A 41,752-nucleotide genomic window follows, 5' to 3' on the forward strand; every position below is an offset into this window, starting at 1 on the left:
TCCATTCATTGTTTTGGCCGAACTTGGGGTTCCTTGCTACTGCCTCACCCCACTAATAAAAACATAGACAAAATAAAATCTACCTTTGTATGGTAGATTTTTAACGGCGTGATCTTGGATTCAATGCATCTTTTAATCCTTCACCTACGAAGTTGATTGACAAGATCGTGAGTGTGATGGCGAGTGCTGGTGGAATCCAGATCCACGGCTTTCCTTGTAATACATCTGGTTCATTTGCGAATGCTAGCATATTACCCCAAGATGGGATTTCTGAAGGCACACCGAATCCTAAGAAGCTTAGTCCTGTTTCTGCGACAATCATGGAAGCGAACAGGATTGTTGCCTGTACGATGATTGTTGAAAGGACGTTCGGGAGTAAATGCTTTGTGATTACCTTGAATGGTGAGCATCCGATTGAGATGGAAGCAAGAATGTATTCATTCTCCTTCTCTGCTAAAATCTTGCTTCGGACAATCCTCGCTACCCCACCCCAGCTCAGCAAGCTGATAACTATGATCAGGATAACAAGACCATTGATTTTACCATGGAAGATTGTAGCCAATACGATAACAAATACCAGGAACGGGAAGTTCAACACAAAGTCAGTGAAACGCATTAGCATGCTGTCAACGATTCCGCCAAAGTATCCTGCAATCGATCCTACAATTGTTCCAAAAAAGATTACGAATAGTGTACAGCTAATTCCGACTAAGAGTGATACCCTTCCGCCGTATAACAATCTGGTAAAAACGTCACGCCCGTTTTTGTCCGTTCCAAGCCAGTGCTCTGCAGACGGCTTTAAGGACATTGAGCCAATGTTGATTTTTGTGATATCTGTAGTTGTGATGTATGGAGCCAGAAAAGAGACAATCATTACGAATAACAAGAAGATCAAGCTTGTCATCGCCAACTTGTTCTTCACAAATTTTCTTCTAGCGATGGCCCAAGGAGACATGCCTTTTTCTGGCTTCAGGTTTATCTGTGTATTATTTGCTGTAGAAACTTCCATAGCCATCCTCCTTAATCAAGCCTGATCCTTGGATCAACAATTCCGTATAGTATATCTGCAACCAGGTTCCCAAAAAGTGTCAAGAATGAGAACATCATTGTCAAAGTCATTAAGACTGGATAGTCCCTTTGGCTGACAGAGTTCAAGAATAATTGACCGATTCCCGGATAAGTGAAAATCGTTTCTGTAATGATCGCTCCACCGACCAACGCTACGATATCAAATCCAAGGAATGTAATCAGCGGGATGATTGAATTGCGCAAAATATGCTGATTGTAAATTTTCTTTTCAGGTGTTCCTTTTGCTCGTGCCGTTCTTACAAAATCCTTACGGCTGTTTTCTATAATGTCATTACGCAGGAATTGCGTATAGCTTGCAGTACTCAATAAACCTAAAACAAGTGCAGGTAAGAAAACATGATGAATTCTGCTTAACCAATATGCAGCTGTACCTTCTGTTGTGGAAATATCCACGGAACCGTTTGAAGGGAACCAGCCTAATGTGAATGAGAAGAAATAGATTGCGAACACCCCTGCAACAAATGAAGCAGTGCCAATCCAATATAGTTTGCGGTACCTATGACATTATCGCCAAGTGTATATGGCTTCCTTCCGGCATAAATACCCATGATAAATGCTAGAATGTAAGTGATTAAAATACTTGAAAAACCTAGGAATATCGTATTAGGTAAACGTTCTGAGATAATTTCACTTGCCGGGATCTTATAACGGGTTGACTTTCCGAAATCTCCCTGAATAAAGTTTGTAATCCAAGTAAAATATTGAATATGAACAGGGTCATTGTATCCAAGCTTCTCGCGCATCTCTTCTATGTATGCCGGATCCGTGTTGTTCGGATCGATTTCCCCACTAAGTGAGTCCCCTGGCATAAGTTTCGCCAGGGAAAACACTACAATGGAGATAAGGAAAAGCATAGGAATCATGCCGAGTATGCGACGTAAACTGTATTTAAGCATATGCATTCTCCTTAACTGAGTAGGTGGGATTTAATGATTATTGCTTGATCCACCATTCATGAGATGAGTTAGAACCAGAAACGTCGAACTTCACGCCTTGAACGCGCTTAGAAACAGCCATAACTTCTTCTAGCTCAAGGATTGGAAGTGATGGTACTTCTTCGTTGAAAATCTTCTGCCAGTCAGCATAAAGCTGTGCACGCTTTTCAGTGTCAGTTCCAACTACTTCTAGGTCAACAGCATCTTCAAGAAGCTTTTGAGCATCTTCATTTACCCAACGAGGGTAGTTCCAAACAGATTCAATACCCCAAAGTGGTAGTGGATCTGGATCTGCTCCAGTTCCCCATCCGCCGTAGAATACTTCTAGAGCTGGATCGTCTTTTTCAAGTTGATCATAGTAAAGGTTAACGTCAGTCATTTGAAGCTCAGATTTCAAACCAACTTCTTCCCAGTACTGAGTCATAGCTTTTGCACGTGCTTCGAAAGTTGGGTTACCAGTAGCATAGTGAGAGAACTTAACAACGAACTTCTCGCCTTTAGGATCTTCACGGAATCCGTCTCCATCTTTATCTACGTAACCAGCTTTATCAAGGATTTCTTTCGCTTTTTCTGGGTTGTATTCGTATTGTACAGGCATATCTTTGTTATCTGCAGCAATCCAGTGTGCAGATGGGATTGGACGGTTAAGCGGCTGTCCTAGTCCGCTGAAGAAAGCTTTAACCCACTCTTCGCGGTTGATCGCGAAAAGCATAGCCTGACGCAATTCCTTGCTTGCGTACTTGTCTTTATCCATAACGTTTTTCTTGCCATCGTATTTACCAAGTTTGAAACCGATATAGTAGTATGATAAGCCAGGATATTTTACTACTTCAACATTATCAAGTGCTTCTACTTCTGGAAGAACTGTTGGGTGGAATGGAGTCATGTCAAGAGTACCATTCTTAAGTTCTCCAGTTGTTAGAGAAGAATCGATAACTTTAACAACGATTTTTTCTAGGTGTGGCGCACCTTTCCAGTAGTCTTCGTTACGAGTAAGCTCTACTGATTCACCAGGGATAACTTTTGTTACTTTGAATGGACCAGTTCCTACAGGCTTAGAACGAACCTGCTCAGAAGCAGCCATGTCTTTAGGAGCGATTCCTTCGAATTCCTTCTTTGAAAGCGGGTAAGCCCAAACGTTTTCAAGGTTGTTTACACGAGCCTTGTCAAAAGTGATTTTCAAAGTATAGTCATCAACTACTTCAAGACCAGCAATCTTGTCAGCCTTTCCTTCGTTGAAGTCCTTAGCACCTTCGATTGTGTTAACGTTAGACCAGCGCTGGTGTTCTCCACCAAGAGTAGCGATTGTTTCGATTGCGAATACCCAGTCATTAACTGTTAGTTCATCGCCATTGTGCCATTTTACGCCTTTTTCAAATGTGAATGTGAAAACCTTGTTGTCATCAGTAGTCCAGCTAGCAATATTTGGGACTGCTTTAAGGTTTTCATCATAGTCGATCAATGCATCATCGAAGAATGCGATGATATCATCGTCTCCGTCAGCATCGTAGAAGTTCCAGTTCAAAAGGCCTTTGAATTCAGAACTTAAAGCGTAAGTCAATGTACCGCCATCCTGCGGTCCTGTTTCTTCTGCAGCTTTGTCTTTGTCGTCATCTTTTGGATCAGTTGTTGTTGTCTTTTCTTTTTCTCCCCCGCTGCACGCAGCAAGGAATGTTGATAAAACCAATACTAGCATAGCTAGCCAAAGCAATGGTTTCTTCATGGTTTTCCCCCCGATTTTTTTTTATTTTTTGAAAAATTATTGCCCTAGTAAAGGTGGCAAGCAACCCGGTGTCCTGGCTTCACCTCCTTTAAAGCTGGCTTCACTTGAGAACACTCTGCCATCGCAGCTGGACACCGCGGATGGAATGGACATCCTGTCGGAGGATTCAATGGACTTGGAACATCTCCTTCAAGTACAATCCTTTCCTTCTTCCTGCGTGGATCCGGCATTGGAATGGCTGAGATTAAAGCCTGTGTATATGGGTGGAGCGGCTCAGCATACATGCTGGTGCGATCAGCAATTTCTACCATATTGCCGAGATACATTACGCCGATCCGGTCACTCATATGCTTAACGACACTAAGGTCATGAGCGATAAATAAGAAAGTCAGGTCAAATTCCTTCTGGAGATCCTTCAAAAGATTGAGAACCTGGGACTGCACGGATACGTCCAGTGCTGATACCGGCTCATCTGCTATGATAAGCTTCGGTCTGAGCGCCAGCGCCCTGGCAATGCCAATCCTTTGTCTCTGGCCGCCTGAAAACTCATGGGCATATTTATAGTAAGCATCTTCCGGAAGACCAACTTTTGTTAATAAATCCATTACTTCACCTTTAAGGTCCTTCAGGCTTGCATTCTTAAAGTTCCTGATAGGTTCTGAAACAATGTCCCCGACCATTTGCATCGGGTTCAGTGAAGCATAAGGATCTTGGAAGACCATCTGGATATCCTGTCGAATCGCCTGGAGTGTCTTGCCTCTTAGTTTAGTAATATCCTTGCCTTCAAAGATAATTTCCCCGTCTGTTGCATTCAGCAGGCGGATGATTGTCCTGCCTGCTGTAGATTTACCGCAGCCTGATTCTCCTACCAGCCCCAATGTCTCACCCTTTTTAATTTCGAATGATACATCATCGACTGCCTTAACATTGCCGATTGTACGGCGGAAAAAGCCACCTTTTACAGGATAGTAGGTTTTCAGATTCCTAATTTCCAGCAGATTCTCTTTTTCTACTAAAGTTGTATTGCTCATTATGCCTTAACCCCTTCTTTTGGCATACTTGCTTCATATAGAATGCACGCCACTTCATGTCCTTGCTCGACTTCTCCAAGCTGTGGAGTGATACTTGTACACTCTGGCATTGCTTTCGGACAGCGGTTTGCGAATCGGCAACCAGTTGCCGGCATATTTTTAAGTGATGGGACGATCCCTTTGATCGAGCTTAATTCTTCTTTCTCCTCGTCCATTTTCGGAATGGCACCCATCATCAGTTCTGTATAAGGATGCTTAGGATTATAGAAAAGTGTATCGACATCAGCTCGTTCAACAATGCGGCCTGCGTACATTACGATGACTTCATCACACATCTCAGCCACAACGCCAAGGTCGTGCGTTATCATGATAACTGACATATCATTTACTTCCTGGATACTCTTTAGCAAGTCGAGTATTTGGGCTTGTACTGTCACATCCAGCGCTGTAGTAGGCTCATCAGCAATCAACAATTTAGGCTGGTTAGCGATTGCCATCGCAATCATAACCCTTTGTCTCATGCCGCCTGAAAGTTGGTGTGGATATTCATCCACGATTTTTTCAGGTCGTGATATACCAACGCTCTTCAGCAGCGCAACGCTTTTTTGCCTAGCTTCAGCTTTGGAGATTTTCGTATGGTTGAACAATACTTCCTGAAGCTGGAATCCGATTGTGAACACCGGGTTCATCGATGTCATTGGTTCCTGGAAGATCATCGAGATATCGCGCCCGCGGATTTTATTCATTTCCTTTTCGGACATCTTTTCCAGGTGGACTCCCTCGAAAATGATTTCCCCGCCGCGGATTTTGCCAACCCCTTTTGGCAGGAGCTGCATGACTGAAAGGCTCATAACCGATTTTCCGCACCCTGATTCGCCAACAACCCCGACAATCTGTCTTGGTTTGACAGCGAAACTGACCTTGTCTACAGCATTATAAAATTCACCATCGATATCAAAAGCTGTTTCAAGGTTTTTGACTTCTAGCAAAGGTGCATCTTTATGTATTGAATAGTTGCTCATTGGGACACCTTCTCACATTTAAATAATAAAATATTCTGCAAATTCAATATATTTTAATAAAATGTTATTACAGATTTATTACATTTGCAATACTTTTTTTTCAATTGGGAAATTTATTATTTTTTAAAAATACAAAAAACCCGGTATGACTGGGTTTTTTAGTTTTTAAATTTATTGAAATTTTAGTAACTTTGTAAATTCAGTGGAAGGGATCTTAAATGATGCTTTTTCAGTAAAATATCCATGTTGTTTATATTGTTTTACAATTTCATAGCCAATTGCGTAGCCCAGAAGCCTGGGGTTGTCCCCCAGTCCAAACAAAAGTTCATCATGCTGCCGCTTATTTCTCTTGATTGAAAGCCTTTCTGCAATCTCTTTTTCCCAAAACCCAGCCAAAAACTTTGTCGAATATCGCCTGCTCCATTCTCCTGTATATTTTTCACCGCAATTTTCGGCAACAGCATGCTCTGCAAGACCTTCTAAAATTATTGAATCTAGAAGAGTATATTCCTCAGGATTTTTCTTTTGTGCCTGCATTCTGCATACATGATGGTATTCGTGGACAAACAAAGCCTCCAGCTCTTTCTCGTCATCTATCGGGGACAGGAAGATGAACATTTTATCAATGAAAGATAAGCCAGATTTCCCTTTTCCTTCCCTCATTAACCTGGAATTCGATTGATCCATAGGAAAGATGAAGATTGGGATATCAGGACCTTTCCACTTCCTTTTATACTTGACAAAAATCCTCTCTATCTTGGACCAGTACTTCCCTTCCTTAAGTTCTTCAAAGTTCTTTCTTGCCCTTCCGCCTGCCTTGTACATGCCAAAATTCTCTAAATAGCTGTATATTTCCTTCGCCTGAACTTCACCCTCAAAATAATCAACCAGCTTTTCACATATTCGTTGTGGACTGTTGAAATCAGTTTCTAACCATCTAGCAGTCCTGACTACCCCATCGCTCTCACTCCGAAAAAAATCAACTTTTACAGCTATTCTATGAAGCACCGGCCAATCGTTCGGGAAAGTCCTGACCATTTTTAAATTTTCCCAACATAGAAAAAAAACAGGGGTTCACCTGGCTCTTTTCTAACAGAAGATTACTCTTTAATTTATTCAGATTCGTTAAACGCTACTCGTTTATCTTAGGGTCGAGCGCATCCCTGAGTCCATCGCCGACAAAGTTAAAGCAAATGACGGTCAACAGGATCATTGATCCTGGTGCCAGCGGGTACCACCATGATTTTAATAGAATCGTGAAATTCTGTGCGTCCTGGAGCATGTTTCCCCAGCTTGCGTCCGGAGGCTGAATGCCTAGTCCCAAATAGCTTAATCCTGATTCTGCAAGAATAACATAGCCTACTGCTAATGTGGCTGAAACGATGATTGGGCCCATCGCATTCGGAAGGATATGCGAAAATATAATCGTATGTGTCCTTGTTCCGATCGTTTTTGATGCAAGGACAAATTCCCTCGACCTTAATGACAGGAATTCGCCTCTGACAAGACGTGCAGTAGTTGTCCAGCCTAGCAGCGCGAAGATTAAAATCAGTTTATCCACTCCTGGCTTGAAGATTGTGACCAGTGTAATCAATAAGAAAATGGATGGGATTGATAGAATGACATCTACAAAACGCATGATAATAGCGTCAACAATCCCGCCAACATAGCCAGCTACCGCCCCAAGAAAGGTTCCGATTGTAATCGATCCTAACACTGAGGCGAAACCGACCAATAGCGATATTCTTGCACCATATAAAAGCCTTGAAAAGACATCCCTGCCGAATCTGTCTGTCCCGAGCCAGTGATCACTGTTTGGCGGCTGCAATTTTAACAGCAAATTTTGTTTAGAAGGCGAGTATGGTGCGATTACCGGTGCTAAGAGCGCTGCCGAGATAATGATGATCAAGAATACTCCGCCAAAAATGGCAAGCTTGTTTTTGAAAAACTTTCTGACAATGATCCCGAGCATTGTGTCCCGCGAGGTTTTGATGCCATGCAAGTCAAGGCTGCCAGAAGTATTTCCAGCTAGATTTGTTTTTGCCATGTTTACCTCCCCTTAATACTCGATCCTTGGATCAAAAATTGCATAAAGTATATCGGCAATCAGATTCCCGATGACGACAAACACCGATGAAATTACGGTCAAACCCATAAGCACCGGATAGTCCCGCTGGAATGCGGAATCTACGAACAATAAGCCAATCCCTGGCCAGGTGAAGATTTTTTCAACAATGACAGCCCCTCCAATGAAGGAAGGAATCATCAATCCGAAAATCGTGATGACCGGAATCAGGCCATTACGAAGGCCGTGCTTATAAATGACTTTGTTTTCTCTAAACCCTTTTGCTCTGGCAGTCCTCATATAATCCTGCTTTATGACTTCGAGCATGCTAGATCTTGTATACCTGGTCAGGCCAGCCATATCGGCGGAAGCCAAAACAAATGCCGGCATGATTAAATGGTGTATCCTGTCCCATAAACTGAAAGGAGCATTCAATGTTGCTACTCCTCCAGTCGGGAACCAGTTGTTCTGTACCGCAAAGACCATGATTAAAACCAGGCCAAGGAAGAAGTTTGGAGTTGCTACTCCAAGAAAAGATGTGACTGTTACTGAGTAATCCAGCTTGGAATACGGCCGTGTGGCCGAAATGACTCCAAATGGAATCGAAATCAAGATGGCCAGGATTGTTGATACGACCATCAGTAAAATCGTATTAGGCATCCTGTTCATGATCATTTCAATTACCGGAACACCTTTGCGAATAAGCGATGTACCAAAGTCACCCTGAAGCATGGCTCCCAGCCACTTTAAATACTGAATATGGACTGGATCATTAAGCCCGTACCTTTCCATGAACCTTTCCTTATCAGCCGGACTGATCGTTGGATCCATCATCAGGCTGGCAGGGTCACCGGGAGCAAGCTTCATGATTGCAAAGGAGACAATCGTAATCCCCAGGAGCAAAGGAATGGCCATCAGTATTCGGCGAATGATATAAGATAGCATGGCAATTCTCCTTTTAAAGTGAAGACGTTTATATTTATGACTGGCAAGTCTTGTTTTCAGAGTTAAAAAGAAAGGGAAGGGAATCCCCCTTCCCTTTCAACCTTTTTGCGATAAGAAAGAATTACTTTTTCAGCCACCACTTGGAGATTTCATAAAAATCATCCTTCGCGTGGAAAACATAGCCTTCAAGATTCACCGGCATTACCCTGTGCACGTTAGGATAATAGAGGAATGTGTATGGCTGGTCTTCAGCCAGCATCTTATAGATGTCTGCATATGCTGCCTTATATTCATCCTGATCCAAAATCTGTTTCGCTTCTTCCATCAGCTTATCTGCTTCAGGATTTGAATACCAGACGAAGTTCAACCCTTTTTCCATCTGGCTTGTGTGGAAAATATCATATTGATCTGGGAATGTAGACAAGCTCCATCCAAGAACAAGGGCGTCATAGTTCCAGTTCGGTGCGGAAATCTGCTCTATGAAGCACTCCATTCCACGATTTCCGGCTTCGCTTCGATTCCTACTTCCTTCAACTGTTCCTGAAGGACTACGACGATATCTTCACGGACTTTATTGCCCTGGTTTGTTTTAACAGTGAAGGAGAATTTCTTGCCATCCTTATCCAGGATTCCGTCTCCATCAGTGTCTTCCCATCCAGCTTCGGCAAGCAGTTCCTTTGCCTTATCAACATCGTAACCAAAAACCGGAACGTCATCATTATACGCAAAAGAAAGCGGACTTTCCGGTACGTGCGCAACTTTGCCGTCACCATTCATGACAGAAGAGACAATTGCTTCCCTGTCTATCGCATGAGTGATAGCCTGACGTACTTTCTTATCTTTAAACAAATCATTCTTCTGGTTATAGCCAAGGTAGGTGTAAGAAAGTCCTAAGCCTGATTCCACTTTCACACCTGGGAATGATTTAACGGTTTCAATGTCCGTGCCAGGAACACCAGCTGCAAAGTGGATATCACCAGCCTGGATCTGGGCGATCATTGCATCCATATCAGGAACAATTTTATAAGTGAGAGTATCTAGATATGGTCTGCCCTGGAAATAATCATCAAATGCCTCAACCTTTACATATTCCCCGTCTTTCCATTCAACAAATTTGAATGGACCAGTACCAACCGGTTTCTTCGTGTTGAACTCATGCTCACCAAGCTCGGCAACAGGGACATCCTTAAGGATATGCTCAGGCAAGATAAAGTAGCTTAGCGAAACTGGATAGAAAGAAGCATCCTTCTTGCTCAGCTTGAACTCAACAGTATAATCATCAACTTTTGTGACAGATTCCATTGCTTCAAAGGCAGACCCGCGCTCACCATTGTAATCAGGATCCTTTGGAATACTGAAAGTGAATACCACGTCATCAGCAGTGAACTCTTCACCGTCATGCCATTTGATTCCCTTTTTCAATTTCGCTGTAAATGTCAGCCCATCTTCAGAAATATCAATAGACTCTGCCATGCTCATCGTCGGATTGAATTCCGTATCAGATGATACAAGACCGTCAAAAATAAAACCTTCAATATTCGAGCTTGCTGTGTCAGTCGAATAAAGTGGATTGAACACTGTAGGTGAACCGGTAGAACCAATGATCAAATCCCCGCCTTGCTGTGGACCAGTTGCCTCCTCTTCTTTCTTGCCATCATCTCCAGCAGTTTCTTTCGGGTCCTCAGAAGTATTTCCTCCAGTACAGGCTGTCAGGAAGATCGATAAAATCAGGGTAAGACTAATCAACCACCACGAAGCTTTTCTTAATTTCACATCATTTCCCCCTTAGGTTTTTCACTAGATTTTTTTGCCATTTACGAATCCTTTGTTGTTCGTAGTAGTTATTGCATTCTCACATGCTTCGAGACTCATTTCAAAGAGGACTCAAAATTAGTAATACATTTTTGCTAAAAAGGGCAACAAAACTTGCGCAAATAGCTTAAACAATAGAAAGGTGCCGGTATCTCCTCCTTTCAAGTCCTGCTCCTTCCCTATGTATATAGATGGCAGGCTACAAAATGGTTGCTCTTGACTTCTTTGAAGTCAGGGTTCACTTGTCTGCAAAGGTCAAATGCGGCTGGGCACCTTGTATGGAAGACACACCCTTTTGGAGGGTTTGCCGGGCTTGGCAGTTCTCCTTTTAAAATAATCCGTTCCCTTTTCATGGAACCTTTCTTTCTAGGCACCGGCACTGCTGACAGCAAGGCCTGTGTGTATGGATGCAGCGGTTCGGTATATATCTCTTTTTTTGAAGCAAGCTCCATCATTTTCCCGAGATACATGACACCGACCCTGTCGCTTATATGCCTGACAACGCTTAGGTCATGGGATATAAAGATATAAGTAAGACCGAATTCTTCCTGAAGGTCTTCCATCAGATTGATAATTTGCGCCTGGATTGAAACGTCCAATGCCGACACAGCTTCGTCGGCAATGATTAGTTCAGGGTTCAATGCCAGAGCTCTTGATATCCCGATCCTTTGACGCTGTCCGCCTGAAAATTCATGTGGATACCGATTGATGAATGAAGCATTGAGCCCTACCTTCTCCAACAGAATTTCGACCTTCTCATCCCTTTCCTTGCTTTTATGCAGATGATGGGTATCAAGCGGTTCCCTAATGATTGATCTCAGTGTTTTCCTAGGGTTAAGAGACGCGAACGGATCCTAAAAATCATCTGGATGTTTTTTCGTACATCCTTGCGAAGTTCACTTTCAGATAGATGGGAGATATCCCTCCCACTAAAAATGATCTTCCCATCCGTAGGTTCATAGAGTCGGATAATGGTCCTGCCGACTGTTGATTTGCCACAGCCTGATTCTCCGACGATTCCTAAAGTCTCACCCTTATTCACCTTCAGATTTATTCCATCGACTGCTTGATATGACCTACTGTCTTTTGCAGCAAGCCGGATTTTACAGGAAAGTGCTTTTTTACATCCTGTAATTCAAGCAAGGTTTCAGAACTATATTCCTGTGTGTTCTTTTCCAGGATTTCATTTGGTGAGGTCATTTCTTCATCTCCTTGCTATCATGCAAAAAGCACCTTACAGAACGATTGGCGTATTTTCTTACAAGCTCTGGCATTTCACTGGAACAGCGCTCAAACGCATGCGGGCAGCGGGGCGCAAAACGGCAGCCTTTTGGGAGATTCTCAGGTGACGGAACATTACCTTCTATGGAGGCAAGCCGTGAATGGTCTTCGTCGATCGATGGGATGGAACCCATAAGGCCAATGGTGTAAGGATGCAGCGGATTTTCAAAAAGATCTTCTACTATTGCTTCCTCTACTACCTGCCCTGCATACAGGACGACGACTCGGTCAGCAACTTCAGAAACTACTCCCAGGTCATGGGTAATGATTAGGATTGATGTTTCAAACTTTGTGCTCAACTCCTTCATCAAGTCCAATATTTGCGCCTGGATAGTTACATCCAATGCAGTTGTCGGTTCATCAGCAATCAATAACTTGGGGTTGCAGCTCATCGCCATCGCAATCATCACCCTCTGGCGCATTCCTCCCGAAAGCCTGTGAGGATAATCATTGATTATTTCCTTTGCACGGGAAAAACCCACCAACTCCAGCATCTCAATCGCCTTTTTCTTTGCCATAGCATTATTCAAGCCCTGATGGTATGTCAGGACCTCCATGATTTGTTCACCGATGGTAAGTACAGGATTGAGCGATGTCATTGGTTCCTGGAAAATCATCGATATATCATTACCGCGGATTTTGCACATTTCTTCCTCGCTTGCCTTGGCAAGATCCCGTCCATCAAAATGGATCTGCCCGTCCACAATTTCTCCGGGAGGACTAGGTATAAGTCGCATAATTGATAGAGAGGTAATGCTTTTTCCGGATCCTGATTCTCCTACCAATGCGACAGTTTCCCCTCTATTGATGACTAGATCAACCCCGTCAACTGCTGGAATCATTGTCTTTTTCCTTTTAAAATAGGTTTTAAGATTCTTTAGTTCCAATAAGGCTGTCACGTTTTTTGCACACCGCCTATCCCAATGAAATTGATATTAAGAGAAATGACTTTCTGACCAAGTAAAAGATTCATATAATTATTAATTATTAGAAACAGTGTTCTTTTATTACACTTTCATTACTTTTTTCACTGCATTATTTTTTTCTTAGGATTTAGATAATGACCCTTTGTAGGTAAATTGTTTTAGCAGGAAAATAGAATGAGGTCTCTATTAATCATTCTGGAAATGATGGGATTGTTGGTGATTTGGATGTTAGCTTTCTTCGAAGGAGAGTTTTTTGGTGTGTATTGGCCTTTAAGGTGCTTTCCTTTTACCCAAATGCGGGAGTTGGTTCATTATGGGGCAATGCAGACGTGTTGCTTTTACCCAAATGCGGGAGTTGACTCTTTTTCGGGCAATGCAGACGTGTTGCTTTTACCCAAATGTTGAAGCTGACTCTTTTTCGGGCAATGCAGACGTGTTGCTTTTACCCAAATGCGGAGGTTGACTCTTTTTCGGGTAATGCAACCTCCCTGACCTTGTAACCAAATGTAGGAACTAGATGAAATACAAATTAAAAAAGCAGAAACCCTAAATCAAAAAGGGTTTCTGCTTTTTATAGCTGAAGGAGTTCTCTTCCTCATTAAGCGTCGTATTTTCTGAATGCGATTGTCGCATTATGGCCGCCGAAGCCCAAGGAGTTGCTGATTGCCGCATTTACTTGCTGCTTGCGAGCTGCGTTTGGCACATAATCAAGGTCACAGTCTGGGTCCGGTGTTTCCAGGTTGATGGTCGGCGGCAGGATTCCTTCCTTCAAAGCCAGAATCGTGAAAATCGCTTCGATTCCGCCTGCTGCACCAAGCAAGTGGCCTGTCATCGATTTTGTTGAACTGACGGCAAGCTTGTATGCATGCTCCCCAAACACTGTCTTGATCGCCATTGTTTCGTATTTATCATTATATTCAGTACTTGTTCCGTGAGCGTTGATATATCCTACCTCTTCTGGTGCCATGCCTGCATCGTCAAGTGCCATTTTCATCGCTCTTGCTCCGCCTTCCCCTTCAGGAGCTGGCGCGGTAATATGATAGGCATCTCCAGTAGCACCGTAACCAACGATTTCTGCATAAATTTTAGCTCCACGGGCCAATGCATGATCCAAATCTTCAAGGACAACGATTCCTGCACCCTCACCCATAACAAATCCATCACGTTCTTTATCGAATGGTCTGCTCGCTTTTTGCGGATCCTGGTTAGTAGATAGTGCTGTATTTGCACAGAATCCTGCAAACGACATTTTTGTGATTGGAGCTTCTGCGCCGCCAGTAACCATCACGTCAGCGTCGCCGCGCTGGATCACCTTGAAGGCATCTCCGATAGAGTTGGTTCCAGTCGCACACGCTGTGACTGTACAAGAATTAAAGCCTCTTGCTCCAAGTGTAATCGAAACCTGTCCTGTTGCCATATCAGGAATCATCATCGGTACGAAGAATGGGCTGACCCTGCGATATCCCCTGTTCATGAATGTTTCATGCTGCTGCTCAAACGTCTCCATTCCGCCGATTCCTGAGCCGATCCACACACCGACTCTAGGTGCGTTTTCATCGGTAATTTCAAGACCGGAGTCCTTTACAGCCATCAAAGATGCCGCGACTGCATAATGAGTAAAACGGTCCATCTTCCTTGCGTCTTTCCGGTCCATAAAGTTCTCAACATTGAATTCTTTTACTTCTGCTGCCACCTTTGCAGGAAAGTCATCTGCATTTAATCTCGTCACCGGGCCGATTCCCGATACACCTTCAATGATATTGTTCCAGGTAGTTCCCGCATCATTTCCAAGAGGCGTAACAGCCCCAATTCCAGTAACAACGACTCTGCGTTTCTCCATCATTATTGCATCTCCTTTATCTATACTCTTAATTTATATAGAGTTCATCTTATTATTGGTTTATTTACCCCAGCGCATTGCGATTGCGCCCCATGTCAAACCGCCGCCAAAGCCAACCATTACTAGTATATCGCCATCCTTGATTTTACCTGCCTCCAGCTCTTCAAAAAGCGAGATCGGTATCGACGCGGCTGATGTATTTCCGTATTTATGAATGGTTTTTGACATTTTTTCCACCGGCAGCTCAAGTCGCTGACGGGCAGATTCCATAATCCTGATATTAGCCTGGTGGGGAATCAGGAAATCAACATCCTCTTTTGTTAGCCCGGCTTTTTCAAGGACATTTATGCTGCTCTCCCCCATTTGCCTGACAGCAAATTTAAATACTTCACGGCCATTCATCACAATATAATCATCCTGATACAGATGCTTTCCGCCTGATCCGTCAGATCCGAGTTCGAAGGAAAGAACTCCTCTGCCATCAGATACAGGTCCCATGACAACCGCACCCGCACCATCACCAAACAGCACAGCTGTGTTACGATCGTTCCAATTGGTTATCTTGGATAGCTTTTCTACACCTACTATTAAAACATACTTATAAGTCCCTGCTTCAATAAATTGTTTTCCTGTTACCATTCCATACATGAATCCGGCACATGCAGCACTCAAATCCATTGCGGCTGCTTTTTTCGCACCAAGTTTATTCTGGAGCATACACGATACGGTTGGGAAAGGCTGGTCAGGTGTAACTGTCGCCACTAGAATCAAATCGAGGTCCTCGGCTGAGATCCCAGCATTAGCTATTGCCTCAACAGCAGCACGATAAGCTAAATCTGATGTGTTCATATCATCGCCTGCTATTCTTCTTTCTTCAATCCCTGTCCTTGTCCTGATCCACTCATCCGAGGTATCCATTTTCTTTTCCAAATCAAGGTTTGTTACAACTTCCTCCGGCAAATACCGCCCAACCCCAGTTATCCCTGCATTCATGGGATCCATCTCCTTTTATATTGGATTCTGTCTATTTCACTTTTTTATTATCAATTATTATGACTTGGTACTAATTTTAGCAGAAACTGCTCTTTCACTGCAACTGAAAATTAACAATTCCGCTCCTGCCCTAGTCCACGTTGCCAGATGAATCATAAACTGACAGTGAAGACTAATGCTTTTGGGCCGGTTGTGGACGGCATAAGGCAGTCTGAAATAAGCCAGTATAACCAGTTGCTTACGATTTTTTAAATTAAAAAGAAACATAGAAAGGTTGGAGTGAAAATGGAGGATGGAAGAGACAAGGACTTATTTGGCTTTAAGCTAAAAAGAGATAATGAAGAAAGTTCCGATCCACGTGAACAAGAGTATACTCATTTCGATCAATTTATGTTTGGACGGTCAAGATATAACGAAGAATCTAGTGAGCGAAGTGTAAAACATGATTCTCCCTCAACAAGTATCTGGGGCAAATTGATTTAGATGAAGTCATGTACCATGTAGATACACTGATCACATCAGCCAGAGAGCTCAAGCCGTTAGTGGGCAAGGTAAAACCACTTTTTGACCATTTTATGGATAAAAACAAAAGCTGAGGCGAGCCTCAGCTTTTCTATGTATCTTATTCTTTTGCAGCATCTGCTTTTCCCAGCTCGTAAGCTTCGTTCATTACATTAGTGAAAAGCGTGAAAAATGGCTGCAGGTTGTCCATCGTCAATTCAATACCTGCCTCCTGTAGTTTTTGCTGAGCTTCCGGAAGGTATTTCATCGCGATTTGCATAAACTCCATAGTTTTATCATTACTTTCCATGAATATTGTCTCCTTCTATTGTATTTACTGGTTGGGCAAGTTGCCGGTTTCTTTATAAGAATTGATAAAAGTGCCTACTCTTTCCCTAAACTTGGAATCGACTTTAGGACTGAACTTGCCTAGGGAAATAACTCCATCCTGAAAGTCGTATGAAAGGTTTCCTGACTTTAATTCCCCATTATTGAACTTCTCAGCTGTCAATTCATACAAGTCGTCAACATGCTGGACAGTACTCGTCAATACCGTCGACTCACCAAAATCTGACTGGTCCGAAACATAGCCAATTATATATAAGCCTCTGTCCTTTACCCTTTCGATCACGGGTACATTATACCCATCTCCAGCAGGATAAATAACATCCGCTCCCTCATCCAAAATCTCGTTAAGAACATCCAGCGCTTTCTTTTGTTCATCCCAATGTCCAACAAAGCGTATGTCAACCTTCATATCTTTATTTTCAAACATCGCACCATCATAAAAACCTTCGACTTCAGGCTGCCATTCATATGCGGCGATGATCCCAACCTTGCCGGTTTCTGACATGTGGCTCGCGACCATTCCGCCAAAAAACCCATGGCATATCCCTTAAAATTTAGGCTTGTCGTGTTTTTAGTTCTGGCATCTCCATTAAAGCTAATGAAATGTATGTCAGGATAGTTCCCTGATATCTTATTAAAATAAGCTGCGTACTCATTTCCATGCCCATATATGAGGTTAACTCCCTTGCGGTCGAACTCCTTCACTGCAGCCTCTACATCTTCCTGTGAATTCATACCTTCTTTGAAAAAGACATCAACTCCCAGGCTCGATTGGATTTGCAAAAGTCCGCGATATCCTTTCGTTCCCCACACCTGATCATTAATAGTTTCAGGCACCAACAGGCCGACTTTCTCCACCTTGCCTGTTGCTAGAGGTTGTCCGCATCCCCCAAGCAAAAGAAGGCTTACCAATATTAGCCCGAAACGTTTCAGCATCCGATGCATCTCCTTTATGCGCCACTGTGCAAATCTTTTAAATCATTCAGTGTTCGCTATTTAAAATGGAACCGATTAAAAGAATCTTTTACCATTTTACTCTCTGGAGTATCACTTTGAAAAGTGATTTATTGAAATTCGCTTAGACTCTGCTGTCCTCTATTCGAGTAAATTGCTCCTTTTGCCTCCTTAACGCCTTGCTGATTTGCTCGTTTTGACTGACTGTCCTGACTTGGATGGAATCTCTGATGACAGGTGCTTCAACCTCATTTCTAAGTAAAGCAGTATTCTCGCCCAGCAGCTCCCGTGCACACTGCAGCCATTTGTCCTGTTCTCCACTTGCTAGTATATACTGGCCCTGTTGGCCTGATTCAGCCATTTCCATTATCATTTTTACTGCATCATCTATATACAAGCAATCATGCGTCCACTCCCATTTCCTAATGTCAGGAACCTTCCTGCCATTATTTGAAGAATGAGCTATCGCTTGCTGAAAAAAACACTCCTCCGGCTGCCAGGGGCCATAAATAGTCGGCAAATAGATTGTTAGAAGTGTGGATTCCCGGTTGTTGATATATCGGTTAAACTTTGTTTCTGACTCCCTAAAATTCATGTTTTCCTCTGCAAAAAATGCAGGTAGAATGATAGCTGTCGGCAGCTCTTTCAAATGACGATTTTCTAATCTTCTGAGAAGTGCATCCAATAAACTCATTACCATTTCGAGTCTGCAGTGACTCAAACAAAGTCACAAACAGAAACCCTTCTGCTCGCTCAGCTTCCCAACCTTGCAGACTGATCTCTGAAAAGTTGGCATTCCTGCCGATCTCGAGACGTTTTTCCTCTGTAAAATAATCATCTATGTTTCCTGACTGATGGATTCCATCTATCTCAAAGCCTAGATCAAGCATATGACGACATAGACTATATCCTATAAAGTCATATATTCCGAGAATCGTTGCCCTTTCCATATTGAACTCCTCCTTGCAAATACTCTCTTGTATCCTATGAATCTAAAACTGAAAATATTTACAGGGAGTTATAGAACTTGCTCATGTTTTGTAAAAAATTGTACGATTTGGCTCCCTACTTGAAGCACTTTTTCAGGAAGTACATAGCTTACGGTAACCGGAAGGTCAGCTTTTTCCCATTCAACTGAAAGTTCCTTAATTATACTTGACTGCTTATATGCCCTGTTTCCTGATAGTACATGTATGATTTTCACTGGTGTTTCTTTATTGAAAGCAGGACTGGAAGAGCAACCATCAAACCTCTCAAGGAGCTTGCTGATTTCGGTTTCATATGCAGCCTCTAGTTCTGCGACAAGCTTTTTATAAAAGAACTTATTCTCCTTTTCCTGCTCTAGATGCGTACTCAGAGATAGGATTGGATTGATCAAGACCAGACTCCTGATTTTAGTATCACCATCCGCTATAAGTTTTAAGGCAACAAGCGCCCCCATCCCCTCAGCCACTACATGGAATGAAGTATTCAGTATTTCATTACGGACGATATGGCTGCACAGTCTCTTTGTTAACTCGACAGCCTTCTCACTTCCCCAATGCCTTCCATATAAATTTGAATAAAAGACAGTATACCCTTCATTTTTCCATATGTTCAACAGTGAACGTTTACCTTCATTCTGGGTCCAGAAGCTGCTTTCGCTGTTCACAAAATGCCTTTCATCTCCTATCGTCAGGATACCGAAACCCTTTGGCCTTCCAGGATAATGGATGACATTCCATTCGGTATCCAGTTTAAAGTTCCGGCTCTCCATCTTACCAACCCCTTCCCTACAGATTATTCATATTACTGTATGTAATTTAACAGGAAATGAAAGGGGATTTGCCCATTTTCACGTATTAATCCCTTCTCACTGTGTTCAAATCTCCATAAGTCCGATATAATAATTTTACCAGGTTTTAGAAAAATAGTAGTGTGCTATGAAAACGCTTTTCATTTTATTTAAAATTCATTTATAATTTATATGGCTTGTGGTAAGATGAGAAAAGATTTAATAATGTAAGAGGTGAAAATCGTGAAATATTTCTGGACTTTACTCTGGACATTCCTTCTGGTTCTAATGCTTAATTACGTAGCTGGCGCGATGATCGGCGTTGGATTGGACTTGGCTCAAAGCACGATCCTTGCAGTTGTGGCAACAATCATTATTCTTGTGATTCCGGCAGTTCTTCCAAATGGAACTGAAGAAAATCATCAACATTAAAGTACATAAAAAAAGTCATCCAACCGGATGACTTTTTTATTTTATTACTAAGCTGTCTACTTTACACTCAAGGATACCTCTCCATTTTCTACGCCAATTTCCACCTGGCTCTTCTCTTTGATTCTGCCTGCAATGATTTCCCTGGCGAGCTTTGTTTCTACGCTCCTCTGGATAAATCTCTTAAGCGGCCTAGCACCGTATACGGGATCGAATCCTTGCTCAGCTAAGAACCCTTTTGCTTCATCGGTGATTGACAGCTGGATTTGTTGTTCTGCTAGCCTTGCCTGCAAAGTCTTTACTAATTTTTCAACAATCATTTTGATCTCTTTTAATGCCAGAGGCTTGAAAAGGATGATTTCGTCCACACGATTCAGGAATTCCGGACGGAAATGCCCTCGCAGCTGGGCCATTACTAAATCCCTCGATTCAGAAGAGATTTCATCGTCTCCACCCTGTCGGTCAAGCAAGTAATGTGAGCCAATATTGGATGTCATAATAATGACAGTATTCTTAAAGTCGACCATTCTACCTTGTGAGTCCGTTACCCGTCCATCATCCAGCATTTGCAAAAGGATATTGAAAACCTCCGGATGAGCTTTCTCTACTTCATCGAGGAGGATGACCGAATAAGGATTCCTTCTGACAGCTTCAGTCAGCTGGCCACCTTCTTCATAACCTACATATCCTGGAGGTGCTCCAATCAACCTTGATACAGCATGCTTTTCCATATACTCAGACATGTCGATTCGAATGATATGTTCTTCACTGTCAAACAAAGACTGAGCAAGCGTTTTGGCCATTTCTGTCTTACCTACTCCGGTAGGACCCAGGAAAATGAAAGACCCAATCGGCCTATGCGGATCCTTGATGCCAGCTCTGGCTCTGAGGACCGCGTCGGCTACGAGTGATACTGCTTCATCTTGTCCAACAACCCGATCATGTAGAATGCTTTCTAGCTTGAGAAGCTTTTCCCGCTCTCCTTCAACAAGCTTCATCACTGGAATGCCTGTCCATCTTGAGACAATTGACGCAATTTCCTCTTCAGTCACTTCTTCGCGAAGGAGCCTCTCACCTTCATTGTTGCTAACTTCCTGCTCAAGTGCCTTGAGTTCTTTCTCAAGAGAAGGAATACGGCCATGCCTTAGTTCTGCGGCCTTATTTAAATCATAGTCATTTTCCGCCTTTTCAAGTTCTCTCCGGAGTCTTTCCAGCAGCTCACGCTGTTCCTGAATCTTTTGGATGCCTTCTTTTTCTTTCTGCCACCTTGACTTCATTGCATTCGCTTTCTCCTTCAAGTTGGCGAGCTCCTTACGAAGAGTTTCAAGGCGCACCCGGCTTGCATCATCTTTTTCTTTTGTTAACGCCGCTTCTTCAATTTCTAGCTGCATGACCCTTCTTGTCACTTCATCAAGCTCTGTAGGCATCGAATCAATTTCTGTACGAATCATCGCGCAAGCTTCATCAACCAGGTCAATCGCCTTGTCAGGCAAGAATCTGTCGGTAATATATCGATCTGATAAAGTAGCTGCAGCAACCAGCGCACGGTCATGGATATTCACTCCATGATGGATTTCAAACCTTTCCTTCAATCCTCTTAAAATTGATACCGTATCCTCGACATCTGGCTCCTGCACTAATATCTGCTGGAAGCGGCGTTCCAGCGCTGGGTCTTTTTCAATGTATTTCCGATGTTCATCGAGAGTTGTTGCACCAATACAATGAAGTTCCCCGCGTGCAAGCATTGGTTTCAGCATATTACCGGCATCCATTGCCCCTTCGGTTTTACCCGCGCCAACAATCGTATGGAGTTCATCAATGAACAACAGGATTTTGCCTTCACTCTTTTTCACTTCATTCAAGACAGCTTTTAGTCTCTCTTCAAATTCACCACGAAATTTCGCTCCTGCTATCAGCGCGCTCATGTCCAGCGCAAAAACAGTCTTATCCTTTAAGCCTTCAGGAACATCCCTTCGTACGATTCGCTGTGCAAGCCCTTCTACAATAGCTGTCTTACCTACCCCTGGCTCGCCGATCAAAACAGGATTGTTCTTTGTCTTCCTTGAAAGGATGCGGATGACATTGCGAATTTCACTGTCCCTGCCGATCACCGGGTCTACCTTTCCCGCCCGGACTTCCTCCACAAGGTCGCGTCCATATTTTTTTAGCACTTCATAAGTTGCTTCTGGGTTTTGTGAAGTCACTCTCTGGTTCCCCCTAACCTCTTTGATTCTTGCTAATAGTTTCTCCCTGGCAACTCCTAATTTCCTCATGCTCCGCCTGATTCAGAACCAGGAATCTCAATCGCGGCCAACAAAACATGTTCTACCGATAAATAGTCATCTTCAAACTGTTTCATTTCCTTTTCAGCTAGTGCTAAAACCTTTTGCAGCGTTGTCGAAATATATAACTTCCCCTGTTCTACACCGCTTCCGGAAACTTGAGGTTTCTTTGACAGAGTAAGATTTAATGCTTCTTTAACATTATCAAGATTCAGTCCGAGACCAGTAAGCAAGGTTGCCGCCAGATTGCCTCATGTTCGAGTAAGGCAAGCAACAGGTGCGCATCATATACTTCCTGGTGATTATGTTGAACAGCCAGGGTCTGGGCTGATATAAATGCATTCTGTAAGCTTTCTGTCATTTTATTCAAATCCATGCCCAATCACTCCTTTGACCTTTTTTGACCTTTAATTATATTATAATAAAAATTCCCAATTAGTAAAGCCATCCGCATTGGATGGCTTTAAGAAAGACAGTATAAATTTCATTCCGGAAAATGCTTTTATCCTGGTTGCTCCAGGTAATTTATTTAAACTTTGGCATGTAAGTCCAGTGGCGGTTGTGGTTGGAGTTTCCGGAAAACGATCCCCAGATTTTAGCTTAATTTTTTGCGGATTGTTGACATTGCTGCCTGTTTCGCCAATTTCAATGTAAATACCATTATTAGGTGCCTTTTGTCCGGCACGGAACTGATGACTTTGACCCATTTGCCTTCCTCCTTCATTAAAGTATTCCGGCAATTTTATTATTTACTGATTTAAATAAAGTATTTATGCATAATTTATCCTTCCAAAAAAAGGGTTATACGGTACATTAGTGTGTATGAGAAAAGAAAAGCGTAAGCGCCTTGTCCAGCCCCGACAAGCGGTGGAGGGCCTGACAGTGAAGTCGTTCTTTGACTTCATTGGCAGGACCGAACTCGAAAAGCGAAGGCGACTGTCCAACTCCGACAAGCGTTGTAGGGCCTGACAGTGAAGTCGCTCTTTGACTTCATTGGCAGGATTGAAACGTCTCGAGGAGTTAGGAGCCGCAGCTAGACAAGCGTCTCGAGGGGCTAGGCGCTGGAGCTGACAATTCTCAAACTAAACATAATTTATACTCAATCTTTTTAAAAAACGGAGGATTCAAAAACGATATGGAAAATTTCTATGACTTGATTAAATACATATTTCTTGGCCTATTCCAGGGAATTACCGAACCTATTCCCGTTTCATCCAGTGGACACCTTGAGATTGCAGAGCATTTTTTTAAATTAAAAATTGAGGGAATGAGTTTTGCCCTTTTGATGAATTCAGCTTCACTATTTGCTGTTTTGTTAATTTATAGAGCCGATATTATCAGATTAATTGTTAATGGGATTGCATATCTTAAAAGTAAAGATCCCGAAGCAAAATCTGACTTTATGTTCATCATTTATTTGATTGTCGGAACGATTCCTGCCGGGGTTATCGGCGTACTATTCGGGGATTTTATCGAGGAGCAATTGGCTGACATTAAAACTGTCGGCATAACACTTATCGTAACTGGCCTGGCGTTATGGCTGATCCGTAATATGCGCGGCCGCAAAAATGATGGAGATTTAAGTTTCAAAGATGCCATTATTGTGGGACTTGCCCAAGCAGTAGCGCTTATTCCTGGGATTAGTCGTTCTGGTGCTACCATTGTCGCAGCGATGAGCCTGGGAATGAAACAGGAAACTGCGCTAAGATACTCTTTCCTGCTTTATATTCCAGTTAGTTTCGGCGGTATGGTTCTTGGATTCTCTGACCTCTTAAATGATGAGCGTATTGGGGAATTAGCATTGCCATATATCTTTGCATTCATTGCATCACTGATCGCCTCTTACTTCTCATTAAAATGGTTCATGAATATCATGGCGCGTGGAAACTTGAAATACTTTGCGATTTACTGCTTCATTGTAGGACCACTCGTCCTCATCTTCTCTTAATACATAAAACCGGCTAACTTGATAGCCGGTTTTTCGTTTTTTAGTTCAGTGTCACATCAATACTTTGCAGAGACCAGTTGACCTTTTCGTATCTTTAGCTATTCGTTCGGCACATTGAACTTTTCTATAGGACCTTTTCGCTCCTACAACACTCATTCGGCTTATAGAATCTTTCTATTAGGGCCTTTCCGTACCTTCAACCACTCATTCGGCTTATAGAACTTTTCTATAGGACCTTTTCGTCCCTCCAACTTCATTTTGGCTTATAAAAGCTTTCTATAGGACCTTTTTATCGCTTCAACTACTTTTTGGGCTTATAGAATTTCTATATAGAACTTTTCCACATCTTAAACCATTTAATCCTTCAATATCTCCACAAGCAAAGCCTTCTGGGCATGGAGTCGGTTTCCTGCCTGTTCGAATACGGCGGAGTGATGGCCGTCGATTATTTCTGCTGTTACCTCTTCGCCGCGGTGGGCGGGAAGGCAGTGCATGAACAGGTAGTCTTCATTTGCTGCTTTGAGCAATGCTTCGTTCACCTGGTATTTCTGAAAATCCTTTAACCTCTGTTCATTTTCGAGCTCCTGGCCCATGCTGGTCCATACATCAGTATAGATAATATCCGCGCTGTCAACAGCTTCTAGAGGATATTCCGTAATGACCATGTTTGCGCCGCTTTGCCTTGCAAAGTCTTCACAGCGAGCAGTTATCGTCTCATCCGGGAAGTATCCCTTTGGAGATGCAATACGTACATCCATCCCGACTTTTGTGCAGGCGATCATCAGTGAATGGGCGACATTGTTTCCATCACCGATGTAAGCAAGCTTGAGGCCTTTTAGTGTTCCCTTTTTTTCGTAAATCGTCAGAAGGTCAGCAAGTGCCTGGCATGGATGGTACCAATCGGTCAGACCGTTGATGACCGGAATGTCGGCATGATCGGCCAATTCCTCCACTGACTTGTGCGAGAAGGTTCTGATCATGATGCCGTCAAGATATTGCGAAAGAACCTGGGCTGTGTCTGCCACCGATTCACCCCGACCGAGCTGAAGTTCGTTGCCATTTAAATAAAGTGCACTTCCCCCAAGCTGGATCATGCCTACCTCAAAAGATACTCTTGTACGTGTTGACGACTTGTCAAAGATCATTCCGAGTATTTTGCCTTTGAGGGGCTGGTCAAATTGTTTTTTTAATGTTTTTTCCTTTAAGACTACCGCCTTTTCTAACAAAGTTAAGATTTCCTGCGGCTCCAAATCGGCCAAGGTTAACATGTCCTTGCCCTTTATATCAATATTAATCTGCTGTAGCGCCGTCACTCTGCCATCACTTCCTCACTAGTTTTTGTCAGCCATTGCTCCAGGGAGTTGACATTCCAGCTTTCTGCTGTTGCACTTTTTAACAATGCATATAGAGTTTCTTTTTGGGTCAATACGATTTTTCGATTCTTGACAGCCCACTCTCTCAGAGAAATATCCCTCTCTGATGTGCCGGGACAATACAAGGCTGTCACCTTTTGATGGTCTGTTACTTTTTCGATATCGATTAACTTTAGGTTTGTTGGCAGCTTTCCAGCTTCCAATAGCTCATCTGCAAAGGCAATGTCTCCCTGGACAGCTTTTCCGCTGATTGAATGGAAACTCTTATTCAATGCCTCTTCAAGTGTCGAAGCAATGCTAATCCCTTCCCCTGTGGATATCATTTGCGGACCTGTCTTCGCATCCAGTCCTTTTAAGGCGAAATTCGAGAACACAGGATGCTTTACGCATGTGTACCGTGCATCAGAGTCGAGTAATACTTCATCTTTCGACAAAATATATTTCCCGAGCAATATTTTTGTCGCTTTTTTTACTAATTCAACACCAGCTACCTTGCTGACGATCGGCATTGTCCTGCTCGAGCGGGGATTTACTTCAAGCAAAAACACTTCATTTCCCTTCACAATGAATTGGATGTTCATTAAACCCTTATAATTCAATTCATTCACGATTCTATTTGCATATTCAGCCATCTGCTTTTTCGTTTCTTTTGAGAAGTTCTGTGCTGGGATAATGCAAAAGCTGTCCCCTGAATGGACTCCTGTTTTTTCGATATGCTCGATGATGGCTGGAATCAGGATATGCTCTCCATCGGAGGCAAGATCGAGTTCCGCCTCAGTTGCTTCAATATATTGATCCACCAAAATAGGAAATGAAACACTACCTGCATCAAGAGCATTTTTGAGTTCCTGCGCGTTTCGAAGCACCACCATATTGAGTCCCCCAATGACATAGGAAGGCCGAATCAATACTGGATACCCTAGGCGTTCCACAGCGCTCAGCAGTTCCCCTTCATCCTCAGCTGTTTCACCCTTTACACGCGGAATTTGAAGCTTGTCGAGAAGCTGGTAAAATTGATCACGGTCCTCAAATAAATCAATGGTTGCTGAACTCGTTCCCAGCAGCTTCACTCCCGCTTCCTCAAGACCTTTCGCCAGATTCAGCGCGGTCTGCCCGCCGAGCTGGACAATCACTTCCTCTATCCCTTCGATTTCAATCACATTCATGATGTCTTCCATGGTTAAGGGTTCAAAATACAAACGATCAGATATTGTAAAATCAGTGCTGACGGTTTCCGGATTATTATTGATCATGATTGTTTCTACATTTTCTTCTTTGAGGGCAAAAACTCCATGTACACTGCAATAATCAAACTCAATTCCCTGACCGATACTGATTGGGCCGCTGCCAATCACTAGTACCTTTCGTTTACTGCTTTTAACTGTCGCTTCATTTTCCCCAAGATAGCTGGAGTAAAAATAATTGGAAGCAGATTCAAATTCTGCCGCACATGTATCGACTATTTTATAAACAGGTGTGATTCCCTGCTTTTTTCGCAGCTCCCTGACCGCTTTCTCACTAACCTTCCACTCTTTTGCCAGGTAGGAATCACTGAATCCCTTTTCTTTCAGGTATCTTAATTCTGAAGCTGAAATATCTTCGATTTCACGCCCTTCGATATCCTTCTCAATGTCGGTCAAAGACTTGAATTTATGGAGGAAAAACAAATCTATTTTTGTTTTTTCATGGAGAGACTGAATTTGCTCACCCCGGCGCAGCAGTTCAAGTAATACAAAAACCCGCTGGTCTGTTTGTTTTTCTGCCAGAGCGTATAGCTGTTCGACGGTATATTCTTCAAATGCTGGCAGTCGTAAATCCAGGGTTTTTATGTTCAGTGAACGGACGGCTTTGTTAAAGGCTCGTTCAAAGCTCCGGTCAATTGCCATCGCTTCCCCTGTTGCCTTCATTTGCGTACCCAGCGTCCTATCGATTTGCGGGAATTGCTCAAACGGCCATTTCGGTATTTTCACCACTACATAGTCGAGCGAAGGCTCATAGCTGGCAAAGGTAGTGCCTGTCACAGGGTTTATTATCTCAGCAAGATTGTATCCGACTGCCAGCTTTGCCGCCATCCGTGCGATAGGATAACCTGTAGCTTTTGATGCCAGGGCTGAAGATCTGCTGACCCGCGGGTTCACCTCAATTAAATAGTAATTTTTGCTCATAGGATCTAGGGCAAACTGGATGTTACAGCCTCCAACGATTCCAAGAGCTGAAATAATTTTAACAGCGGATGTCCTTAGCATCTGGTATTCTCGATCTGTCAGCGTCTGTGATGGAGCTACTACAATCGAGTCTCCTGTATGGATGCCGACCGGGTCAATATTCTCCATATTGCAGATGGCGATACAAGTACCCGCAGCATCACGCATCATTTCATATTCGATTTCTTTATAGCCTGCGATGCTTCTTTCGACCAGGCATTGCTTTATTGGACTCTCACTTAATCCTCCCGAAACTAGAGAGAACAACTCTTCCATCGTTTCAGCTATCCCGCCGCCTGTGCCTCCCAGTGTATAAGCTGGCCTTACAATCAACGGAAAGCCAATCTTTTCAGCAAAAGCGACTGCTTCTTCAACAATTTGAACAATTTCACTTTCTGGCACTGGTTCATTCAACTCATGCATCAAGCTGCGGAAGGCTTCCCTGTCTTCCCCTTGCTTAATACTTGCAACCGAGGTGCCCAGCACTTTTACATTGTACTTTTCGAGAATTCCCTCTTCGCTTAGCTTAAATACAAGATTCAATCCTGCCTGGCCGCCAAGGGTCCCTAAAATACCATCAGGCTTTTCCCGCCGGATCACTTTCTCTAAGCCTTCTGATGTCATCGGTTCAAAATAGACAGCATCAGCGAAAACATGGTCTGTCATGACGGTTGCCGGGTTATTGTTTACAAGGATGACCCGATAGCCTTCTTCCTTCAAGGCGATGCATGCCTGTGTCCCTGCATAATCAAATTCAGCGGCCTGGCCGATGATAATCGGGCCAGAGCCAATTACTAATATTGATTTAATCTTTATATTTTTAGGCATAGCTGACTTCTCTCCGCTTTTTGTATTTGACTGTTTTGATGAAATCTTCAAATATGAATACACTGTCTTCAGGGCCTGGGCTTGCTTCCGGGTGGAACTGGACAGTCATCAGCGGCCACTTCTCATGGTAAAGGCCTTCGATGGACTGATCATTTTTGTTGAAGAAACGGACCTTCAAACCAGTACTGCTGATACTGTTTTGATCAACAGCATAGCTGTGGTTTTGGGAAGACATGAATACCCGATTGCTTGTCACATCGTATACAGGCTGGTTTGCGCCTCGATGGCCAAAGAGCATTTTGTTTGTATCCCCTCCAAGCGCCAGCGCTGCCAGCTGGTGCCCAAGGCAAATTCCGAGTACAGGGTAATGCTGAATTACTTTCCTGATCTCAGGCAGCTGCCCAAATAATTCCTTTGGATCACCTGGCCCATTTGATAAAAGCACACCATCAGGCTTCAAGGCAGCGATTTGTTCAAAACTATAATTGTAAGGAACAATTGTCACCAGGCAATTTTGTTTTACCAGATAGTCGGCGATCGATTTCTTAAAACCGTAATCAATCAACACAATATGGGTGTCACCATAGCCAATTGATTCCGGTGCCTTTGAAGATACCTGCTGCACCTTGAGACCATCAATACTGTCACAGCTTGATTCACAAACCGGGTCGCTTGATAAAATGGCAGGCATCGTCCCGTTCTGGCGAATGCACTTTACGAGCTCACGTGTATCAACATGCTCGAGTACAGGTATTTCCCATTTCTCCAGATACTCTGTGAATGAGTGCTTGGCTTCATAGTGATAAGCTGTTTTGGCAGCTTCTAAAACGATTACGGCTGCAACGTGCGGCTTTTTGCTTTCAAAATCCTTATCATTGATTCCATAGTTGCCAATCAGCGGGTACGTGAAAACAATGATTTGATTCTTGTATGAGGGATCGGTCAGTACTTCTTGATAACCCGTCATTCCTGTAAAAAATACAATCTCTCCGGCAATGCCCTCTTCAGCTAGCGATCCATGCAAGTGCCCCTGAAATGTCTTGCCGTCAGCCAGATGCAGATATCCTTTCATCAGACACCACTCCAAACGTATATTTATTTAAATAACTCATTTTATTACATTTAAATCTTAAAAATTTCTGTTATTGTGCGGCTACCTTATTCTTACTTATTGTTTCTTTCATTATAGAGACGGCCTTTTCAATCTCTACTACTTTAACATTCAGCGGCGGAAGAAGCCGGACCACCTTTTCTCCTGCAGGCAACGCAATCATTCCCGAGTTCCTCAATTCAGCTAAAATTGGCTGCGCAGCAACAGTCAGTTCGATTCCAGCCATCAATCCCAGTCCCCTGATTTCTTTAACTACTTCCAAACAGCCGAGCTCCTTGTGCAGCAACTCAAACATTAGTCTACCTTTATCGGATGCCTCTCTTAAGAATTCTTCATTAAAAATGATGTCCATAACGGATTTCGCTGCTGCTGTACTAATCGGATTTCCGCCGAATGTCGATCCATGCTGCCCGGACCAAAAAATTCTGCCAGTTCCGCTTTGCCGATAGCAGCTCCTATTGGAAGTCCATTACCAAGACCTTTCGCAACGGTGATGATATCGGGTTCAATCCCAAAATGCTGAAATGCAAATGGTTTCCCCGTCCGCCCGATCCCAGTCTGGATTTCATCGATAATAAGCAGGACGCCATTTTCAGCACATAACTTAGCTGTTTCTTTTATAAAGTGATTTGTTACGACGTGGATTCCGCCTTCACCCTGAACAATTTCAATCATTACCGCAGCTGTATCGGCATCAATTTCATTTTTTAGAGCTTCCAAATCATTGAATGGCAGATGGATAAATGTTTCAAGCATGCTTCCAAACCCCTGCTTGATTTTATCCTGTCCAGTCGCAGCCATCCCGGCGAAAGTCCTGCCGTGAAAGGATTGCAGAAACGTGATGATTTTTGTGCGGCCAGTAGCTTTCCTTGCCAATTTAATAGCTGCTTCGTTTGCTTCAGCACCACTATTGGCAAAAAATACACACCCCAGTCCCGATCCCTCTGCCAGCTTTTCCGCTGCTTCTTCCTGGATGCTTTGCGGAAAAAGATTCGAAACATGCCAGAACAATTCCAGCTGTTCCTTGACTGCATGTTCCACTGCTTCAGGCGATGGCCCAAATTGCAGACACCGATACCTGAAGTAAAATCAAGGTATTGTTTTCCGTCCTTTCCATAGATGATCGTCCCTGCTGCTTTTTCAGGTTCAATTTCCCATCGTTGATAGGTTGGGAATAAATGGCTCATTAAAACACCTCTTCTTTTGCGGCAATTGCTGTTCCGTGCCAGCAGTTATTTTTATAAAATTGCTTTTTGCCAGATATGATCATGACAGTGTCTACGCCCGCTGCTGTAGCTGACAATGCGGATTTCACCTTTGGAACCATTCCTCCATAGATGCTTCCTTCAGAAATATAGCTTTCTATTTGGCTATCACTAATTTCGCTTACCAACTCACCATTGATCAGGATTCCGTCAACATTGGTTACGAAAGCACAGCGTTCAGCCTTCAAGGCTTTCGCAATCGATGCAGCAGCATAATCGCCATTAATATTAAGCTTGCTGCCATCCTCGGCAATGCCGATTGGCGTAATCACGGGTATATAGCCGTTATGAACTGCCAACATAATCAGGTCCGTGTTTACCTTGGTAATAGTCCCCACATATCCTAATTCCTGTTTATCAATATATTCAGCCTGAAGGCAAAGTCCATCGCTCCCATTGATGCCGAGAGCATTGAAGTCCTGTTTCATCAGCATGCTGCATAGCTGACGATTGGTTTGGCCGGACAGTACCATCTCAACTATTCCGATCGTCTTTTCGCATGTCACCCTAAGCCCATCTTTGAAATTAGCGGGGATATCATATAAATCAAGCATCGAGTTGATAGCTGGCCCTCCGCCATGAACGATGACGGGATAGTACCCATCCTTCATCAATTCTTTTAAACTTTGAAAAAAATTGTCATTAAGCTCATCTAGGACACTTCCGCCGCATTTAATGACCACCGTTTCCAATTAATCCGCCCCTTTATGTCCGATAGCTTGCATTTATTTTCACATAATCATAGGAAAGATCGCAGCCCCAGGCCATTCCTTTCCCCTTCCCCACATGGAGGTCAACGAAAATTTCAACCTTGTCATTCATCAGGTACTCCCTCGCCTGATTTTCATCGAAAGTAACGGGTGTACTTCCTTTGAGCATTGTAATTTCTCCAAGGGAGATATCGACCGTTTTTGGATTTACTTTTGCCTGACTTTGACCGATTGCGCCAATGATCCGTCCCCAGTTCGCATCGGCCCCATAGACTGCAGTTTTGACAAGGTTCGAACCGGCAATCTGTTTACCTATCATTCGGGCCTCTTCATCTGACATTGCTCCTGCTACGGATATCTCAATTAGTTTAGTAGCTCCTTCTCCATCTCTGGCGATTTGTTTCGCAAGACTTGCACAGCTTTCTTTTAACAGTTCTACAAAAACTGCCCAGTCTGGATGGTCCGGGTTCAATGGCTGATTTTCGGCACTTCCATTTGCCAGCACCAGCACCATATCGTTCGTAGATGTATCTCCATCTACTGTGATTTGATTGAAGGTTGTGTTTGTTACATCTTTAAGTGCTGCCGTCAGGTGTTCACTCGAGATATTTGCATCTGTTGTTAAAAATGCCAGCATCGTAGCCATATTTGGATGAATCATTCCTGAACCTTTGGCTAATCCGCCCATACTCACTGTTATCCCGTCAATCTCGGCAGAATAACAGCAGCTCTTCATTACCGTATCCGTTGTCAGAATTGCCGTTTGGAAATCCTTTGCATCCTCAGCAGCCTTGCCAATTGCCAGCTTTCCGATTCCAGATTCAATTTTCTCCATTTGCATAAATTCACCTATAACGCCTGTAGACGCTACAGCAACATGATGTTCCGGAATCCCCATTTTTGCTGCTGCTAATGAGCGCATCTTCAACGCATCCTGATACCCTTGTTCTCCGGTGCAAGCATTCGCACATGCACTGTTGACAACGATTGCCTGGAGGATCTTTTCCTTTTCAATACTTTCCTGAGTAACTACCAATGGCGCAGCGAGGAAGTGGCTCGTCGTGTAGACTGCGGCACAACTCGCTGGCTTCTCGCTTACAATCATCCCCAGATCAAGCTTTGTATAACGCAGCCCGGCATGCACACCACCGCACTGGAATCCTTTTGGCGTTAAAATGCTCCATCATGGACAATTTTTATTAACTGCTTATCGGTCATTGCCTGATACATATTTTCCTCCTTTATGGGAACAGTGGAATCATCTTTAGTCCTGCTGTTTCCTCTAATCCAAACATGATATTGGCGTTTTGAACCGCCTGCCCTGCAGCGCCTTTCATTAAATTATCGATCACCGATACAATCGTCAGCCTTCCTGTCCTGCTGTCACTATGCAATCCAATATCACAGTAATTCGATCCCTTGACCTCTTTGACTGACGGGAACACTCCATTTTTCCTTACTCTTACAAACGGATGGCCATCATAGATTTCCTTATATAAATCCAGCAATCTTGAATTATCCAAATCTTCTTTTAACTCGACATATATTGTGGCCATGATTCCCCTGGTAACGGGTATAAGATGTGTGCTGAAGGTTACCTTTACCTCTTCGCCATTCCAAAGGCTAAGCTGCTGTTCGATTTCCGGGATATGCTGGTGCTCATTCACTTTATAAATTTTGAAATTTTCGTTTAACTCTGCGTATAGCGTGCCCATTGACGGAGACCTGCCAGCCCCGGACACGCCAGACTTCGCGTCAATGATGATACTACTTGGGTCAATCAACTTTTCTTTTAGTACAGGTGCCAGCCCAAGGAGCGCTGCAGTCGGATAGCAGCCAGGATTTGCTAGCAGGCTTGCATTCACTATCTGTCCGCCATTCCATTCACTTAAGCCGTATACTGCTTCATTTAGAATAGAGGTATCGACTGATTCATGCTTATACCATGCTTCATATGCTGATGCGTCTTTTAATCTCAAGTCACCTGATAGATCAATAACTTTAATGCCTTTATTAAAAAATGATTCAACAAGCTTTCCGGAAACTTTTGAAGGAGTTGCCAGGAACACAATGTCTGCTTCCTCGGCTATTTTATCAGTGTCAATCTTGGTGAGGACCTTATCAAAAATTCCTGTTAAATGGGGATACTCTTCGGAAACAGGCTTTTCATCTCGTGTAGTGTGGATTGAATGAATACTGATACTTGGATGATTTGCCAGGATACGAATCAATTCTCCTCCACCATATCCAGTGGTACCAATGATCGCTGCCTTCACTTGAAACCTCCTTTCAGATTATGTATAAATAATCATATTATTTTATATTTATAAATAAATTTCTTTTTATTATAAAAACAAAAGAGAAGAAAACGCAATAGATTTATTAACAATATGTGAACAATTCACAATTTTATTGCTGGCTTTGTATGCTTTACAATATAATAATATTAATATTAGATACGGAAGGGAGTATAAATTTCCCTTAAATAAGGTGGTATTCATATGTTGACTGCAACAACGTTGTCACCAAATTTGAATAAGCTTTTTGAAAAGGTCCACAGAATCAAAAGCATTGACAAAGGGCGCTTCCTTTTTGAAGAAGGCAATTCCGCAGATGAGCTATACATTATTCAGAGCGGCAAATTTCAGATCAGCAAGATGGTACCAGATGGACGCGAGCTGACAATCAGAATGTGTTCAGCTGGGGAATTGGTTGGAGAGTTATCTTTGTTCAGCCCGGCATCACAGCATATCTTGAATGCCCGCGCCTCAGAAAGCGGGACGGTGGCGGTTATTCAAAAGGATAAGCTCGAAGCTGAAATTGAAAAGGATAGCGGGCTGGCATTGGAACTCGTAAAGTGGCTTTCCCTGCAGCACCGCAAATCGCAAACGAGGTTCAGGGACCTTGTCCTTCATGGGAAAAAAGGTGCTCTGTACTCAACTCTCATCCGAATGGTGAACAGTTACGGAGTGAAAACGGAAGATGGCTTGAAGATTGATGTATCACTGACGAATCAGGAACTCGCAAATTTTTGTGGAACTTCACGTGAAGTCGTGAACAGATTATTGAGCGACTTAAGGAAAAGTAAAATCATCTCAATTGATAAAGGATACATTACCGTCCATGCACTCAATCGCCTAAAAAGAGAAATAGATTGTGAGAATTGTTCGATTGAGATATGCAATATTGAATAGAAAAAGCCGCCAGATTTACTGGCGGCTTTACTTATTGATTTTTGCATTGGATATTACAGGATTGCAAGCAGCATGATGACAAAAAACAAAACTGCGTTCACGATTTCGTATATCCCTACCTTCATGACAGAAAGTGGTTGGCCGTAAAACGCAACAGCTCTGATCAAGCTAGGAATGGCAGCCGCCGCGGCGATTGCTTCTCCAGCTCCAAGCCATAAAATCGGTACCAGGAGATGGTACGTCCAGGAAATCCATTTGAATTGACTATTTTTCTTTTCGCGGATCATTGTTTTCACGTAAAATGTACTACCCGTGAAAAATAGTATCGCTGCGGCAAAAACGAGAACCGCATTTTCATTGATCTCTCCATTAGGAAGATAACTGCTTGCCAGTCCGGCTATAGAGAATACAACGATGGCACTTAGATCATTCAGTAGGGCCCGCTCTTTATTTTTAGCCGAGAAGTACGCATTAATCATAAAAAACGGAATCATTGCAAGGCCGAAGGTTACGATTGTTGGCGTAGTGAACAATGGAACCATTAAGAACACAAGCGCAGGAATTATATAAATAAGCGCCCATTTACGATAAAACGGAATTCTCTTTTTCTTGAACATCAATAGAAGCGGATATGTTCCTGAATATAGTAAAAGCCATCCAATGAAAAACGGGATATGCTGCCAGACTATTTCACTTGCCGCTGCTCCAAGCCAGAAAGGGATGATCAACATCGCCCAGGCCCCATGCTGTTTTGGCATAAATAACTTCATGAATGAACACTCCCTTATGTTTCCTAACTTAAATATAATGCAGGCAAATGAATGGATAAGTGAAACATATCACATATTTTAGTGTGGATAGCCAACTGACACCGAACTGTCAAAAAGAAAAAAGAGACTGAATACACGAATCAGCCTCTTCTTTCGAATTGCAGTTTTAAAAAGATTTTCTTTATATATAAGTGCGGTTTTAATAAATAATAAATTTCTTTCGTGAATGCCAGACTTAATAGGAACAGGAATACAATAATGAAATGCACCTTTGAGAGAATGGAGACGTCCGTGACCAAGCTCATGTCTGGCTGCAGTTGTGCAAGGCTGATGAGCCATCTAAACAGCAATACTGGTTCGTACGCTATGCTGGTAGACAACACGATAGCAATGCCTGTTGCTGTGCTGGCAGCCATGAGTGTTTTCACGACGACAAGCAGAAACCTTCCTGCCTTCGAACGTGTTCCATCTTCTCTTGATGCATCGTATTGCCAAACGAGCCCCATCGCCACTATCGCCGCAACCGAATACGGATATACAATCCATAAAAATATTTGTAGCATTTCCATCGCTCTCACCTCACTCATATCTCACAACAAGAACCCCATTTAACATTCTAACCGGGTAATTATGAAGTGACAGTGACAAAAGTCGCCGTATATGTCTAAAAAAGAACTTTTTCTTTAACGACTAAAGGAAATCCCCTATTGTGTACCGGTGATGTACTCTATAATCCAACTGACTCCTTCGTTAATATCAAGAACAGGGAGAGACGAATCTTTTAACACGTTTGCCAACTCCGAATTTCGGCATAAAATCACCTTGATATTATGCAGCTTTCCCACCAGCTCCAAATCGCTTTCATCACGGAGGATGACGGCCTTGGGATAGGGTTCATTCTTATACCCTTCTATCAAGATGACATCAGGCTTGAAGAAGGACAGCATGTCTATTTCTTCAGATAAAGACCATTTATCATTTTCAGCATGAATAACCATCCGGCCGCCCCCTTCTACAAGTGAGACAGCTGCTCCTGCCTTTACATGCTTGTCAGAATCCTTCTCCTCAACAATTTCCGGCCTGCCGCCATGCCCGTGGTGTTTGACTGTCGCAACTTTCAGCCCTTTTGCAGCCAGCTGCTGGATCAATTTTAGGCTAAGTGTCGTTTTGCCGCTGTTTTGGTATCCTGCAACCTGGAACAGCACCGGTTTTACCAAGCCAATCACTGCCAACATGGTCCTCCAGCAACAGAACTTCCACCTCTGATCCTTCTTCAAAGCCTCTTGTACCGCCAGGCAGAATCATGAGGGAATTAGCTCCAGCGAGGCTCATGATAATATTCGATTTATCCAGGCCGCTAGGTGTCACTACAAGTTTGCCATTCTCGACTCTAAGAGCACTCCTTACAAATCTAGTAAATGGATTTGCTTTAGGGAAATTGGCATCAAGAATCGCTTTTTCCTTCCTCAAATGCGGTTGTTCAGTGAAGAGCATCGTCCTGATGATTGGACGAGCGAACAACTCAAAGCCAACATAGCATGCAGAAGGATTTCCGGACAGGCCAAACAATAACTTGCCGTCAAGCTGCGCTACAGTAGTGACGCTCCCCGGTCTCATCGCTACTTTATTGAACAGCACCTCTGCTCCGAGCTTTGCATAAATCTCTGGAAGATAGTCGTAATCCCCGACGGAAACCCCTCCGGTCGTAATGAATAGATCTACTTCCTCAATAGCTTTGCTTACTGCATCAAAGCATGTATCAAAATCATCAGGAAGCTGGCCAAAGTATTTCACTTCTGCCCCAGCACGAAGAATCTGCGCGGATATCATATAAGAGTTGCTGTTGCGGATTTTGCCTGGCTCAAGCGGTTCATCAACATCAAGCAATTCAGTTCCTGTTGCATAAAGTCCGATTACCGGCTTTCTCGAAACAGGTACTTTGGCGTATCCAAAAGTAGCCAGCATCGCCTGGATTCCTGGATTGATGAACGTGCCTTTTTTAACAAGCACTTCCCCTTCCCTTGCATCTTCTCCACGGTAGGAAACATTTTCTCCCTCCTTATGCTTGCGCTTCGTTTCCATGTATTTTTTTCCGTCACGTTCGATCTCCCTGGCCAATTCAAGCATGACAACCGAATCGGCACCAACAGGCATCTGTGCTCCTGTCATGATCCTGACTGTCTGGAATGGCCCAAGTTCTTTATCCGTAAGCATCCCGGCACCGATATGGTCTACCACTTCAAATTCAACAGCGTGATTTTGAGAAGCTTCCTGAGTATCGATAGAACGAATTGCATATCCATCGTATGGCGCTCTGTCGAAATGCGGCACATCGCTGGTAGCTTTCAAGTCCTCCGAAAGATAGCGTCCATAGCTTTCATTGATTGAAACACATTCAGTGGAGCCTTCTTGCTTGTGCTCCATCACTCTTTTAACTGCCTCTCCAATCTGGATAGGGTTTCTTTTCTCTAACATATAATCAGCTCCTATTGCAGGCTTAACTTCTAAATTTACCCTTTTCATTATAAGAGTAATGTAAAAATGAAAACATAACAAACCTCACAGTATTCTCTCATAAAATCTCCCGAAAATATGTAGATTTTTTGTGAAGTGTGATGCACATCACCAAATAGTAAAACCATTTCTTTTATGATGAGTATGTAAACAGTATAAAATAATTTACTGGAGGTTTCTTACATGAAAATGCCTTTTGATGAAAATTCTTTAGTTAAAGATATTGTCAATATATTCCCGCAATCAAGTGATTTATTCAAGCAGAATAGACTGGATTTCTGCTGCGGCGGAAACCGTCCTCTAGCAGAAGCGGCTGTCGAACAAAACCTGGATATACCTGCAATCATGACTGAACTCGAAGAGCTATATCGCAAGCATAACGGTACTGCAGAAAGCATGGAGGTTTGGACAGAAACTGATTCTGCGGAATTGATCGACCATATCAAAAACAAATACCACCGCGAGCTTGAAGAAGAATTAAAATTGCTCAGCCCGTATGTAACAAAGGTTGCAAAAGTCCATGGCGACCGCCACGAAGAACTGTTGAAAGTCTATGAGCTTTTCTACGAGTTGAAGAAAGATCTCCTGGAACATACAGCAAAAGAGGAAGCGACTGTCTTCCCGCTGTTGCTTCAGCTCGATACTGCCAATGAAGAAAAGCGTGCCGAAATAATCGCAGAAATCACAGAACTGGAAAAGGAACACGACCATGCTGGCTCCATCCTAAAACAACTGCGTGAAATCACAGCTGACTTCAACCCGCCTATCGATGCTTGCGGAACGTACCGTTTAGTATACAAGCGTCTCGAAGCACTTGAATCACATACTTTCATGCATGTGCATTTGGAAAACAACATCCTGTTCCCAAGGTATATTGCATAACTATCAAAAAGACCTCATCCTTGACGAGGTCTTTTTTAATTGCTTTATAAAGCCCCGGAGAACAGCCGCGCGAACGATTCTTTCGTTCGTTCCCATAGGCCGCGCTTATGATACTGGACTGGGCTGATTTTTTCAGAATCCTCAAGATCTTCTTCATAATGAGCCACAAGGTCCCTGATTGAGCTTGTACCAAACAAGAAGACATTGACTTCAAAATTCAGATGGAAGCTCCGCAGGTCTAAATTGGCTGTGCCTATGGAAGCGATATTTCCATCGACAATGATGACCTTCTGGTGCAGAAAGCCTTTTTTGTATGAGTATATTTCAGCACCATTCCGCAATAGCTCCGAAAAGTAAGAACGGCTCGCATATTGCGTCAGATAGCTGTCATTGATTTCAGGCACCATGATTCTTACTTCAATCCCCTTTGCTGCCGCTACTCTCAGCGCAGTGCGGATTGCTTCATCTGGGACAAAATAAGGTGTGGCGATCCAAATCGATTTTGCTGCACAGGACATCATCGTATAATAAAAATCACTCATGATTCCCTGCTGTGTATCGGGACCGCTTGGCACCACCTGGATCGCACCATCCAGCTCATCATCTTCATGAGGTTTTTTCTCTGCCCGGTGGTACTCCAGGACTTTCTCGCCGCTAATATATTCCCAATCAAGCAGGAACACATAGTGAAGTATATACAGACTCTCCTGTCAGCAGCATGTGAGTGTCACGCCAGAAACCGATTTTATCATCTTCCCCTAAATACTCAACTCCGACATTCAACCCTCCAGTAAAACCGATTTTCCCATCGATTATGACGATTTTCCTGTGGTTGCGGAAATTGAATTTCTGATTGAAGAATCCATACTTCAGCGGTGAAAAAGGAGCCGCTTTTATGCCTGCTTCCTGCATATCCTTTAAATCAGTGGCCGCGATCTTCATGCTTCCAGCAGCATCAAAAATGAACAACACCTCGACACCCTGCCGCGCTTTTTCAATCAGAATATCAATAATCTCTTTGCCAAGCCTGTCAGACCTGAAGATATAATATTCCATGTGAATGAACTTTTTTGCCTCTCTCAGCCTTTTTTTAATCTCCGTAAAAGTCTCTTCACCATTTTTCAAAATTTTCGCCCTGGAAGCAGTTGTAATCGGAGTCAATGTTGCATTCTTTGCATACTGCGCAAAGCACTGCTGATTCTCGATCAGGAAAGAGAGGTCCCTCGACTCTTCCTTCCTCATCTGTTTTTCCCACTGGTCACGATCCCTCGTACGCTTGCTTTTATATAAATATCCCTTCAAATACAACTGCCCTGAGAATAGGTAGAAGAAATAACCGCCAACAGGAAAAAGCAGCATGACATACATCCACATCAGCGTGTGCTGTGCCGAGCGGTTTTCAAGCATCAAAGAATACATGCTGATAAAGATGATCACCGCATAAATCAATATGGCTGTTACTTTGATCGCCTGACTATAATCAGTAAAAAACACGACATAAAAACATGCCATTAAAATAAATACAAATAAAAACTCAAGTCTTCTCTTTAGCATCCGGCATTCTCCAACAAATTTATAGTAGATTTATTTATACCCTAAAATCATTTGTTCGGAAACATAGTATGCCCAAATTTGCCAGCGGCCAGAAAAACACAACAGCCTGATTAGACCTAGTATTTTGTGTGATCGAGAGTTTTCAGACGAAGTGGTGGCTACTGGTGTATGCGTGACCTATTGAGCAGTAATAAAAATGGAGTCTAAAAAAGACCCCCGAAGGAGTCTTAGCCGCCAATATAGGACATTTCAATTTTCTTTCTGTTTGCAACTGTTTCAGCAGTGCGTTCATCCGAATAGCGGTCCGTTCTATGGTTCCAGACGTCCTTAATGCGTGCCCGAAGTTCATCATCTGAAGCTCCAGCGCGCATGAAGTCGCGGATATCGTGGCCATTGCCGTTGAACAGGCATGTGAATATCTGGCCGTTCGCAGACAAACGTGACCTTGTGCAGCTTGAGCAGAATGACTCTGATACCGAAGAAATGAAGCCTACATTGATATTACTACCTTTATAACGGTATTTCTTAGCAACTTCACCGAAATATTCAGGATCAACTGGTTCTAGTTCGTAGTGCTCGCTGATTAAGTCGTGGATTTGCTTCTTTGTGATCACATCATCCATTTTCCAACCGTTCGTGCTGCCCACATCCATGTATTCAATATAACGAAGCTCCAGGCCTTCTTTTTTGCAGAATTCAGCCATTGGAAGGATTTCTGTATCATTGAGCCCCTTTTTGATTACTGTATTGATTTTCACACCCAAGCCAGCCTTCCTCGCTGCATCAATTCCTTTTAATACCGGTCCGACACCAACATTCCGGCCATTGATTCGGCCGAACAGTTCATCTTTTAAACTGTCCAGACTGATATTGACCCGTTTTAAGCCAGCAGCATACAGCTCATCAGCATATTTTGGCAGCATTACACCATTAGTGGTCAAAGCGATATCCTTTAATCCTTCGATCTCATTCAGCATTCTAACGAGAATCGGCATATCCTTACGCATTAACGGCTCGCCGCCTGTAAGCCTGATTTTTTCTACACCTAGTTCAATGAATAATTTGGCCACACGCTCAATTTCTTCATATGACAGCAGTTCGCTTTTTGGCAAGAACGCAAAATCAGGTCCGAAAATTTCAGCAGGCATACAATACTGACAGCGGAAATTGCATCGATCTATAACAGAAATACGCAAGTCTCGGAGCGGTCTATTTAATTGATCTTTTATTATGCTTTTTACCATTAGTGTCAACTCCAATTATAGAAGTTATGATTATTGACATTGTAACAGCAACAAATATTGTTAACTGTTAATATTCTCACAGTAACATCAATAGTCCTCTATTAAAATAGTAGAATTCATCCTTATGTCTATATTACAACATAAAAACTGCCAGGATAGTGTTTTTCTTAAGAATTGTCATTATGTTGTCATATTATCTAAAATA

29 protein-coding genes and 9 pseudogenes are annotated in these 41,752 nt (G+C 43.0%); 4 read left to right on the forward strand and 34 right to left on the reverse strand.

Features of this window, described 5'->3' with window-relative positions:
• Positions 1 to 100 precede the first annotated feature (100 nt).
• From opp4C (JCM21738_RS09855) to JCM21738_RS09950, 18 genes and pseudogenes are all read right to left on the reverse strand, one after another.
• Complete coding sequence (gene opp4C / locus JCM21738_RS09855) at positions 101 to 1,009, reverse strand: oligopeptide ABC transporter permease (protein WP_023615276.1); 909 nt, start codon at positions 1,007 to 1,009, stop codon at positions 101 to 103.
• Positions 1,010 to 1,020: 11 nt separating this feature from the next.
• Positions 1,021 to 1,985: pseudogene (gene opp4B / locus JCM21738_RS09860) on the reverse strand (oligopeptide ABC transporter permease).
• A gap of 37 nt (positions 1,986 to 2,022) precedes the next feature.
• A complete protein-coding gene (gene opp4A, locus JCM21738_RS09865) occupies positions 2,023 to 3,747 on the reverse strand; it encodes an oligopeptide ABC transporter substrate-binding protein (protein ID WP_023615278.1) in 1,725 nt (574 codons plus the stop codon).
• A gap of 44 nt (positions 3,748 to 3,791) precedes the next feature.
• A complete protein-coding gene (locus JCM21738_RS09870; protein WP_023615279.1) occupies positions 3,792 to 4,778 on the reverse strand; it encodes an ABC transporter ATP-binding protein in 987 nt (328 codons plus the stop codon).
• Positions 4,778 to 5,800, reverse strand: a complete 1,023-nt coding sequence (locus JCM21738_RS09875) for an ABC transporter ATP-binding protein (RefSeq protein ID WP_023615280.1) — start codon at positions 5,798 to 5,800, stop codon at positions 4,778 to 4,780. The genes JCM21738_RS09870 and JCM21738_RS09875 overlap by 1 nt, the downstream gene beginning before the upstream one ends.
• 171 nt (positions 5,801 to 5,971) lie before the next feature.
• On the reverse strand, positions 5,972 to 6,838 hold the full coding sequence (locus tag JCM21738_RS09880; RefSeq protein ID WP_081742098.1) for a DUF2268 domain-containing putative Zn-dependent protease: 867 nt from the start codon (positions 6,836 to 6,838) through the stop codon (positions 5,972 to 5,974).
• 94 nt (positions 6,839 to 6,932) lie between these two features.
• Positions 6,933 to 7,772, reverse strand: coding sequence for an oligopeptide ABC transporter permease (gene opp4C / locus JCM21738_RS09885; protein ID WP_232215899.1), 840 nt, complete (start codon positions 7,770 to 7,772; stop codon positions 6,933 to 6,935).
• Positions 7,773 to 7,859: 87 nt separating this feature from the next.
• Positions 7,860 to 8,810: an ABC transporter permease gene (locus JCM21738_RS09890; protein ID WP_023615283.1), complete on the reverse strand. Its 951-nt coding sequence runs from the start codon at positions 8,808 to 8,810 to the stop codon at positions 7,860 to 7,862.
• A 121-nt stretch (positions 8,811 to 8,931) separates the two neighbouring features.
• Positions 8,932 to 10,583: pseudogene (locus JCM21738_RS09895) on the reverse strand (peptide-binding protein).
• Positions 10,584 to 10,801: 218 nt separating this feature from the next.
• A pseudogene (locus tag JCM21738_RS09900) lies at positions 10,802 to 11,822 on the reverse strand (ABC transporter ATP-binding protein).
• Positions 11,819 to 12,802 carry an ABC transporter ATP-binding protein gene (locus JCM21738_RS09905; protein WP_023615286.1) on the reverse strand — a complete coding sequence of 328 codons (984 nt, stop codon included), beginning with the start codon at positions 12,800 to 12,802 and terminating at the stop codon, positions 11,819 to 11,821. The pseudogene JCM21738_RS09900 and the gene JCM21738_RS09905 overlap by 4 nt, the downstream one beginning before the upstream one ends.
• 625 nt (positions 12,803 to 13,427) lie before the next feature.
• Positions 13,428 to 14,669 (reverse strand): beta-ketoacyl-ACP synthase II, encoded by a 1,242-nt coding sequence (fabF, locus tag JCM21738_RS09915; protein WP_031307952.1) that lies wholly within the window; start codon positions 14,667 to 14,669, stop codon positions 13,428 to 13,430.
• A gap of 60 nt (positions 14,670 to 14,729) precedes the next feature.
• Entirely contained in the window at positions 14,730 to 15,662 is a 933-nt protein-coding gene (locus JCM21738_RS09920) for a beta-ketoacyl-ACP synthase III (protein ID WP_023615289.1), read from the reverse strand.
• 622 nt (positions 15,663 to 16,284) lie between these two features.
• Positions 16,285 to 16,473, reverse strand: a complete 189-nt coding sequence (locus tag JCM21738_RS09930; RefSeq protein WP_023615291.1) for a ComZ family protein — start codon at positions 16,471 to 16,473, stop codon at positions 16,285 to 16,287.
• Positions 16,474 to 16,497: 24 nt separating this feature from the next.
• Positions 16,498 to 17,447 (reverse strand): annotated as a pseudogene (locus JCM21738_RS09935) (BMP family ABC transporter substrate-binding protein).
• Between the two features lie 142 nt (positions 17,448 to 17,589).
• On the reverse strand, positions 17,590 to 18,060 hold the full coding sequence (locus JCM21738_RS09940; RefSeq protein ID WP_035209286.1) for an NAD-dependent epimerase/dehydratase family protein: 471 nt from the start codon (positions 18,058 to 18,060) through the stop codon (positions 17,590 to 17,592).
• Entirely contained in the window at positions 18,050 to 18,415 is a 366-nt protein-coding gene (locus JCM21738_RS09945) for a hypothetical protein (protein ID WP_035209289.1), read from the reverse strand. Before JCM21738_RS09945 ends, JCM21738_RS09940 begins: the two co-directional genes overlap by 11 nt.
• Positions 18,416 to 18,483: 68 nt before the next feature.
• Complete coding sequence (locus JCM21738_RS09950) at positions 18,484 to 19,221, reverse strand: hypothetical protein (RefSeq protein WP_023615294.1); 738 nt, start codon at positions 19,219 to 19,221, stop codon at positions 18,484 to 18,486.
• 261 nt (positions 19,222 to 19,482) lie between these two features.
• Here JCM21738_RS09950 and JCM21738_RS09955 point away from each other — a divergent pair, with 261 nt between their 5' ends.
• Positions 19,483 to 19,671: a YjzD family protein gene (locus tag JCM21738_RS09955; RefSeq protein ID WP_023615295.1), complete on the forward strand. Its 189-nt coding sequence runs from the start codon at positions 19,483 to 19,485 to the stop codon at positions 19,669 to 19,671.
• Between the two features lie 56 nt (positions 19,672 to 19,727).
• Here JCM21738_RS09955 and clpB read toward each other — a convergent pair.
• The 3 pseudogenes from clpB to JCM21738_RS09965 all read right to left on the reverse strand — a co-directional run.
• Positions 19,728 to 21,893, reverse strand: a pseudogene (clpB, locus tag JCM21738_RS09960) (ATP-dependent chaperone ClpB); the annotation flags it as partial.
• Between the two features lie 79 nt (positions 21,894 to 21,972).
• Positions 21,973 to 22,326, reverse strand: a pseudogene (locus tag JCM21738_RS27710) (Clp protease N-terminal domain-containing protein); the annotation flags it as partial.
• A 149-nt stretch (positions 22,327 to 22,475) separates the two neighbouring features.
• Positions 22,476 to 22,657, reverse strand: a pseudogene (locus JCM21738_RS09965) (YjzC family protein).
• A gap of 428 nt (positions 22,658 to 23,085) precedes the next feature.
• On the opposite strand from JCM21738_RS09965, the gene JCM21738_RS09970 reads away from it, so the two are divergent.
• Positions 23,086 to 23,898, forward strand: a complete 813-nt coding sequence (locus tag JCM21738_RS09970) for an undecaprenyl-diphosphate phosphatase (RefSeq protein WP_023615298.1) — start codon at positions 23,086 to 23,088, stop codon at positions 23,896 to 23,898.
• A gap of 356 nt (positions 23,899 to 24,254) precedes the next feature.
• Here JCM21738_RS09970 and argF read toward each other — a convergent pair whose 3' ends face one another.
• The 7 genes and pseudogenes from argF to argC form a co-directional block, all read right to left on the reverse strand.
• Entirely contained in the window at positions 24,255 to 25,166 is a 912-nt protein-coding gene (argF, locus tag JCM21738_RS09975; RefSeq protein WP_148296088.1) for an ornithine carbamoyltransferase, read from the reverse strand.
• A gap of 41 nt (positions 25,167 to 25,207) precedes the next feature.
• Entirely contained in the window at positions 25,208 to 28,303 is a 3,096-nt protein-coding gene (gene carB, locus JCM21738_RS09980; protein ID WP_023615300.1) for a carbamoyl-phosphate synthase (glutamine-hydrolyzing) large subunit, read from the reverse strand.
• Positions 28,296 to 29,375, reverse strand: coding sequence for a carbamoyl phosphate synthase small subunit (locus JCM21738_RS09985; RefSeq protein ID WP_023615301.1), 1,080 nt, complete (start codon positions 29,373 to 29,375; stop codon positions 28,296 to 28,298). Before JCM21738_RS09985 ends, carB begins: the two co-directional genes overlap by 8 nt.
• Positions 29,376 to 29,445: 70 nt before the next feature.
• A pseudogene (gene argD / locus JCM21738_RS09990) lies at positions 29,446 to 30,601 on the reverse strand (acetylornithine transaminase).
• Positions 30,601 to 31,362, reverse strand: coding sequence for an acetylglutamate kinase (gene argB, locus JCM21738_RS09995; RefSeq protein ID WP_439645996.1), 762 nt, complete (start codon positions 31,360 to 31,362; stop codon positions 30,601 to 30,603). Before argB ends, argD begins: the two are co-directional and overlap by 1 nt.
• Positions 31,363 to 31,384: 22 nt before the next feature.
• Positions 31,385 to 32,533, reverse strand: coding sequence for a bifunctional ornithine acetyltransferase/N-acetylglutamate synthase (gene argJ / locus JCM21738_RS10000; RefSeq protein ID WP_279380316.1), 1,149 nt, complete (start codon positions 32,531 to 32,533; stop codon positions 31,385 to 31,387).
• Between the two features lie 97 nt (positions 32,534 to 32,630).
• Complete coding sequence (gene argC, locus JCM21738_RS10005) at positions 32,631 to 33,665, reverse strand: N-acetyl-gamma-glutamyl-phosphate reductase (RefSeq protein ID WP_023615305.1); 1,035 nt, start codon at positions 33,663 to 33,665, stop codon at positions 32,631 to 32,633.
• A 225-nt stretch (positions 33,666 to 33,890) separates the two neighbouring features.
• On the opposite strand from argC, the gene JCM21738_RS10010 reads away from it, so the two are divergent.
• Positions 33,891 to 34,583, forward strand: coding sequence for a Crp/Fnr family transcriptional regulator (locus JCM21738_RS10010; protein ID WP_023615306.1), 693 nt, complete (start codon positions 33,891 to 33,893; stop codon positions 34,581 to 34,583).
• 53 nt (positions 34,584 to 34,636) lie between these two features.
• Here JCM21738_RS10010 and JCM21738_RS10015 read toward each other — a convergent pair whose 3' ends face one another.
• The 4 genes from JCM21738_RS10015 to JCM21738_RS10030 all read right to left on the reverse strand — a co-directional run bounded on the left by JCM21738_RS10015 (position 34,637) and on the right by JCM21738_RS10030 (position 37,828).
• On the reverse strand, positions 34,637 to 35,353 hold the full coding sequence (locus JCM21738_RS10015) for a YwiC-like family protein (RefSeq protein ID WP_023615307.1): 717 nt from the start codon (positions 35,351 to 35,353) through the stop codon (positions 34,637 to 34,639).
• A 140-nt stretch (positions 35,354 to 35,493) separates the two neighbouring features.
• Positions 35,494 to 35,922, reverse strand: coding sequence for a respiratory nitrate reductase subunit gamma (locus JCM21738_RS10020; RefSeq protein ID WP_023615308.1), 429 nt, complete (start codon positions 35,920 to 35,922; stop codon positions 35,494 to 35,496).
• Between the two features lie 135 nt (positions 35,923 to 36,057).
• Complete coding sequence (mobB, locus tag JCM21738_RS10025) at positions 36,058 to 36,579, reverse strand: molybdopterin-guanine dinucleotide biosynthesis protein B (protein WP_243462976.1); 522 nt, start codon at positions 36,577 to 36,579, stop codon at positions 36,058 to 36,060.
• Positions 36,509 to 37,828, reverse strand: coding sequence for a molybdopterin molybdotransferase MoeA (locus JCM21738_RS10030; protein WP_081742100.1), 1,320 nt, complete (start codon positions 37,826 to 37,828; stop codon positions 36,509 to 36,511). Before JCM21738_RS10030 ends, mobB begins: the two co-directional genes overlap by 71 nt.
• 222 nt (positions 37,829 to 38,050) lie before the next feature.
• Here JCM21738_RS10030 and ric point away from each other — a divergent pair, with 222 nt between their 5' ends.
• Positions 38,051 to 38,749: an iron-sulfur cluster repair di-iron protein gene (gene ric, locus JCM21738_RS10035; protein WP_023615311.1), complete on the forward strand. Its 699-nt coding sequence runs from the start codon at positions 38,051 to 38,053 to the stop codon at positions 38,747 to 38,749.
• Positions 38,750 to 38,793: 44 nt separating this feature from the next.
• Here the strand turns inward: ric and cls are convergent.
• A pseudogene (gene cls / locus JCM21738_RS10040) lies at positions 38,794 to 40,303 on the reverse strand (cardiolipin synthase).
• Between the two features lie 227 nt (positions 40,304 to 40,530).
• Positions 40,531 to 41,547 carry a GTP 3',8-cyclase MoaA gene (gene moaA, locus JCM21738_RS10045; protein ID WP_023615313.1) on the reverse strand — a complete coding sequence of 339 codons (1,017 nt, stop codon included), beginning with the start codon at positions 41,545 to 41,547 and terminating at the stop codon, positions 40,531 to 40,533.
• Between the last annotated feature and the right edge of the window lie 205 nt (positions 41,548 to 41,752).

Origin of the sequence: Mesobacillus boroniphilus JCM 21738 (genome assembly GCF_000517385.1) — a bacterium.
Lineage (GTDB): Bacteria > Bacillota > Bacilli > Bacillales > Cytobacillaceae > Mesobacillus > Mesobacillus boroniphilus.

Coding starts and splice junctions, on each gene's coding strand:
- JCM21738_RS09875 (WP_023615280.1), bottom strand. CDS start 5,800: ATGAGCAACTATTCAATACATAAAGATGCACCTTTGCTAGAAGTCAAA.
- JCM21738_RS10030 (WP_081742100.1), bottom strand. CDS start 37,828: ATGTTAGAGAAAAGAAACCCTATCCAGATTGGAGAGGCAGTTAAAAGA.
- JCM21738_RS09945 (WP_035209289.1), bottom strand. CDS start 18,415: ATGGAAAGGGCAACGATTCTCGGAATATATGACTTTATAGGATATAGT.
- JCM21738_RS09940 (WP_035209286.1), bottom strand. CDS start 18,060: ATGAATTTTAGGGAGTCAGAAACAAAGTTTAACCGATATATCAACAAC.
- fabF (WP_031307952.1), bottom strand. CDS start 14,669: ATGGAGAAACGCAGAGTCGTTGTTACTGGAATTGGGGCTGTTACGCCT.
- JCM21738_RS09950 (WP_023615294.1), bottom strand. CDS start 19,221: ATGGAGAGCCGGAACTTTAAACTGGATACCGAATGGAATGTCATCCAT.
- opp4A (WP_023615278.1), bottom strand. CDS start 3,747: ATGAAGAAACCATTGCTTTGGCTAGCTATGCTAGTATTGGTTTTATCA.
- argF (WP_148296088.1), bottom strand. CDS start 25,166: ATGTTAACCTTGGCCGATTTGGAGCCGCAGGAAATCTTAACTTTGTTA.
- ric (WP_023615311.1), top strand. CDS start 38,051: ATGAAAATGCCTTTTGATGAAAATTCTTTAGTTAAAGATATTGTCAAT.
- JCM21738_RS09870 (WP_023615279.1), bottom strand. CDS start 4,778: ATGAGCAATACAACTTTAGTAGAAAAAGAGAATCTGCTGGAAATTAGG.
- JCM21738_RS09880 (WP_081742098.1), bottom strand. CDS start 6,838: ATGGTCAGGACTTTCCCGAACGATTGGCCGGTGCTTCATAGAATAGCT.
- JCM21738_RS10020 (WP_023615308.1), bottom strand. CDS start 35,922: ATGGAAATGCTACAAATATTTTTATGGATTGTATATCCGTATTCGGTT.
- JCM21738_RS09930 (WP_023615291.1), bottom strand. CDS start 16,473: ATGGAAAGTAATGATAAAACTATGGAGTTTATGCAAATCGCGATGAAA.
- JCM21738_RS10015 (WP_023615307.1), bottom strand. CDS start 35,353: ATGAAGTTATTTATGCCAAAACAGCATGGGGCCTGGGCGATGTTGATC.
- opp4C (WP_232215899.1), bottom strand. CDS start 7,772: ATGCTCGGGATCATTGTCAGAAAGTTTTTCAAAAACAAGCTTGCCATT.
- JCM21738_RS09970 (WP_023615298.1), top strand. CDS start 23,086: ATGGAAAATTTCTATGACTTGATTAAATACATATTTCTTGGCCTATTC.
- JCM21738_RS09890 (WP_023615283.1), bottom strand. CDS start 8,810: ATGCTATCTTATATCATTCGCCGAATACTGATGGCCATTCCTTTGCTC.
- JCM21738_RS09985 (WP_023615301.1), bottom strand. CDS start 29,375: ATGAAAGGATATCTGCATCTGGCTGACGGCAAGACATTTCAGGGGCAC.
- JCM21738_RS10010 (WP_023615306.1), top strand. CDS start 33,891: ATGTTGACTGCAACAACGTTGTCACCAAATTTGAATAAGCTTTTTGAA.
- opp4C (WP_023615276.1), bottom strand. CDS start 1,009: ATGGAAGTTTCTACAGCAAATAATACACAGATAAACCTGAAGCCAGAA.
- carB (WP_023615300.1), bottom strand. CDS start 28,303: ATGCCTAAAAATATAAAGATTAAATCAATATTAGTAATTGGCTCTGGC.
- moaA (WP_023615313.1), bottom strand. CDS start 41,547: ATGGTAAAAAGCATAATAAAAGATCAATTAAATAGACCGCTCCGAGAC.
- JCM21738_RS09920 (WP_023615289.1), bottom strand. CDS start 15,662: ATGAATGCAGGGATAACTGGGGTTGGGCGGTATTTGCCGGAGGAAGTT.